Source organism: Streptomyces sp. NPDC043685 (genome assembly GCF_056436585.1).
Genome location: NZ_JBWKCH010000009.1, coordinates 54,980 through 107,987 on the forward strand (window position 1 = coordinate 54,980; position 53,008 = coordinate 107,987).

Genomic DNA, 53,008 nt, shown 5'->3' on the forward strand with positions numbered 1-53,008 from the left:
TCCACGGTCGGCGACCGGGAGGTGCTCGACCTGGCGGCGGCGGTGGCCTGGGCGCGGAGCCAGGGGCACACGCGCGTGGTGACGGTGGGCTTCTCCATGGGCGGCTCGGTGGTGCTCCGGCACGCGGCGCTGCATCCGGGGCGGACGGACGCGGTGGTGTCGGTCAGCTCGCCGGCCCGCTGGTACTACCGGGGCACCGCGCCCATGCGGCGGCTGCACTGGCTGGTGACCCGGCCCGAGGGGCGGATCGTGGGCCGCTACGGCTTCCGCACCCGCATCCACCACCGCGACTGGAACCCGGTGCCCCTCTCACCGGTGGAGGCGGTGCCGAGGATCGCCCCGACCCCGCTGCTGATCGTGCACGGCGACGCCGACGGCTACTTTCCGGTCGACCATCCGCGGATGCTGGCCGCGGCCGCCGGTGACCAGGGCGAACTGTGGCTGGAGCCGGGCATGGGGCACGCCGAGCACGCGGCGGGCGACGAACTCCTGGCCCGGATCGGGGAGTGGGGCGTCGGCCGGGCGGGCTAGCCTGACGGGGTTCACCGTCGGAATTCATTGAGGAAGCAGATGCCAAAGGTCACGGTGCGCTACTGGGCCGCCGCGAAGGCCGCGGCCGGGGTGGCCGAGGAGCCCTACGAGGCGGCCACGCTCGCCGAGGCGCTCGACGGGGTGCGCGAGCGCCACCCCGGGGAGCTCGAGCGCGTCCTGCGCCGGTGCTCGTTCCTGGTGGACGGTGACCCGGTGGGCACCCGTGGACATGAGACGGTACGGCTGGCCGACGGCGGCACGGTCGAGGTGCTCCCGCCGTTCGCAGGAGGATGACGATGACCGACCAGCCGAACCAGCCCCACCAGCCGTACGACGGCTACGACCCCTACGGGCAGCAGCCGCAGGCGTGGCCCGGGCAGGGCCACCAGGGGTACGAGGACCCGCACGCCGCGCAGCAGTACACGCAGCAGTGGCAGGGACAGACCTGGGAGACGCAGAACCACCAGGCGGTGTCCGCGCATGCGCCGGATCCGGAGACGGCGATTCTCACGCCACAGTCGCCCCGGCCGCCGCAGTCGCCGCAGACTCCCCTGACGCCGCAGGCGTCCGGGGCGCCGGCCGGAGCCGACGCCTCCGCCACCGGCTACGGTCCCGCCACCGTCGGCGGGAACGCGCGCGTCACCGACGCGCAGCGGGCCCGCGCCGAGGGGCGCTCCCCGATCATCGAGCCCGGGGCGCAGCCTGCCGCGCTGACGGCGTTGCTCGGGCTGCTGCTGGCCGGTGCGGCGGCCGTCGGGACGTACGCGCTGCTCGTGCCGCTGGTGATCCTCCAGGCCGTCACCGCCGCGGGCTGGTTCCGGCTGAACGGGATGTGGCCGGCCCGGCAGGGCATCGCGCTGGGCTTCGCGGGCGCGCTGGCCGCGGACGCGGCGCTGCTGGTCTCGGGCCGCTCCCCGTCGGCGATCCTCGGCACGATCGGGGTGTGGGTGCTGCTCGCGCTGGTCCTCCAGCTGCGCTCGCACGCCGACCCGGACGAGCGGATGTACGGCCTGATGGCGACGGTCGCGGCCTCGGCGCTGGCGATCGTGGCCGGCGGCTACCTCGCGGCCGACGCGGACGCGGTGACGGTGGGCGCGGTGGCCGTGGCGGTGGCCGTCCTGGCCCGCGCGCTGCCGCTGCCGACCCCGGCGTCGGTGGTGGTGTCCCTGCTCGCGGCTGCGGGTGCGGGCATCGCGATGGGCGCGGTCACGGGCCTCGGCACCCCGGGCGCCTTCCTCGGCGCGGGGGCCGCCGTCTGCGCCCTGATCGGCCACCGGGTCGCGAGCTACGACTACCCGTCCCGCTTCGTCCACTTCACCGCGGGCGTGGCCCTGCCACTGGCCGCGGCGGCGCCCGCGGTGTACGTCCTGGGCAGGGCGCTGGCGTAGCTCCCTCTGTGGCAGGACGCCGGGCGCCCGTCCTGTCACAGATGATCAACAATCCTCCGGTTCCTCTTCCCCGCGGGGTTACCCTCACGCAAGGGACGGCCACCCGGTCGTCGGGCACCGCCGTCTAACCGACTGGGTGGGGGAAACACCGCAATGCGCGCACTGCGAATACTGCTGATCTTCGTCGTGATCCTGGGCGGGCTCTTCGTGATCGCCGACCGCGTCGCGGTCGGCTTCGCCGAGGACGAGGCCGCCGACCGGCTGAGGACGACGGAGAACCTGTCGGCCACCCCCGACGTGTCGATCAAGGGCTTCCCGTTCCTCACCCAGGTAGTCGGCGGTTCCCTGGACGACGTCGAGGTCGGCATCAAGGATTACGAGGCCGCCGCGGGCGACGGCGAGCAGAAGATCCGCATCGACGACCTCCAGGCCGACATGAAGGGCGTGGAGTTCTCCGGCGACTACAGCTCCGCCACCGCCTCCAGCGCCACCGGCACCGCGACCATCGCCTACGACGAGCTGCTGAAGACGGCCAAGTCCGAGCCCACCCAGGTCGCCCCGGGCGTCACCGCCAAGGTCGTCGGCCTCTCCGACGGCGGCAACGGCAAGATCAAGGTCACCGTCGAGGCCACGGTCCTCGGCACCAAGCTGCCGGAGCCGGTCTCCGTGCTCAGCTCGGTGAAGGTCGTGGACGGCACGGTCCGGGTGCACGCCGACGGCCTTCCCGAGTTCGGCGGCGTCGACATCGCCGAGAACAAGGTCCGGGCGATCACCGACTTCCAGCAGAAGATCGACGGCCTGCCCGGCGGCATCGAGCTGGACACGGTCCAGGCCGCCCCGGACGGTGTCGAGATCACGGTGAAGGGTTCCGACGTCCGGCTGGCCGGGTAGGCAGGGGCACGGCGGACCCGGCCCGCTCTGTCCGGTGGGCGAGACGGCGATGTCCGCAGCGTAGATGTGACGGGGGATGCGGGCGGCCGGAGACCGTGCGGCGACCGGCCCGGCAGGCTCTCTATCCCATATGGCGGATTGCCGTGTCTCAGCATGCGACACACCGGTGACACGCCCGCCCGACCGTCCCTACGATCGACGCTATGAAGCGACAGGCGGACCTCACGAAGCGGCGGGCAGTAGACCTGTGCCGCGTCGCCGCCATGCTCTGTCGCACCTTCTGAGCGATCGCGTCGGCAGTCGCGCCGGCGCGCGCATCCCCGCAGCCCTGCATCCAGGGCACCCGTGCGCCGCCCTGCCTCAAGGGTGCGCCCTGCAGACCTCGCACGCCCCGCCGTAACTGCCCCGGAGGAGAAGAAGCATGAGCCGCAACGACGTCCTGGTCGACGCCGACTGGCTCCAGGAGCACCTGGACGACCCGACCATCGCGATCGTCGAGGTGGACGAGGACACGTCCGCCTACGAGAAGAACCACATCCGCAACGCCATCCGGATCGACTGGACGCAGGATCTCCAGGACCCGGTCCGCCGTGACTTCGTCGACCAGGAGGGCTTCGAGAAGCTCCTGTCGGAGAAGGGCATCGGCAACGACCACACCGTGGTCCTCTACGGCGGCAACAACAACTGGTTCGCCTCCTACGCCTACTGGTACTTCAAGCTCTACGGCCACGACAGCGTCAAGCTCCTCGACGGCGGCCGCAAGAAGTGGGAGCTCGACGCCCGCGAGCTGGTCCCCGGCGACGAGGTGCCCGAGCGTCCGAAGACGGACTACAAGGCCAAGGCCCAGGACACCTCCATCCGCGCCTTCCGCGACGACGTCGTGGCCGCGATCGGCTCGCAGAACCTCGTCGACGTGCGCTCGCCCGACGAGTTCTCCGGCAAGCTCCTCGCCCCGGCCCACCTGCCGCAGGAGCAGTCGCAGCGCCCGGGCCACGTGCCCAGCGCCCGCAACATCCCGTGGTCCAAGAACGCCAACGACGACGGCACCTTCAAGTCGGACGAGGAGCTCAAGGAGCTCTACGCCGCGGAGAGCGTCGACCTGGCCAAGGACACCATCGCCTACTGCCGCATCGGTGAGCGCTCCGCGCTGACCTGGTTCGTGCTGCACGAGCTCCTCGGCGTGGAGAACGTCAAGAACTACGACGGCTCCTGGACCGAGTACGGCTCCCTCGTGGGCGTGCCGATCGAGCTCGGCGCCAACAAGTAAGCAACCCGACCGACCTTTCCAGACTTCAGGAGTACGACATGTGCGGTGCGAAGGCCGGCGGCCCCGACGCCTCGACGATCAAGCCCGGTGAGACCACCATCCAGGGTCAGGTGACCAAGGACGGCGAGCCCGTGGTCGGCTACGTCCGTCTGCTGGACTCGACCGGCGAGTTCACGGCCGAGGTGCCGACCTCGGCGACCGGACAGTTCCGCTTCTACGCGGCCGAGGGCACCTGGACCGTCCGCGCCCTCGTGCCCGGCGCCACCGCCGACCGCACGGTCGTGGCCCAGCAGGGCGGCCTGGCGGAGGTCGCGATCGCCGTCTGACGGCGATCGGTCCCGGAAGGGCCGCACCCCTCGGGTTGGACGCCTGGGGTGCGGCCCTTCGGCCTGCCCGGACCTACGCTGGAGGTATGTACGCACGGCGGCGTCACACGTACTTCGCGATGATGGGCCTCTGCATCGGCCTCTTCGTGCTGGCCTGGGGTGTCGTGCGCCTGTGGTCCGTCCCGGTCGCCGTCGGGATGTGCGTCGTCGCCATGGTCATCCCGCCCGTGGCGGCCATGGTGGCGAACCGGCGCGGACCGGACGACCGGTGGTGGGACGACCCCTCCGGGGACCCGCAGTCCGACGAGTGGTGGGACGAGCTGGACGGCAAGAAGCGCCCCCGGTGACGGCGTCCGCCCGCCCGCCGTCGGGTATCCGGGTCCCATGCGACTGACAGCGGCGACCCTGGACGCACCGCACGCGCGGGACCTGGCGGACTTCTACCTGCGGCTGCTGCCCGGCTGGCAGGTCCGGCCGGGCGGCCCCGACTGGGTGCACATCCGGCCCCCGGACGGCGGCACGGGGCTGTCCTTCCAGACCGAGCCCGCGTATGTGCCGCCCCTGTGGCCGGCCACTGCGGAGCGGCAGCAGATGATGATGCACCTCGACATCGAGGTCGACGACCTGGAGCGGGAGACCGCGCGGGCCGTCGCCGTCGGGGCCCGGCTCGCCGGATTCCAGCCGCAGGACGACGTGCGGGTGCTGCTGGACCCCGCCGGGCATCCGTTCTGCCTGTACACGGACGCTCAGTAGACGAGCGCCTGCGTCCCGTCCGCCATGGCCTCCTGGACGAAGACCTGCGCGCCCGCGATGCGGACCCCCTCGATGACGTCCTGCTCGGTGATCTCGCGGCGGGCCGCGCACTGCGTGCACAGGGTCACGCGGCCGGCCGTCAGCAGGGAGTCCAGCAGGTCGGGCAGGGGAGCCGCGTGCGGCAGCTCGAACTCGGCGGCGCGGCCCGGCAGGGCGAACCAGGCGGACTCGCCGGTCAGCCACAGGGAGACGTCGACACCGCTGGCCACGGCCACCGCCGCCACCGTGAACGCCTGGGAGCACCGCTCGGGGGCGTCCGCCCCGGCCGTCACCTTGATCACCAGCTTCTTCGCCATAGCCGGAATCGTAGTGCCGAAGGGGCCCGCGTAAGCTGGTCCCGGCCCTGTGCAACCGTTCGCACCCCGCTCAAGGAGCACCCCGTGGAGATCTTCTTCGAAATCCTGTTGGTCCTGGTCGCCCTCGGCGTCCTCGCCTTCGCCGGACTGACCGTGAAGAAGCTGTACCAGGGCCAGCGCTGACCCCCCTCTAGGAAGTTCTGATGATCGAGATCCCGTCCGACCTCCACAAGGACCTCGTGCCGCTCGCCTTCCTGCTCGGCAACTGGGCGGGCGCCGGAGTGCACGACTTCCCCGGCTCCGAGAAGTGCAACTTCGGGCAGGAGGTCGCCTTCACCCACGACGGCCGGGACTTCCTGGAGTACCGGTCCCACACGTGGGTCCTGGACAACGACGGCAACAAGGTCCGCCCGCTGGAGTCCGAGCACGGCTTCTGGCGGATCGACGCCGCCCGCAAGGTCGAGGTGACGATGACCCGCGACGACGGCGTCATCGAGATCTGGTACGGCGAGCTGGCGGACAAGAAGCCGCAGATCGACCTCGTGACGGACGCGGTGGCCCGCACCGCCGCCTCCCAGCCCTACACCGGCGGCAAGCGCCTGTACGGCTACGTCAAGAGCGACCTGATGTGGGTCGGTGAGAAGCAGACCCCCGAGGTCGAGCTGCGCCCCTACATGTCGGCCCACCTCAAGAAGGTCGTCACCCCGGAGGAGGTCGAGCGCTGGGCCAAGGCCCTGCCCGACGACATGCCGGACGACGGCATCGCTTTCTTCAAGTAGTCCTAGACTCTGGGGTGTGGTGAGCACCGACTGGAAGAGCGATCTGCGGCAGCGCGGCTACCGGCTGACCCCGCAGCGGCAACTCGTGCTCGAAGCCGTGGACACCCTGGAGCACGCGACCCCCGACGACATCCTCGTGGAAGTGAGGAAGACGGCGTCGGGGGTCAACATTTCCACGGTGTACCGGACGCTGGAGCTGCTGGAGGAGCTCGGCCTGGTCAGTCACGCGCATCTGGGGCACGGCGCGCCGACGTACCACCTCGCCGACCGCCACCACCACATCCACCTGGTCTGCCGCGACTGCCAGAACGTGATCGAGGCGGACGTCTCGGTGGCCGCCGAGTTCACCGCCAAGCTGCGCGAGACGTTCGGCTTCGACACCGACATGAAGCACTTCGCGATCTTCGGCCGGTGCGAGGACTGCACGCTCAAGGCTTCAACTACCGAGTCGTAGGCTTACGGACATGAAGAGCCCTCTGCTGACCCTGCCCGGTGCCGTCCCCGCCGAGGGCGTGGACGAAGGTGTCGCCGCCCACTACGGCGATCTGTTCCGTGAGCAGCGTGCCCTCGCCGACGGCACCGGATTCGTGGACCTCTCGCACCGCGGGATCGTCACCGTCACCGGCGAGGACCGGCTCGCCTGGCTGCACCTGCTGCTCACCCAGCACGTCAGCGAGCTCCCGCCGGGCCGGGCCACCGAGGCACTGATCCTTTCCGCGAACGGGCACATCGAGCACGCCCTGTACCTCGTCGACGACGGTGCCACGGTCTGGGCCCACGTCGAGCCGGGCACCGAGGAGGCGCTGATCGCCTACCTGGAGTCGATGAAGTTCTTCTACCGGGTCGAGGTCGCCGACCGCACCGCCGACTTCGCGCTCGTCCACCTCCCGGCCGGCTCGATCGCCGAGGTCCCCGAGGGCGTCGCCGTCCGGGAGACCTCGTACGGCCGGGACCTGTTCCTGTCGCGCGCCGACCTGGAGTCCTACGCGGCGCAGGCCGGGCCGCCCGTCGGGATCCTCGCCCACGAGGCACTGCGGGTGGAGCAGCACCGGCCCCGGCTCGGCTTCGAGACCGACCACCGCACCATCCCGCACGAGCTGGGCTGGATCGGCTCGGCCGTGCACCTGCAGAAGGGCTGCTACCGGGGCCAGGAGACGGTCGCCCGGGTGCAGAACCTGGGCAAGCCGCCGCGCCGGCTGGTCTTCCTGCACCTCGACGGCAGCGAGGTCCATCTGCCCGCGGCCGGGACGGAACTGCGGCTCGCCGAGGACGGCCCCGACGGCCGCAAGGTCGGCTTCGTCACGACGTCCGCCCGCCACCACGAACTCGGTCCGATCGCCCTCGCCCTGGTGAAGCGGAACGTGGCGGTGGACGCCCCGTTGATGGCCGGGGACACCGCGGCGGCCCAGGAAGTCGTCGTCGAGCCCTGACGCTTGTAGACCTTTCGGGTCAGATGTCGATCTGCACGGTGAACGGGCCGTCGTTCGTGAGCGATACCCTCATCGCCGCTCCGAAGCGGCCCGTGGCCACCGTCGCGCCCAGGGACCGCAGCTGGGCGACGACCTCGTCGACGAGGGGCTCGGCCACATCGCCGGGGGCGGCGGCGTTCCAGGTGGGGCGGCGGCCCTTGCGGGCGTCGCCGTAGAGGGTGAACTGGCTGATCACCAGGAGCGGGGCGTCGATGTCGCTGCAGGACTTCTCCCCGTGCAGCATGCGGATCGACCAGAGCTTGCGGGCCAGCTGGGCCGCCTTCTCCTTGGTGTCCTCGTGGGTGACGCCGACGAGGACGCACAGCCCCTCGCCCTCGATCGCGCCCACCGTCTCGCCGTCCACGACGACGCTCGCGCCGTCCACCCTCTGCACCACTGCTCGCATGTGTCCATCATGCCGGGAGGTGACGTCAGGGCCGCGCGTGGTGGGCGCATGGCCCGAAAGGGTGGTTTGCATCGGATGCCAACGGCCCCTGCTGGACCGTATTTTGCTGCTTAACCGCCCATCTGGGGTCTATCGGGACCACTCGTTCCCATAGGGACCACTCGGGGTGGCACGATGCATGCACACACCGGTCGAGGGGACGGTTGAGGCACATGAGCACATCAAGCACCGGACAGCAGCAGGCGGCTTTCCGGTCGACGTACACGGGGATCGGCGCGCCGGAATACCACCGGCCGCCCACGCAGCGCACCGACAGCCCGCGGCTGCCCTCGGACAGCCCCGAGGACCGGCTGTCCGCGCTGAGCCTGCCCGAACTGCGCACGCTGCGCCGCGAGACCCAGCGCGACGAGGCCGACCTCAGCTATCTGCGGCGGCTGCTCCAGGGGCGGATCGACATCCTGCGCGCCGAGGTGGCCCGGCGTGCCCCGGCGGGCGCCGCCTGTGCCACGGCACCCGAGGAGACGTCGGTGGTGGAGCGGCTGGCGGACATCCTGCGGGACGCCCCGGCCCGGCACCGCTCCTCGGCCCGGCACCTGACCCTGGGCACGCCGAAGGGCGAGGAGTTCCGGCGGCTGGCCGCGGAGATGCTCGCCGAGGTCGAGCTGTCCGACCTGGACGCGCGCACCGACCTGGAGCTGAACACCGCGATGGGCCGGCTCGAGCGCTACGAACAGCAGGTCTCCCGGCGCCGCCGGCGGCTCCAGCGCACGGCCGACGAGTGCGGCGCGGAGATCGCGCGCCGCTACCGCGAGGGGGAGGCGCAGGTCGAGGACCTGCTGGTGTGAACCGCCCCGGGGGGAAGGGGGGAAGGGGGAAGGGCCGGCGGCGGGATATTCGGGCGACACCGACCGGCCCCGCGCCTAGCGTGCCGTCATGACCCTCGTGTCCCGCGCCGACGACATCGACGTACGCCCGATAGCCGAGGCCGAGTTCGCCGACTGGCTGCGCGCCGTGAACACCGGCTTCCTGCGGGCGGCCCCGCTCACCGAGGAGGAGGTCGAGGGGCGGCGCGAGCGGTTCGTCCCGGGCCGCTACCTCGGGGCCTTCGACGGCGGCCGGTGCGTGGCGACCTTCCGCTCCTTCGACCAGCGGCTCACGGTCGTCGGCGGGGCCGGCGTCCCGGCCGACGCCGTCTCGGGCGTCACCGTCACCGCCACGCACCGCCGCCGCGGGCTGCTCAGCCGGATGATGGCGCGGGACCTGGCGGCCGCGAAGGACCGCGGGGATGTCGTCGCCACGCTGATCGCCGCCGAGTACCCGATCTACGGCCGGTTCGGCTTCGGGCCGGCGACCTGGATGGCGGAGTGGACGATCGACGTGCCGCGCGCCGGTCTCGACGCCCGCCGGCCGGGCCCGGCGGACGGCGGGCGGATCGACCTGGTCGACGCCGAGGACGTCCGCAAGCTCGGCCCCGAACTGCACGAGCGGCTGCGCCGCGGCCAGCCCGGCGCCGTCACCCGCGACCCCATGTGGTGGCAGCTGAACACCGGCGCCCTGCGGTGGGACACGACATGGAAGGAGCCCTTCTTCGCCGTGTACCGCTCGGCGTCCGGCGAGGTCGAGGGCATGGCGGCGTACGAGGTGGAGGACACCTGGGGGGACGGCAAGCAGCCGCTGAACACGGCCACCGTCAAGTGGCTGCTCGGCGTCACGCCGGCCGCCGACCGCGCCCTGTGGCAGTACCTCTGCTCCATCGACTGGGTCGTGAAGGTGAAGAGCGGCTGGCGGGCGCCGGACGACCTGCTCCCGCACCACCTGCCCGATCCGCGGGCGGCCGGGATCACCACGCTGGCGGACTGGCTGTGGGTGCGGATCCTGGACGTCGAACGGGCGCTGGAGGCCCGGACCTACGACGGCCACGGATCGCTGGTGCTGGAGATCGCCGGGGTGGACGCGCTGACCGGCGGGCGCTACCGCCTGGAGGCCTCGCCCGAGGGGGCGTCCTGTGCGCCGACCACCGAGAGCGCGGACCTCGCACTCGGGCCGGGCGAGCTGGCCGCGCTGTGGCTCGGGGACGAGTCGGCGGTGCGGCTGGCGGCGCTGGGGCGGGTGCGCGAAGAACGAGCGGGCGCCGCCCGGAAGGCCGACGCCCTGCTGCGTACGTCCAGGCGGCCGTGGTGCCCGGACATGTTCTGAGCCGCTCCCTTCTGCCGGCGTGCTGGGACCCGCATCCGTAGCGAGCTGTTCAGTTGTGATGGTGCGGCGGTGCCGACGGGCGGGACTCCCGGCTCCCCTCCGGAAGGGAGTCCCCTGGCGGGTGGCCAACCCCCTGAAGGTGTGACCATGTTCCCGAAGTTGGTGACCAACTTCACTGTCTTTATCTCCGTCCTGAACCGGCTCATAACCACCTTTCCCTGAACTGCCGCAAGATGGCGGGAAGTTGTAGTGTTCAGCTGTGGACCCGGAACACGACTCCGCCACTGGGCGGAAGAGGTCGCAACGGCCACAGAGGACACATCACGAGGTGGCCGACGAGCTGCGCGCCCGGATCAGGTCAGGGGTGTTGCGGCCGGGTGCGCGCATGCCCACCCAGGCCCAGCTGGCCCACGAGTTCGGCGTCGAGCGCGGTGCCGTGCGGCAGGCGCTGCGCATCCTTCAGTCCGAGCGGCTGCTCACCAATGTGTCCAAGGGCAGCCCGGCGACCGTCGCCGCCGACCCCGTCGGCGCGCTGACCGGCCCGCAAGCCCCGCCGCTGCCCACGACGGTGGCGCTGGCGCCCCGGATCGCGACGGCGTTCGCGGCGGAGCACGTGGAGATCGACGCCGTGTGCCTGACGTCCATCTCCCTCACCCTGGCCATCGGCGAGCCGCTGCGGCAGATCCACGCCGGACGGCTGAAACCGGCCAAGGTCGACGTCCGGGTGCTGCTGCCGAGGCGGGACATCGACCTCGCCTTCCCGGTGCCGGTCGAGGGGCGCGGCGACGACTCGGTGCACGAGCGGTGGCTGGCGATGCGCAACGCCCAGGGGCAGGTCCTGGAGCACAACCTGCTGGCCCTGCGCGCCACGCACGGCATCGACGTCCGTGTCACGTTCCGCGCGCTGCCCTTCACCCCGCCGGTGAAGCTGTACCTGCTCAACGGCACGGAGGCGCTGTTCGCGTACTACACGCTGACGCGCCGGGAGGCCGAGATCGATCACGAGCGGCGGGCGATGTACGACGCCCAGGGCACCCGGTCCATGCTGTTCGCCTTCCGGCAGGGCGCCGGGCTGCGGGACACCACGTTCGTGGAGCAGTCGCACCTGTGGTTCAACGCGTTGTGGGAGACGATCAGTTCGGAGCTGGTGCTCACGGGCTGACGTCTCCCACGGGTGGTACCGGGGTGGTGTGGTGACTCAACGGGCGGGCCCCGTCATCAGCAGCGCGAGCACGACCGCTCCGGCGGAGCTGACGGCCGGGCTCTTGGCCTTGACGCCCACGGTGAGAAGGATCAGGCCCACGAGGCCGGCCGGACCGTACTTCCACTGGACGAGCTGTTCGAAGGCGACGACGAAGGCGGCGGAGAGGAGAGCGAGGGCGGGCATCGGGGTTCCCCCTTCGGAAGTCCGGAAGCAAAACTTCCGCCAACTCCGAGAAGTTGGCAACCAACTCTGATTAAGTTGTCCCCACTTGGTCCCTAGTTATAAACAACTTTCAAGCAACTCCCGCCAGATGGATCAAAGTTGTAGCGTTTGGTCGTGGCCCAGAAGAGCGTGGCGGAGAACGTGGCAGTGAACGGCAGCAAGAGGTCCTCACCCCAGGAGATCGCCGGCAATCTGCGGGAACGCATCCGTTCCGGCGAGCTCCGGCCGGGAGACCGCCTGCCCACGCAGGCCGAACTCGCCGAGGAGTTCGGCGTGGAGCGCGGCGCCGTCCGGCAGGCCCTGCGCATCCTCCAGGAGGACGGCCTCCTCGCCGACGTCAGCAAGGGCAGTCCGCCCCGCGTCGCCGTGCCGGCCCCCGTCCGCGGCGAGCCCCAGCCGACCATGGTGGGCCTGGCCCCGCGTCTGGCGGAGGCGTTCTCGGCGCCGCATGTCCGCGTCGACGTGGTCTGCCACACCGCGGAGACGCTGATGGTCGCCCTCGGCGAGCCGCTGCGCCTGATCCACGAGGGCCGCATCCGCCCCGAGTCGATCGACGTCCGCATCCTGGTCCCCTCCCGGGACATCGAACTGGCCTTCCCCGTCCCGGTGGAGGCCCACGGGAAGGACAACCCCGTCCACACCCGCTGGCTCGCCATGCGCAACGCCCAGGGCCAGGTGCTCCAGCACAATCTGCGGGCGCTGCGCTCGACCCACGGCATCGACGTGCGCGTCACGTTCCGCGCGCTGCCCTTCACCCCGCCGGTGAAGCTCTACCTCCTCAACGAGCAGGAGGCCCTGATCGGCTACTACATGCTGACCAGGCGCGAGGAGGAGTGGGGCAGCCAGACCCTCGACATGTTCGACGTCCTCGGCTCCCAGTCCCTCCTCTTCGCCTTCGCCGGAGGAGCGGGCCGCCGGGACGGGGCGTTCGTGGAGGAATCCCAGAAGTGGTTCAACGCCCTCTGGGAAACCATCACGACGGACCTGACACTCTCCTAGTGACTTCTGATGCGGCGCAGACTGGTGCGGTGACCACCGAGAGCGAGAACGATCCGTACGGACTCCGCGATCTGACCGGACGCGCGCGCGTCGTGCTCTGGGACTTCGACGGGCCCATCTGCCGTCTGTTCGCCGGGCACTCGGCGGAGCAGGTGGCGAGCGACCTGGTCTCCTGGCTCGAGAGCCGGGGCCTGCACGGCCTGCTGACCGACACCGAGCGGGAGTCCGTGGACCCGCACCGGGTGCTGCGCGCCGTGGACCGACGGCACCCCGGCAGCGATCTCGTCGCCGAGCTGGAGGAGCGCCTGACCCAGGAGGAACTGCGGGCGGCGGCCTCGGCGATGCCGACGGCGTACGCGGATCCGCTGATACGCACCTGGACCGCGCTGGGTTCCCGGCTGGCCATCACCACCAACAACTCGCCCCGGGTGGTGCGCACCTACCTCGCCGGCCGCGGCCTCGTCGGCTGCTTCGCCCCCCACATCTACGGCCGGACGCGGGAACTGCGCCGGCTGAAGCCGGATCCGCACTGTCTGAACCAGGCGCTGGACGCGATGGGGGCGGCGCCGGGCGATGCTCTGATGATCGGCGACACGCCCTCCGACCGGGAGGCGGCCGGACGGGCCGGGGTGCCCTTCCTCGGCTACGCGCGCAACGGTCGGAAGGCCAAGCTTCTGAGGGTGGCCGGGGCCGATGTGGTCCTGGACTCCCTGGAACCACTGCTGCGGCTGCTGCGCGCGTAGGTGGCGAGAGGGCGCCGGAGAGGCGGGAGGGAGCCCAGGGGCGCCGGGTGTAGCATTCCCGCACCGTCCACCGATCGAGTCACTCGCCCGTCCTCGTTCGGATGTGAGAAGGCCGACCGGCCGCCGTCGAACACGTTCGCGCAACCTCACGCGGATGAGTGGCAGACCCCCCGTATCGGCTCACTCCGCCATGCGCGGCCCCGGCCGCGAACCTACGGTGTGCCTTACCGTCCCCCCTTCTCGTACTTCCGGAGCGGCCCGTGGGCGCACCCCCTCTTCCCGGACCTCTTCCCGGGGGACGCGCCTCGCACGACGCCACCTGCCGGGCCTTCGTGAAACAGGCGGCCGAGCTGGGGCAGGAGACCGGCGGCCACCACCACCGGAACTACGTCCTGCCGCTCACGGAGGGCATGGCCCGCCTGCTCGGGAGCCAAGCGGGGACGCCGGTGATCGTCCGGATCCGGCGTCCGGACGCGCCGCCCCTCGCCATCCGGACCTGGCAGAACGAGGCGGACATCCTCGAGGCCGTGCGCGGTGTGCTGCCGCACACCCCGGAGTGCATGGTCGAGCAGGACGGGTTCGCCATCCACAGCTTCGTGGCAGGCGCACCGCTCTCCGGCGTCTGCGGCGACGGAAAACCCGTCGACACCCTGCTCGTCGAGGCCCTGGCGGGGGTGCTCGCCCGGACGGCCCATGTCCGGCGCGGGGCACTGCCCGCCCTGCCTTCCGTCTGGCCCCGCAACCACATGGACAGTCAGGGCTTTCTGCGGACGCTGGCGCACCTGGCCGACCGGCAGCTCAGACGGCCCGACCAGGCGTCCTTCGGCGGGCTGTTCGCGGCGCTCGGCATCCCGGAGGACGCGCTCACCGAGCTGGCCGGGCGGGTTCCGGCCATGGCCCGACGGCCGTACAGCCTGCTCCACACCGACCTGCGCCGCGACAACGTGATCGTGCCGTACGCGGGAGACCCGCCCCTGGTCTGTGTCGGCTGGGAGCTGGCCAGTTACGGCGACCCGTTGCACGACCTGGCCACGCACCTGGTCCGTATGCGGTACCCGGCGGACCAGTGGGCCCAGGTGGTCGACGCGTGGGCCCGGGCCATGCAGGAGGCCCGTCCGGCCGCCGTCAACGGCCTGGCCGGGGACCTGCGGCACTACCTGGCCTTCGAGCGGGCCCGGTCGGTGTTCCCCGAGGTGCTGCGGGCCGCCCGCTCCCTGGAGGAATCGTTCACGCAGACGAGCCTCGCCGAGGCGACCGCGCGGGTGCGCCGGGCCCTGGAGGCGGCGACGGAACCGCTGCGCCTCACGCGGGTGCCGCGCGAGGGCGAGATCGAAAGGGCCCTGTTCCGGTGGCTGGTCTCGCGCGTGAACGGGGACGTCAGCGGCCGGGCCTGGATGGCGACGGCGTTCGAGTGGAGGCCCGACCGGCGTGTTCCGGAGCGCCCCGGCTTCCCGCCCCCCGCGGTGCGGGCGGCCCTGCTGGCGGAGGGGGCCGCTCCTGCGGGCAGGGTGTTCAAGGGGACCGCTCACCTGAACACGGTGGTGAGCGTGCCGGGCGTCGACACGCCCGTGGTCGTCCGGCGGAAGCTGCCCGACATGTGCCACCGGGAGCGTGGCTTCCTCAGCGAGCACGCCGTGCTCAGGGCGATCGAGGAGTCGTCCACCGAGGTGGCGGCGCCGAGGGTGCTCGCCCTGGGCGAGACGGTGCGGGGCGACACGGTCGCCTTCCACACCTACGTCGGGCCGCGGAACGTCGGCAGGCCCCCCGACCACCCCGTCCACGGCCTGCTGCCGCACGAGGCCGACAGCCTGGTGGACCAGCTCTGCGCGCTGACGCGCGTGCGGTACGAGCAGGTCGATCCGACGGCCGGCGAGGGCCGGTTCCACCACTGGCTGCGGGAGCAGCTCATCGCCCTGGTGCGGGACCTGCCCAAGGAGTCGCGGCGACTGGCCCGGCATCTCGGCCTGCCCGACGCCGACCGCCTGCGGCTCATCCTGGCCCGGCACGAGCTGAGCGAGCGCGAGCCGGCCCTGCTGCACGGGGACCTGAACCCCTGGAACCTCGTCCGCCGCGAGGACCACCTGGCGCTGACCATCATCGACTGGGAGATGGCCGTCGTCGGCGACCCCCTGTACGACCTCGTCCGGCACATGCACCTCACGCCGACCCGGCCGGAGATCAGGGACCGGATGTTCCGCCGCTGGGAGCGCCGGCTGCCGCCCGAGTACACCCACGACTGGCGCAAGGACTGGCAGGTGTACCGCTGGCTGGAGATCGTGCGCTCCGCCTACGTCGACCTGGACCGCATCGTGACCGGGGCGGGTCTGGACGCCCCGAACGTCCGCAGAGCGGTGGACTCCTACGCGGTGACCCTCGCCGCCGCCACCGCCTCCCTCGGCCTGCGCACCCGCTCCACGGCGAACCCGTCCCTCGGCCGCGCCTTCGCCTAGGAGGCTGTCCCGCAGCCGTCTCGCGGCACTGCGTAGGCTCCCGGGCATGAGCACCCCGGGCCTGCGCGAGCGCAAGAAGCGGCGGATGTACGAGACCGTGTCGGACATCGCCGTGCGGTTGTTCCTGGAGAAGGGGTTCGACGCGGTGTCGGTCGCCGAGGTGGCGGCGGCGGCCGAGATCTCCAAGCCGACGCTGTTCCGGTACTTCCCGGCCAAGGAGGATCTGGTCCTGTACCGGATCGCCGACCACGAGGGCGAGGCCGCCCGGGTGGTGGAGCAGGCACAGGAGCCGCCCGTGGAGGCGTTGCGGCGGCACTTCCTCCAGGGGCTGGAGCGGGGCGATCCCGTGACCGGGCTCAACGACCACCCCGACGTGCTCGCCTTCCACGCCCTGCTCTACGGCACGCCCTCCCTGGTCGCCCGGGCGTACACGCATCAGGAGCGGTCGCAGGCCGCGCTCGCCGAGGTGCTCGGGGGCGATCTGGACGCGCGGCTGGCGGCCGGGCAGATCATGGCCGTGCTGCGGGTGCTCGCGCTGGAGAACTGGCGGCGGATCGCGGCGGGGGAGCGAGTGGCGGACGTGCGGCCGGACGCGGTGGCGGCGGCGGAGCGGGCGTTCGGGTGGCTCGCGGCCGGGCTGCCTCCGCACCTTCGGAGTGGAACTCGGTAATTTATTTAACTCGGTCACGTTTTCGCGTACGCTCGGTGGAATGACCTCCACCGAGCCTGCCCTCCAGCACGTCCTCGACCGGGAACGCGCCCACCACGAACGCTGCCGGACCGCCCTCGCCGCGATGGTCGAGGGCGCCGGTGAACAGGTCGTCGTCGGGGAGGACGTCTCCGCGTCCGGCGCCGACGCCGAAGTCCTCGGATACCGGCTGCGCAGCCGGGCGAAGGCACTGCGCGAGCTGCCCGAGGGGCCGTTGTTCTTCGGGGCCCTCGTGGGCGGGGAGGCCGTCCGCGGTGGGGAGGGCCGGCTGCACATCGGGCGGCTGCGGATCTCCGAGCACCCGGCCGAACCACCCCTGGTGGTCGACTGGCGCGCCCCCGTCTCACGCGCCTTTTACCAGGCCTCGGCCCGGGACCCGCAGGGCGTGGCGGTGCGCAGGCGGTTCGGATGGGCGCCCGGCAGCCGGGGCGACTCCGCCGATCTCACCGGCCTGGAGGACGAGCACCTGGAGCAGGGGGAGACGCGGCAGAGCGCGATCGTCGCCCGGGAGATCGAACGGCCCCGGGTGGGGCCCATGCGGGACATCGCCGCGACGATCCAGCCCGAGCAGGACGACCTCGTCCGGGGGGATCTGACGCTGTCGGTGTGCGTGCAGGGCGCGCCGGGCACCGGCAAGACCGCCGTCGGGCTGCACCGGGCCGCCTACCTGCTGTACACGCACCCGCAGCGCATCCGGCGCGGCGGGCTGCTGATCCTCGGGCCCAACCGCACCTTCCTTTCGTACATCGCCGAGGTGCTGCCCGCCCTCGGTGAGACGGGGGTCCGGCAGTCGACCCTGGGAGAGGAGATCGCGCGCTGCCCGGTGCGGGGCGTCGACGACGAGCGGGCCGCCGTCGTGAAGCACGACGCCCGGATGGCCGAGGTGCTGCGGCGGGCGCTGTACGCACGGGTGCGGATCGAGGCGGACGGCGCGGAGCTCGCCCTGCCGGACGGGGCCTACCGGTGGCGGGTGCCGGCGCGGGAGCTCGCGCGGATCGTGGCCGAGGTGCGCGAGGAGGAACCGCCGTACGGGGTCGGGCGGGAGCGCGTACGGGCGCGGATCGTGCGGTGTCTGCGCGAGCAGGTGGAGCGGCGGGCGGGGCCGCCGCCGCACTCCTGGGTGCGGCGGGTCGAGCGGTCGCGGCCGGTGTCGGCGTACGTCGACGCGGTCTGGCCGCGGGTGCGGCCCGAGGAGGTCGTGGCCGCGCTGCTGGGCGACGAGGAGGTGCTGGCGTCGGCCGCCGAGGGGCTGCTCGACGACGGCGAGCAGCGGGCGCTGCGATGGCAGCGGCCGCCCCGGTCGTGGAAGTCGGCGCGCTGGTCGGCCGCCGACCTGGTGCTGCTGGACGAGGTGGCCGGGCTGATCGGGCATCCGGAGGGGTACGGGCATGTCGTCGTCGACGAGGCGCAGGACCTGTCCCCGATGGAGTGCCGGGCCATCGCCCGCCGGGCCCGCTTCGGTTCGCTGACGGTGCTCGGCGATCTGGCGCAGGGGACGACGCCCTGGGCGGCCCGGTCCTGGCACACCGTCCTGACGCACCTGGGGAAACCGGACGCGGCCGTGGTCGCCCTGACCACCGGGTTCCGGGTGCCGAAGGCGGTCGTGGGATTGGCCAACCGGCTGCTGGAGCGGCTGGACGTGGACGTGCCGCCGGCCCGTTCGCTGCGCGGGGACGGGGAGTTGCGCATGCGGGAGACGACGGTGGACGGCGTGCCCGGGGCGGTGGTGGCCGCCGTACGGGACGCGCTGGGGCGGGAGGGGTCGGTCGGGATCGTCGCGGCGGACGCGGATGTCCCGCGGCTGCGGGCGGCGCTGGAGGCGGCCGGCATCCAGGCGGCGGGCCCGGACGAACCGGGGGCGCGCATCTGCCTGGTGCCGGCGAGCGTGGTCAAGGGCCTGGAGTACGACCATGTCGTGGCCGTCGAACCGGCGGCGATCGCCGAGGCGGAGGAACGGGGACTGCACCGGCTGTACGTGGTGCTGACACGGGCGGTGTCACGGCTGGAGGTGGTGCACGGAAGGCAAGTGCCCTTCTAGGGCGGGGGGTTAGGTTCATGCCATGACCGAAGCAGACGCGTTCACCGACATCCCCACGACCACGCTGGCCGATCTGCTGGGCCGCGGCCGGGTGATGGACATCGGCATCCGGCCGCTGTGGGGCCCGGTGCCCCGGGTGGCCGGACCGGCCTTCACCGTACGGTGCCCTCCCGGCGACAACCTCATGCTGCACGCCGCGATCCACCGGGCCGGGCCCGGCTCGGTCGTCGTCGTGGAGTCGGGCGACCTGGACTACGCCCTGGCCGGGGGCAACGTCTGCGCCGTCGCCCGACGCCGGGGCATCGCCGCCTTCGTCGCCGACGGGCTGATCCGCGACCTGGCCGAGGTGCGCGACCTGCGCTTCCCGGTGTTCGCCCGCGGTGTCGTCCCCATCCCCGGGAGCAAGTCGGCCGCCCTGCCGCTGAACGAGCCGGTGCGCTGCGGCGGGGTCACGGTCGACGCGGGCGACACGGTCGTCGCCGACGAGGAGGGCGTCGTGGTGGTGCCCGCCGCCCGGCGCGAGGAGGTGCTGGACGCGGCCCGGACGAAGCTGGCGAAGGAGGCCGCGCAGACCCTGGACGCGTGGGAGGCGGACCACCGGGCGCGGATCGACCGGATCCTCGCGGAGCAGAATTTCCAGGGCTGACCGGTGCCCGGCCGGCCGGGCGCTCCGGCGCGGCGGGGCAGCGCTCAGCGCTCCGCCGAGAAGGGCCCTCCCCCGGTGAACGCCAGCTCGTGGAAGCGGGCGCCGATGTGCCGGTGGGTCGCCGCGTCCGGGTGGACGTGGTCGGGCAGGGGGAGGGCGGCGGCGTCGGCGGCGCCGTAGAGGTCGAGGCCGTCGAGGTAGTGCAGGTTCGGGTCGTCGGCGGCGCGCCGGCGGACGATGCGGGACAGTTCGTCGCGGATCACGGTGAGAGTGAGCGCGCCGGTGGGCGTCTGTGCCGGATCGCCCATGGCTTCGAACAGGAGGCGGCCCTCGGCGAGTTCCCGGGCATCGGGGGCGGTGGGGCCGGGCGTGTCCTCGTGGATGGCGCAGTGCAGGGGGGAGACCACCAGCAGCGGGGTGTCGGGGTGCCCCTCGCGGATCGTGTCGAGGAAGCCGTGCACGGCGGGACCGAAGGCCCGCAGCCGCATCGCGTCCCGGTTGACGAGGTTGATGCCCACCTTGACACTGATCAGATCGGCCGGGGTGTCCCGCATGGCGCGCGCGGTGAACGGGTCGAGCATCGCGCTGCCGCCCAGGCCGAGGTTGATCAGTTCCACCCCGCCGCGCAACGCGGCGATCGAGGGCCAGACGGCCGTCGGGCTCGCCCCGTCGGAGCCGTGGCTGATCGAACTGCCGTGGTGCAGCCACACCCGGCGGCCCCGGTCCGGCAGGGGCGTGACGGGGGCGTCCGTCCGCAGGGCGACCAGTTCGGTGCTCTCGTTGTGCGGCAGCCAGATCTCGACGTCCTTGTCGCCCCGGGGCAGGCCCTCGAAGCGGACGGTGCCGGCCGGGCCGGGCGCGAACTCGCTCTCCCAGGTGGTCAGGTCGACGGTGAGGACGTTGCCGCCGGTGGCGGAGGCCTGCCCGGCCGGACGGCCGTCGACGAGCAGGTCGTACAGACCGTCCGGGCGCGGCGGGAAGCCGGTGTACTCGCGTTTGGTGCGCAGCGTGTCCAGTTCGACGGCGGTCGCGGCGGTACGGAAGGCCAGGCGTACGCCGGAGGGCTGGGCCTCGGCCATCGCCAGCTGCGGGTCGGTGTTCTGCGCGCGGGCCCGGGCCGGGAGCCGGTGCGGGAGCAGGCCGTGCTCGGTGCGCTCCACGTCGAGGGCGCCGCGCAGCAGGTCCGCCGTGAGGGGCGTGGTGATCCAGTCGTGCTCGGTGTGCATGGGTGTCAGCCTCGGGGATCGGTCGGGGCCGCGGGCCGGTTCCGCAGCAGCGTGTCGAGGGCGTCGAGGATCCGGGCCCAGGAGTCTCGGTGTCCGGGGTTCCGCCGCTGAAACCGCCGACGGGCCGTGCGAGCCGGATGCCCGGCCGTCTGGGAGGGGGCTGTGCGGGCCGGATGCCCGGCTGTCCGGGAGGGGGCTGTGCGGGCCGGATGCTCAGCCGTCCCGGAGGGTGCCGTGCGGGCTGGATGCCCGGCCGTCCCGGAGGGGTGCCGTGCAGGTCGGATGCTCAGCCGTCCCTGAGAGGCCGTCGGGCCGAGGTGCGCAGTCTTCTGCCCCGGCGGGTGAGCCCCCAGGGCTTCAGGACGGAGATCACCGTCATGAAGACGTAGGCCGACAGCGACACGACCGGCCCGAACAGCACGTCACCCGCGTCGGGCAGCGGCCCGCCCGCGGAGACGGCCGTGACCGCGGTGTTCACCCCGGGACGCAGCGCGAACACCGTGGCGGTGGTCGTGGCGAGGGTCAGCCAGAACTTCGTGTACACCCACCGGTGGCGGGCCAGGCCCCACACCGTGCCCAGCGACAGCGCCAGGCCGCTGAGGAGCGTGAGGAACGCGAGGGGGAGCAGGAGCCAGTCGGCGAAGAGCTTCATGGCGCGTACGGAGGACTCCACGGTCGCGGGGGATCCGGTGGTGGCCGCCGTGCTCCCGAGCGCGAACAGCCCGAGGGTCAGCCCGAGCCAGCCGGCGGAGGCGACGACGTGCACGACGAGAACGGCCCGGCGGGCCGGGCGGCCGAGCCTCGGCGGCGGGCCCGGGCTCGAAGCGGCTTTCGGTTTCTGTTGCGTGGTCACGCGACCACCGTGCCGGGCCGGGGCGGTGGGGTCGTCGCACGGCGGGAGTAAGCCGGTGTACCGGCTTCGGAGTACGGGCCGTGTGTCACCGCGGTGCCCTACGGTGCCGGGATGACCGAACCTTCCCACCTCACCGCGATCCGCAGGTCCTACGACACCGTCGCCGTCGACTACACCCGGCGCGTCAAGGAACCGGCCGCTCTGGACCCGGTGTCGCGCGCGATGCTGTCCGCGTTCGCCGAGCTGGTCCGGCCCCCGCACCCCGGGCCGGTCGCCGACCTGGGCTGCGGCCCCGGCAAGGTGACGGCCCACCTGGCCGCCCTGGGGGTACCGGTGTTCGGCGTGGACGTGTCGCCGAAGATGATCGAACTGGCCCGGGCGGCGTACCCGGAACTGAGCTTCACCGTCGGCTCGATGACCGCCCTGGGCCTGGCCGACGGCGCACTCGGCGGCATCCTCGCCCACTACTCCACCCACCACACCCCGCCGCGGTGGCTGCCGACCGTCTTCTCCGAGTTCCACCGCACGCTCGCGCCCGGCGGCCGGCTGCTGCTGGCCGGCCACGTCGGCGACGGCGAGCACCTCCGCCCCACCCGTGCCTACGGCGACCATCCGGTGTCCTACGAGTCCTACCTCCTGCCGCCCGACCGCATCGCCGAACTGCTCGGCCAGGCCGGGCTGGTGGTCACCACCCGGCTGGTGCAGGAGCCGGAGGGCACCTCGAAGAGGCGGACCGGCATGTTCCTGGCCCACCGGCCGGAATGACACCGACGCGAGCGCACCGGCCGCCCGGTCGTGGAGCAGCCCTAGCCTGAACTCCTCCTCGGACACGCCCTCCACACCATGCGCCCGGCGCACCGAACTTCGGACGAGGCGGAAGCCGGGTTGCTGGAGTTGGGTGCCGGGAAGCCGGAAGGGCAGCCGGACGAGGCGAAGTGGCGTGTGCTCACGGATCCGGCCGGGCACCCGTTCCGCATCGTGAGGGGACGCGCGGTGCAGGGGTGAGGTGTCCGGTCTCGCTCAATCCGAGGTCATCCGCGTAGGGGCAGCGGCGATAAGCAGCGCGGCGAACGCGATGGGGGCGGCTGTCTGGTAGCCCATCCAGACTTCGCCACCGGCGCTGCTGCCCTGCCACGCCATCAGGAGGCCAGCCAGGGCCGCCAACACCCAGCCGCTGTCGTAGGCAATCATGAGCCGCGTGTAGGTGCGCATCGACCGGCTGCGCGTGTATCTGATCTCGATGCCACCGCCGATGAGCAGGGCCACCCCTGCGACGACCATCAGCCAGGCCGACGTGCCGAGTAACCGGCCGAGCGGAGCAGCGCCGGCGATGTAGACAGCGGCGAGCAACAACTTGAAGGCACCATCCGCGATGGCACCCACCATCTGGCGGGTCACCTGCGATGCCACGCCCTGGGCCATGAGCGTCCTCCTCGAAGCTCGCCCCGACTGGTTCCGTAACGAGATTACGGCAATAATCAAACTATGAGAATGACGAGAGCGGAGGCCAAGGAACACAACCGCCGCGCCTTGCTGGACGCCGCGTTCCAGGTCGTTTCCCGGGACGGATACCGGGCCAAGCTTGATGAGATCGCCGAGCGCGCCAACCTGACCACCGGCGCCATCTACTCACTGTTCGGGAGCAAGAACGGCCTGGTGGTCGCCTTGGTCGCCGACTATCTGCGGCCGTACTACGAGGAGATCGAGCAGGCGGTTCCCGCTGGACTTGACCTGCTGGAAGCGGTCGACGCCTTCGCCCGGTACTACCGGCGCAGTTGTGACGTCCCCGACGCGTTGTCTGGTCTGTCGCTCCAGATCACCTTGCTGGACATGGCCCTGCACGACCCAGAGCTGGGGTCCCAGCTCGCCACGTCCATCCGGGCGCAGGAGAACCATCTGATCGCGCTGTTCACCGGAAGATCGCACAACGGAAGCGTCGTGACGTCGCAACAGGCGCAACGCCTGACCACCGCGCTCAGGGCGCTCTTCGTCGGTCTCAGTCAGGGTGTCACTCTCGGTCTTGCCCCTGGTGCCGACGAGCAGTACTTCGCCGACGTCGCCCGCTCCTTGGCATCCGGCATGTCCCTCATCGATCACGATGCGGGTGGTTCGTGACGGTCACTGCAGAAGAGCCGCGCCACGGGTGGGCAGCCGCTGCAGGGTGCTCAAAGACCTGCCCGCCTCCTTCACGACCGCAGGCACCAGCCGCACCAGCGACCTGGCGGACAAGCGCTCCGTCCGCAGTTCCGTCGTCAGCCCGTGGTGCCGGAGCAGGTGGTAGAGCACCGGCCGCACCCCGAGAGGATCACCGACCGCCCGAGCCCCCGCCAGCAACCCCAGCGGCTCGCTGAACCGCCGGCAGGGCGTCAGCCAACCCGGGCGCAGGCATGGCCCGGGATTGAGCGAGACGTGCGAGTCGATGCCTCATGAAGACCGCTGCCCCGACTTCGCAGGGACGGGACATGAGGCGACTGCCTCGTTCGCCTCGCGGGTGGCGTGGCGCACTTTTGCAAGCGGGTGCTTGCAATAGTTAGCGCCGTGTTGCAGGGTGGAGCCATGGCATCGCTCAACGTCGGCAACCTCGGTGACTATCTGCGCGAGCAGCGGCGCACCGCGCAGCTGTCGCTCCGGCAGCTCGCCGACGCCGCCGGGGTGTCGAACCCGTACCTCAGCCAGATCGAGCGCGGGCTGCGCAAGCCGAGCGCGGAGGTGCTCCAGCAGGTCGCCAAGGCCCTGCGGATCTCCGCCGAGACGCTGTACGTGCGGGCCGGGATCCTCGACGCCGAGCGGGGCCGGGACGAAGTGGAGACGCGGGCCGTCATCCTCGCCGACCCGACGCTGCACGAGCGGCAGAAGCAGGTGCTGTTGCAGATCTACGAGTCCTTCCGCAAGGAGAACGGATTCGGGACCGGTGAGGGCACCGGCGACTCGGACGGCCAGGGCGTCGCGGGTGTCGTCGGCCTGATCGCCGGGGACGGCGCGGCGGGCGTCGACGGGGACGCTTCCCACGCCGACGCCGGCACCGGGATACCGCGGACCGGCCCGGCCGACGGCACTCCGCCCGCCCGGCGCCGCGGCAGCAGGAAGACCGTCAAGAGCGCCGGCCATGGCACCGGCAAGAACGACGGCGGTACGACCGCCGGCCGTCGGACCCGCGAGGGCGCCGACGGCAGTGACACCGATCCGCAGCAGACGGCCGGCTGAGCCGGACCAGGGCACCGGCCGTACCGCCGCGGATCACCGAACCCTCAGCCGAACCCTCAAGCGAGACTGAATCCGGGAGGACCTCCACCATGGCCATCACCGACGACCTGCGCAAGACCCTCAGCAACCCGACCCCGCTCTACTTCGCCGCAGGCACCGCCGACCTCGCCCTTCAGCAGGCCAAGAAGGTGCCGGCGCTGGTGGAGCAGCTGCGCTCCGAGGCCCCCGCGCGGATCGACGCCGTACGCAACACCGACACCAAGGCCGTCCAGGAGAAGGCCTCCGCCCGGGCCAAGGAGGCCTCGGCCCGCGTCAAGGAGACGCAGGAGACCCTGCAGACCAAGGTCACGCAGTTCATCGGCTCCATCGACGTCGACATCAAGAAGCTCGGCAGCACGATCGACGCGGACCTGAAGAAGATCGGCGAGAGCGCCCAGGACTTCGCGCTGCGCGGCGTCGGCGTGGCCGCCGAGTACGCCGTCAAGGCCCGTGAGACCTACGAGAAGGTCGCCGAGCACGGCGAGCAGGCCGTGCGGACCTGGCGCGGCGAGGCCGCCGAAGGCATCGAGGGCGTCGCCGAGGGCGTCGAGGAGCTGGCCGTGGCCGTCGAGCCGAAGCGCCAGCCGGTCGAGGTCAAGGAGGAGCCGGCGAAGCCCGCCGCCGCTGCCGCCCCCGCCGCCAAGAAGACCCCCGCCGCCAAGAAGGCCCCGGTGCGCAAGCCCACCACCGCCAAGAAGACCACTCCGCCGGCCAAGTAGGACCGCGGGGCGATCATCCGCGACGGGCCGGGCACCCTGGGGGTGTCCGGCCCGTTGGTACGGGTACGGTGACCGCGTAGGGACGAGCCGAGTCAGGTGGTGGGCGTTGTGCTGATGCAGGGCTTCGCGGGGTTCATGTGGCTTCTGAGCATGGCCCTGATCGTGTTCAGCGGTTTCGCGTTGTTCGACGCCGCCCTACGCCGGGAGGACGCCTACCGCGCGGCCGACAAGAAGACCAAGCCCTTCTGGCTGATCATCCTGGCGATCGCCTTCGTGGTGAACCTGCTGTTCCCGATCCTGTCGTTCCTGCCGATCATCGGCCTCATCGCGACGATCGTGTACATGGTCGACGTACGCCCGGCGATCCGCGCGCTCCCGGGCGGCGGCCGCGCCGGGCGCGGCTCCAGCAGCGACGGCCCCTACGGCCCGTACAACGGCGGCCGGTAACCGGCCCGAGCGGCCGGGCGCCCGAGGCTAGGGCACCCGGTCCAGCAGCAGGACGGCCACGTCGTCCGTCAGCTCGCCGCCGTTGAGGTCGCGTACCTCGTTCACCGCCGCCCGCAGCAGCTGCTCGCCCCGCAGGCCCTCGGCGAACTGGCGGCGGACCATTTCGGTCATGCCCTCCTGGCCGAGCCGCTCCCTGCCCTGGCCGATGTGGCCCTCGATCAAGCCGTCGGTGTAGAGCATCAGGCTCCACTCGGCTCCCAGCTCCACCTGCGTCCGCGGCCAGCGGGCGCCGGGCAGCAGCCCGAGAGCCGGTCCGTTGTTGTCGTACGGCAGCAGGCGGGCCGGCTTGCCCGGCCGGGCCAGCAGCGGGGAGGGGTGGCCCGCGAGGCACAGGGCGGCGCGGCGGCCGTCCGGCGCGATGTCCACCATGCACAGCGTCGCGAAGATCTCGTCGTCGGACCGCTCGTGCTCCAGCACCTGCTGAAGGGTGCCCAGCAGCTGGTCGCCGCACAGTCCCGCCAGCGTCAGCGCCCGCCACGCGATCCGCAGCTCCACCCCGAGGGCGGCCTCGTCCGGGCCGTGCCCGCAGACATCGCCGATCATGGCGTGCACGGTGCCGTCGGGCGTCCGCACGACGTCGTAGAAGTCACCGCCGAGCAGCGCGCGCGAGCGGCCCGGGCGGTACCGGGCGGCGAACCGCAGCGAAGAGCCCTCCAGCAGCGGCGTCGGCAGCAGGCCGCGCTCCAGGCGGCGGTTCTCCTGCGCCCGCAGCCGGCCCTCGGCGAGCCGGCGCTCGGCCGACTCGGAGCGCTTGCGCTCCACCGCGTAGCGGATCGCGCGGCTCAGCAGCCTGCCGTCCAGCTCGTCGCGGAAGAGGTAGTCCTGGGCGCCGACCCGCACCGCCTCGGCGCCGCGCTCGGCGTCGCCCGACGCGGTCAGCGCCAGCACGGCGTGCCGGGGCGCGAGCTCCAGCACGTGCCTGAGCACGGCGAGCTCGTCCTCGGAGTCGCCGTGGCCCGGCGCGGGCAGCGCCAGGTCCAGCAGGATGCAGTGGACGTCGTCGGTCAGCAGCCGTCCGGCCTCGGTGAGGTTGCGGGCCGTGCGGACGCGGATCGGCTTGCCTGCCTGGTCGAGCATGTCCGGCACGATCGGCGAACCGGCCGGGTCGTCCTCGATCAGCAGCAGCGTCAGGTTCGTGTGGGCGGTGTGGTTCTCCACCTTGTCCGTGGTGTTCCCGGCGGTGTCCGGCGTGCGGCCCGCGGGCGAGGTGTCCTGCGCGGACGCCTGTGCGGATCCGCCGCGCGGGGACGCGGCCTGCTGCGCCTGACCACTTTCCGCGGCCGGGATCGCTCTCTGCCGCGGTATGGGTACGGGCATCGTCTTGGGTTCCTTCCCTCCCCCCGAGGGCATGGCGGGGGCGAGGGACCTCGACCCACCGACGGGGACCATAGCGGGTGTCGGCGCCGCATAGGAATGGTGTGAGCCACGCCGCTGCGCCACCGGCCAGTGTCATATGCCGCCATTTGCCCCGCAGTTGGACAGCTCGAAGATGCTGCGGGGATGACGAACGTCACGTCGGCGTGCGGTGGGTGCGCCGCGGGGCGTGCGCTGGGTCACGTGGGCCGGGTCACGCGTGTCCGCTATCCGGTGGCTCCCGTCCGGCCGCGCGACGCGATCCAGGGTCCGCCCCGCGACGCCGGCATGATCCGAACGGCAGGCCCTAGTTGGGGCCGGCGTCGGCGTCCGGCCGTACCACCCCGAGGATGGGCATCGTCCCGGCCCCCGCGATCGTCACGGTCCGCCCGGGCCGGGGCGCGTGCACGATCGCCCCGTCGCCGATGTACATCGCGACATGGCTGGCGTCGTCGAAGTAGATGACGAGGTCGCCGGGCCGCATGTCCTGGACGTCGATGTGCCGCAGCTGTTTCCACTGTTCCTGCGAGGTGCGCGGGATGCCGCGGCCGGCCGAGATCCAGGCCTGTGACGTCAGCCCCGAGCAGTCGTACGTCTCCGGGCCCTCGGCGCCCCACTGGTACGGCTTGCCGATCTGGGCCGTGGCGTACTGCACGGCCTTCTTGCCCTGCGCGGAGGCCTTTCCGTCGATCTCGTCGAGGATGCCGGAGCCGAGCCAGGCGGTCTGCGCCTTGTTCGCGGCCTCCTTCTCCAGCTCGGCGAGGCGCTCCTGCTCCTCCTTCTGGAGGGCGGACTCGAGCTTCTCCGCCTGCGCGATCTGCTTCTCGATCTTCTTCTGCGCGGCGGCCTTGGCCTTGCGGCCCGCCTCCAGCTTCTTCCACTGCGCGGAGGCGTCCTTGGCGTACTGCTCCAAGTCCTCCTGCGTGCGGGTCAGTTCGCCGAGCAGGCCCTTGGTCGCGTGGTGGCCCTCGCGGACCCGGCCCGCGCCGTCGAGGAAGTCCTGCGGATCGTCGCTCAGCATCAGATGGGCCTCGGGCGGCAGCCCGCCGCCGCGGTACTGGGCGGCGGCCGCGGCGCCCGCGCGGGCCTTCAGCTTCCGCAGCTTCTCCTGGCCTTTGACGATCTTCTCGGCCAGTTCGACGACCTCGGCGGACTGCTTGTCCGCCTTCTCCTCGGCGGCGTTGTACTCCTCCGTGGCGCGGCCCGCGGCGCGGTAGAGCCTGTCGAGCTTCTTGCGTACGGCTTCGAGGTCCTTGGCGGGTGCGAGCGCCGCTCCCGCGCTCGGGGTGGGGGAGGGGGTGGGACTCGCGAACGCCGTGCCCGGTGCCGCCAGCACCGTGACCGCGCAGACCACGGCCACCGCCGTCGCGATCAGGCCACGCTTGCCCGTTCCCATACTCCGGCCCCCAACTGATTAACCGTCAGTAACATGCGGTTCGCCTGGGGATGCTGCCATGCCGGCCCGGAAAGCGACAGGGGTAGTACTTCCCACCGCTCCCTCGCCGGTATGCCCCGGCATGAAGATCTCCCCGCCTGTGTGACGAAGGACTCAAAGAGATCGTTCCAGACGGGCCCGTCCGGACCGCGGAACCGGGCGCCGGGTTGCGCGAGAAAGACCGGATCGAAGGAGTCGGACGCCGGATCGAGGAGTCAGGCGCGCGGGGCCAACGCCTCCCACCGGAGGGTCACTTCCCCCTGCCGCCATCGCGCAGGGCCGTCCGTCACCGGCCAGTCGGCCGAAAGGTCGCGCACCGCCCGGATCCAGCGCTGCCGGGCGCCGTAGGAGGCGTAGGGCGTGGCGGCCGCCCAGGCGCGGTCGAAGTCGCGCAGGAAGGCGTGCACCGGCTCGCCCGGGACATTGCGGTGGATGAGCGCCTTCGGCAGGCGTTCGGCCAGGTCGGAGGGGCGTTCCAGGGAGCCCAGCCGGGTCGCGAAGGTGACCGTGCGCGGTCCTTCCGGGCCGAGCGCGACCCATACGTGCCGGCGCCCGATCTCGTCGCAGGTCCCCTCGACCAGCAGCCCGCCGCGCGACCCGGTCGCCGGGTCGGCCGGGGCCAGCCGCCCGCACAGCCGCTCCCACACGGCCGCCACCTCGCCCTCCTCGTACTGCCGCAGCACGTTCGCCGCTCGGACGAGCAGGGGCCGCTGCGGGATCGGGATCTCGAAGCCGCCGTGCCGGAAGACCAGCCCCGCCCGTGCGTAGGGCAGCGCCGCGGCGACCCGGGCCGGTTCGATCTCGACGCCCACCACGCGGGTGCGGGGTGCGGCCGTGCGCAGGCGTTGCAGCAGCTCGACGGCTGTCCAGGGGGCGGCGCCGTACCCGAGGTCCACCGCCACCGGATCCTCGGCGCGGCGCAGCTCGGCGCCGTGCGTGGCCGCGATCCAGCGGTCCATGCGGCGCAGCCGATTGGGGTTGGTCGTCCCGCGCGTCACCGTGCCCAGGGGTCGGGTCGCCGCGCGGGATGTCATGCCTACGAGGTTAAGCGGCTTCCGGGGCCGGTCAGGGCCGGAGGTGCCGCCGCCAGTACGTGGGGCGCCAGTAGTACAGGGTGGTGAGGTCGTCGGGCATGGGGTCGTGGGCCGGTCCCTGCTCGAACGGGTCCCGGTCCGGGTCGGCGGTCCGAAACCCCGGGTCCAGCGGCTCGTCGTCCCGCGGTGGCCGCACACGGCGCCGCATCTCCTCGGTCACGGCGCCGAACCGCCGGTAGTTCGTCTGCGCCTCGATCAGACTCAGCCCGTGGTTGGGGCCGAACCCGGCCGTGGGGTGGCGGAGCTGGAAGGGGTCTTCCTCCCAGTAGCAGACCGGGCAGATCTCGTAGGCCCACAGCTCGCCGAGGGTCCGGTGGCCGCAGCACGGGCAGGGCAGGAGTTCCTCGGGCGGAGGAGGCGGTGCGGGGTCATGCCGTGTGCCTGTCATGCCCATGAGCTTAGAGAATCCCGCGAACCCGGCGGCTCGCCCGCCCGTGCTCGTCCGCCCGTGCTCGCCCGCCCGTGCACGCCCGCTCGGGCCGGGGCGCTTTCGTTCTCGAACGGTTGAGCGACAAGCGGTAATGATTCGGTAAAACTGGCGAATCAGGAAATGGAGCCCATCCCTCCGGTGTTGGACCTCGTCGGAGGCCTTCGTGCGCCCTGCGAAAGGCATGCCCCGAGCGAGGAGGAACGCCACGTGAGCCAGTACATCGGCAGGCTCGGTCGGCGCTCCGCGTCGTCCTCCGCGCGTCTGCGGCTGCACCGCAGGCCACGCCGCGTCGCCATGCTCTCCGTGCACACCTCCCCGCTCCACCAGCCGGGCACCGGCGACGCCGGCGGCATGAACGTCTACATCGTGGAGCTCGCGCAGCGCCTCGCCGCGCACGGCGTCGAGGTCGAGATCTTCACGCGCGCGACCGCGGCCGCCCTCCCGCCGACCGTCGAACTGGCCCCCGGCGTCCTCGTCCGGCATGTCGACGCCGGTCCCTACGAGGGCCTCAACAAGGAGGACCTGCCCGCCCAGCTGTGCGCCTTCACCCACGGCGTGATGCAGGCCTGGGCCCATCACCGCCCCGGCCACTACGACCTGGTGCACTCCCACTACTGGCTCTCCGGCCATGTCGGCTGGCTCGCCGCCCAGCGCTGGGGCGTCCCCCTGGTGCACGCCATGCACACCATGGCCAAGGTCAAGAACGCCAACCTGGCCGACGGCGACACCCCCGAACCGGCCGCCCGCGTCATCGGCGAGACCCAGATCGTCTCCGCCGCCGACCGTCTCATCGCCAACACCACCGAAGAGGCCGACGAACTGGTCCGCCACTACGCGGCCGAGACCGGCAAGGTCGCCGTCGTCCACCCCGGGGTGAACCTCGGCCGCTTCTCGCCCGCCGACGGCCGCGCCGCCGCCCGGGCCCGCCTCGGCCTGCCGAGGGACGCGCTGATCCCGCTCTTCGCCGGCCGCATACAGCCCCTGAAGGCCCCGGACGTGCTGCTGCGCGCCGTCGCCGTCCTCCTCGACGAGCGCCCCGAACTGCGTTCGCGCATCCTCGTGCCCGTCGTCGGGGGCCCCTCCGGCAGCGGCCTGGCCAAGCCCGAGGGCCTGCAGAAGCTGGCCGCGCGCCTGGGCATCGCGGACGTCGTACGGTTCCGCCCTCCGGTCGGCCAGGAGCAGCTCGCGGACTGGTTCCGCGCCGCCTCCGTGCTGGTCATGCCCTCCTACAGCGAGTCCTTCGGCCTGGTCGCCATAGAGGCGCAGGCGGCGGGCACCCCGGTGCTCGCGGCGTCGGTCGGCGGCCTCCCGGTCGCCGTGCGCGACGGGCACACCGGCTTCCTGGTGAGCGGGCACGACCCGGCCGACTACGCGCGCGTGCTGGGCCGTTTCGCCGACGACCCGCGGCTGGCCGACGAACTGGGCGGCCAGGCCGCCCGGCACGCCCAGTCCTTCGGCTGGGACACGGCGGCCGCGGCCACGGTGGACGTCTACACGGCCGCGATGCAGGCCCATCGCCGTCGCGTACGCTCGCCGCATGGGTGAAACCGATCAGGAACAGCGCGCGGTCCAGGTCGTCGAGGCGGTGCTGAAGGACGCCGAGCTGGAGTGGGAGAGCCCCCGGCCGGGCACCTACGTCGCCCAGCTCCCCGGCACCCGCAAGCTCAAGACCACGGTCTCCCTGATCGTCGGCCGCCACTCGCTGTCGCTGAACGCCTTCGTCATCCGCCACCCCGACGAGAACGAGCAGGGCTTCCAGCGCTGGCTCCTGGAACGCAACCTGAAGCTCTACGGCGTCAGTTACGCCGTCGACCAGCACGGCGACGTGTACCTCACCGGCCGTCTCTCCCTGTCCGCCGTCACCGCCGACGAGCTCGACCGCCTGCTCGGCCAGGTCCTGGAGGCGTCCGACGGCGCCTTCAACACGCTGCTGGAGCTGGGCTTCGCGTCGGCCATCCGCAAGGAGTACGAGTGGCGGGTGACGCGGGGGGAGTCCACGCGCAACCTGGACGCGTTCGCCCACCTCACCCAGCGCCCCGAGCGTCAGGACCTGCCCGGCGCCGGGGCCTGACCCGCCCGGTAACGCCCCGGCGGCACCCCCACCAGCCTGCGGAAGTGCCGCGTCAGGTGCGACTGGTCGTAGAACCCGGCCGCCACCGCCACCTCGCCCGGTGAACGTCCCTCCAGAAGCAGCCGCCGGGCGCGCCCCACCCGCAGGGACGTCAGGTACTGGTGCGGCGCGATGCCGTACGCGGTGCTGAACGCCCTTACGAGATGGGCCGGATGGGCGCCGAGCAGCCCGGCGGCCTCCCGCAGGACGACACCCTCGACGACCCGCTCGTCCAGCAACTCCCGCAGCCGCCGCGCGAGAACGGGATCGGCCGGCCGAGGGGACACCGGGTCGCCCCGCAGATGCCCGCGCAACCGCTCCCCGACGAGCATCAGCCTGCTCTCGGCCTCCAGTTCCTCCCCTTGCCGCTCCAGCGCGCCGTGCAACTGCCCCACGCGCCGCCGCAGCAGCGGATCGCGCAGATCGGGCCGGTCGACGGCGGCTCCGATGAGCTCGTCCCCGAGGTGCGTCGTGTCCAGGTACAGCACCCGCTTGCGAAAGCCGTCCGGGGTGGCGGGGGAGCCGTTGTGCGGCACGTGCGGCGGCAGCAGCGACACCGTGTCGTGCGGGGTGCCGTGCTCGTGCCGGTCGAGGTCGTACCGCACGGCGCCGGTGTCGACGATCAGCAGCGTCCAGGCGTCGTGGACGTGCATCGGATAGGCGTACTCGGTGAACCGGGCGTGGAAGACCTCGACGACACCCCGGACGGCGGGACGCCAGGCGGAGACGATCCGGGAGGACTCGCAGACCATGCAAAGAACGTACAAGACCCCGGCGGGGGCCGCCGGGCACGCTCGGGGCATGGACACCGAACCGATCCGCTTCGACACGAAGATCGCCGTGCTGCTGCGCGCGGACCTTGAGCCCTGGCAGCGCCTCAACGTCACATCGTTCCTGGTCAGCGGCCTGGGAACACAGCTTCCCGAGGTGATCGGCGAACCGTACGAGGACGCGGACGGCGTGCCCTACCTCCCCATGTTGCGCCAGCCGGTCATGGTCTTCGAGGCCACGAAGGAGACCCTGACCGCCGCCCACGCCCGTGCCCTCTCCCGCGCCCTGCCCCGCGCGGTCTTCACCTCCGACCTCTTCGCCACGGGCAACGACCGCGACAACCGCGCCGCCGTACGGGCCGTGCCGACCGCGGACCTGGACCTCGTGGGTCTCGCGGTGTACGGCCCGAAGAACGCGGTGGACAAGGTGGTGAAGGGGGCGCGGATGCACCCGTGAGAGCCGGGGGTGGCGGCCGGGGGCGACAGAAGTCGCGGGCGTGCCCGGTGCCCGGGAGGGCGACCAAAGTCGCGGGCGCGTAGACCAACGGCTGACGACAGGGCGGACGGCTCCTCACGAGACTGGCCCCATGGAGGAAGTCAGAAACGTTCCCTTGCGCAAGAGCCCCCGGCCACAGGCGGCCGGGGTGACGGAACTCGCCGAATCGGCCTGGGCCCTCGTGCTCTTCTGCGTCGTCTGCGGTGCGGTGGCCGGCGCGCTGCTCCCGCTCCTCGCCCGCCTGCTGCTCGCCCTGCCGTGGGCCCCGCTCGAAGGCCCGGCCGAACTGCTGACCTCGGTTCCGGAACCCGCCCTCACCCTCGGCACGACCGGGCTGGGCGCCCTCGGCGGACTGCTGCTCGGCTTCATGGCGGTGCACGAGTCGCTGTCCGTCCGCGTCCACGACGCCCAGGTGACGCTGACCGTCAGGGACACCGCGCAGGAGTTCACCCGCGAGGAGATAGCAGCGTGCTTCCGGGACGGCAGGCAACTCGTTCTGCTCGCCCCCGGCGGCCTGGAACTCGCGCGGGAGCGCTGCGGCCTGAACTGGCGGCGCCTCGCGGACGCCCTCACCGCACACGGGTACCCGTGGGAGGAACAGGACCCGTACCGCGCCGAGTTCCGCCGCTGGGTGCCGGGCACCCCGGGACTGCCCGAGGGCGCGGACGCCCTGCTGCGGGCCCGCGCCCAGACCCGTGAGGACCAGCACGGCGCCGACGCCCGGGAGCTGCGCGGGGAACTGCTGCGGCTGGGCGTGGTCGTGCGGGACGAGGACAAGCGACAGTACGTCCGGGTCGTGACGGGCGACGCCGACGGGCGCCCGGGGACGCCCGCGCCCCGCTGACTCACGCGGTCGGCGTCAGGGCGTACAGGCCGCGGCGATCGACACGCTGTTCTCGTACAGGTGGTGCCGGGTGATCCGCCCGTCCTCGACCGTGAGCCGCAGCGCGAAGGGGCCCGAGAAGGGCTTGCCGGTCGCCCGCACGGTTCCGGAGAGATGCCCCATGAGCACCGCGTCCGTCCCGTCCACCAGGAACGTGTCGACGGACGCGCGGGCGTCCTCGGGGACGGTGTGGCGGGCCAGCTCGTCGGCCTGCGCCGCGCATTCGGCGGCGGTGGAGCGGGGGCGGATCCAGGGGACGACGGGGTTCTCGGCGAGCATCCAGTCCACCGTGTCGGCGAAGAGCGCGGTGAGTCCCTCGGTGTCACCGGCGAGGCGGAGTTCGAGGAACTTCCGGACGGTGGAACGGGTGGCTTCTGCGGTCTCGGCAGGTGTCATGGGGTTCAGGCTGCCGGGAGGCCGGGGGAACGTCGATTACCCCGGAGGTAACCGTGCCGCCCGGTGCTGGTGGCCCGGATGGCTCGGGGTGGCTTCGATGTGGCTTCGGGGTGGCTTCGAGGTGGGGTAGCTCGGGCGGCCCGGGGTGGGCCGGGAGGCGAGGCCACTTCTAGAATCGAACGCATGAACGATCCAGAGTCGCGGCTCGCGCTGCTCCGTTTCCTGGAGCGGGTGCAGGAGCGCGATCTGGCACGCACCCGGCGGTGGATCGCGGACGAGGAACGCCGGCAGGCCGAACACCGCCGCGGCCTCCTGGCCCGGCCGCCCGCCCCCGACTGGCTGATCGAACGCGGCCTGTCCGGCCAGGAATCGGTGTACGTCCACGTCGGCGGCTGCTGGAACGCGGGCCGGCGCAGCAAGGGCGTCGACCGCGACCGCGCCCGACGCGCCCTCGCCGAGGGCGTACAGGCCTGCCCCCAGTGCCGCCCGGACACGGAGCTCGGCTTCGTGGACGGGTAGGAGGGCGCCTCCGAGGCGGGCGGTGATCGCTTCCCGGCGGCGGTGTCCGGGGCGGGTGGCGTTCGCACTCGGCGCCCGGAGCCCTGTTGTCAGTGCCCGTGTCAGTGCCCGTGTCAGTGGCGGGGGCTAGGGTCTGGGTGCGCGGCCGGCTTCCGGGGGTTCCAGCTCCGCAGACATGGTTGCATCCCCGTCCTGTCCGGGGGCGGCCCGGAGAAGTCGTCCGGGACCCAACCGACGGTCGGGCTTCGTCGATCGCCACGAGGTGACCTGCCAGCGCCGGCCGCGCATCCCCGGACCATCATGGCCGCCATGTCTGCGAACCAGCCCGCCCCGGTCCCGTCCGTCACACGGCTCTCCCGCTACACGAGGACCGACCAGGACGAGATCCTCGGCACCGGCGACGACCCCTTCGGCGTGGCCGAGGCCGGCCTGACCTGGCTTCCCAAGGAGGAACACTTCGGCGTCCGGCTCGACGGCCGCCTGGTGGCACACGCCGGTCTGCTGCGACTGCCCGTCGCGATCGGGGACGTCGAGACCGAGGTGATGGGCGTGGGAGGAGTGGCCGTGGCACCCGACGTACGGGGCCGGGGCCTGGCCCGGCTCGTGCTGTCGGCGGCCCTCGACCACGCTCGGGCGCGAGGCCCTCGGCACGCGCTCCTGTTCTGCCGGCCTCCCCTCGTGCCCCTGTACCAGCGCCTGGGATGGCACCCGCTCGACACGGAGGTACTCGTCGAACAACCAGGCTCCAGGGTGGTCACCATGCCGCTGCGCACGATGGTGACGCCCTTGCGCGACCAGGCGCGCTGGCCGTCGGGCCGAGTGCGGCTGCACTCCCTGCCGATGTGACCGATTGACCTATGGCCGATGTGACCCCGACGGCCAATGTGACCGATGTGGCGAGCCGGGGCCACCGTCGCGTCGGGGCGAGGGGCGTCACCGCAGTGGGTGACTCCCGCTCCTCCCCGTCACCCGGCCCCGACCTCCGGCTGCGGCCGCACCCCCACCGGGGGCTCGATCACCGTGTCCTCCTTGCCCTCCCCGGGAAGCTGCCGCATCAGCACGGCGTACCCCGCACCGGCCACCGTCCCGACCACGGCGCACAGCCCCCACAGCCACTCCGCCCCGAATCGGTCGATGACGACCCCGGACAGCAGCGGAGCGACGAGCGCGGCCACCGACCAGGACATCGTGTACATGCCCTGGTAGCGCCCGCGTCCCTGCACGGGCGACAGCCGTACGACGAGACCCGTCTGTGTCGGCGCGTTGACGATCTCCGCGAGCGTCCACACGCACACCGTGAGCGCGATGACCCCCACCGACCCCGCGAAGGCGGTGAGCGCGAAGCCGTACCCCGCGAGGACGGACGAGACGACCAGCAGCCGACGCGGATCCCGGTGTTCGATGAAGCGGGTGACCGGGATCTGGAGGACGACGATCAGCACGCCGTTCACGGCGATCGCCATGCCGTACTCGGCCGGGGCGAAACCGGCCTCGCCCATCGCCACCGGCAGCCCCACCGACCCCTGCTGGAAGATCAGCGCGACGAGGAAGGACAGCCCGACGACGCTCATGAACCGTCCGTCGCGCAGGACGGTCCGCAAACTCACGGAGTCGTCCCGGGCGCCCGTGCCCGGCGTCGGCGCGGAGGGCTTGGACTCCGGCAGCCGCAGGAAGACGAGGATCGCGCAGACCATCGTCATCCCCGACTCGATCAGGAACCCGGCGCGGTAGCTGACCTCGGCGATGAACCCGGCGGCCATGGAGGAGACGGCGAACCCGAGGTTGATGGCCCAGTAGTTGAGGGAGAAGGCCCTGATCCGGTCCTCGGGCCGGACGATGTCGGCCATCATCGCCTGCACGGCGGGCCGCGAGGCGTTGCTCGCCATGCCCACGAGGAAGGCGACCCCGGCGATCGCGACCGGGTCGCGCACGAAACCCAGCAGCGCGACGGACACGGCGGTCGAGGCCTGCGCGATCAGCAGGGTCGGCCGCCGGCCCAGCCGGTCGGTCATCACGCCGCCGCCCAGCGAGGAGATCACCCCGCCGAGCCCGTGCAAGGAGGCGACGAGGCCGGCGTAGGTGGCGGAGTAGCCGCGGTCGACCGTCAGGTACAGCGCCATGAAGGTGGCGACGAAGGCGCCGAGCCGGTTGACCAGCGTGCTGGTCCACAACCACCAGAACTCCCGGGGGAGACCGGAGACCGTCTCCCGGACGGCACGTCGGGCACGCAGGGCGTACGGCATGGATCCCCCCGGAGGTGACAAGTGTCGGCACTGCTTGAAGCCGGCGCGGGTAAGCAGCGCAGGCTGCTAGCGCAAATTACAAGTCGCCGGTCGCCGGAGGCCACTCGATTAACAGATCCCGTCAAACGTCCGCCAGCCGGGCAGCCACGCGAACGGGCGAAAGCGTGGATTACGCTCTGAGGCATGGCCGACGCACCGTACAAGCTGATCCTCCTCCGCCACGGCGAGAGCGAGTGGAACGCGAAGAACCTGTTCACCGGCTGGGTGGACGTGAACCTCAACGAGAAGGGCGAGAAGGAGGCAGTCCGCGGTGGCGAGCTCCTGAAGGACGCCGATCTCCTGCCCGACGTGGTCCACACCTCCCTCCAGAAGCGGGCGATCCGCACGGCCCAGCTGGCCCTGGAGGCCGCGGACCGCCACTGGATCCCGGTCCACCGTTCATGGCGCCTGAACGAGCGCCACTACGGCGCCCTGCAGGGCAAGGACAAGGCGCAGACCCTCGCCGAGTTCGGCGAGGAGCAGTTCATGCTGTGGCGCCGCTCGTACGACACCCCGCCGCCGCCGCTGGACATCGACGCCGAGTACTCCCAGTTCGCCGACCCGCGCTACGCGACCCTCCCGCCGGAGCTGCGCCCCCGTACGGAGTGCCTGAAGGACGTCGTCGTCCGCATGCTCCCGTACTGGTTCGACGCGATCGTCCCCGACCTGCTGACCGGCCGCACGGTCCTGGTCGCGGCCCACGGCAACTCGCTCCGCGCCCTGGTCAAGCACCTGGACGGCATCTCCGACGCGGACATCGCGGGCCTCAACATCCCGACGGGCATCCCGCTCTCCTACGAACTGGACGCCGACTTCAAGCCCCTGAACCCGGGCGGCACGTACCTGGACCCGGAGGCGGCAGCAGCGGCCATCGAGGCGGTCAAGAACCAGGGCAAGAAGAAGTAAGCCGACGCCAGTAAGCCCCCGACCTGCTGTTTCCTGGCAGGCGGGGGCTTTTTGGCGGGGCTGGGTCGTCCCTGGGTCGTGACGGTCTCGGCGCCGACCCACATGGCAAGGGGCGCGCCGCCGAAGCAGACGTCATCGGTCACCCACCTGCGACAGGCGCGGCAGGGTTATGCATCCTGGGCGCCATGACGAACCCCGAAGGCCCGTACGTGAAGGTGCACTTTCGGCTGGAGATCGAAGACGACTGGCCCCCGGCATCGGTGGAGAGCCTGTGGGCCGTCGACCAGGGCGACGGCACAGCGCGGCTCGACAACATCCCGTGGTTCGTTCGAGGCATCGCGTGCGGGGACATCGTGGCCACCGAGCCCGACGAGGAGGGCGTGCGATGGGCCGGCGAGGTGGTACGGCGTTCCGAGAGCTGCACCATCCGCCTCATCGTGTTCCGTGACGGTGGCTCCGAAGCTGCACGGCAGAGCGTCATCAACGCCTTTCACGAACTCGGCGTCTGCGGCGAGGGCATAGAACGGTTCTGCATGGTCGCCCTGGACGTCCCACCCACCGCCGATCTCGCCAGGGTGCAGCGACTCCTCAAGCACGGGGTGGCCAAGGAGTGGTGGGACATGGAAGAGGGCTGCGTCACCGCCGAATGGCGTGCCGCATCCGCCGGCTGACGACGTTCATGAGCCCCCACGGCTGGGCCGTCCCCGGCCCGTCAGGAGCGACGGCGCGAGCGATGGACTCGAACGTCGGCCGGAGCAGCGGGGAGTGGGGGCCATCCGGGGGAAATGCGCGTGGCCCCGGGGGCCTGTCTCACCTTGCGGGGGCATCCCTTGCTGGACGAAAGGGAGACATCGTGCCGCTCTATCTGTCGAGGTTCAGCTATACGCCGGAGACGTGGGCGAGACTCATCGACCACCCCGAGGACCGTGCGAAGGCCGCTCAGTCGTACATCGAGTCCGTCGGCGGCAAGCTGCACGGCTTCTGGTACGCCTTCGGCACCCGCGACGGCTACAACTTGTGGGAGGCCCCCGACAACGTCTCCATGGCCGCGGTCGCCCTGGCGATCAGCGGAGGCGGCGCACTCAGCTCGTTCGAGACGACCGTTCTCCTGAGCATCGACGAAACCATGGAGGCCCTGCGCAAAGCCGGGCAAGTCCGGTACCGGGCCCCCGGCGCGTAGCGGTTCAGGTGAGTTTGCGGGCCCTCCTGCGCCGTCCGAGGCCGCTCCCGACCCTGAACAGGCAAAGGTCAGGGCGAAGGGACCGTGCGCTCACCGGGCTCCGGCTCCTGTCTCCACTCCGCTCTGGCTCCGGCGCTTTGGAGCACAGCGACAGCGGACTGAGCCTCGCCCGGAGACAGACCCCCAAGGAGGGTGACGGGCGCTTGGCGCGCCAGGTCCCGGCTGCGCCACAAGCTCTGCCCGGTCACCTTGCGCACCGCCAGGATCACATCCTTCTCGCGGGGCCCGCAGTCGACGAGCATCACCTCGTGGGACGGGTCGTCGCAGAGCAGCGTGCAGTAGTCGGTGGACTCTTCGTCGGACATCTCGCCCTCCTGCCTCGGCGAACGGCAGCGTAGGTGCCCACGGACGAGGCAGCCACGGCTTTTACGGTGCGGTCGGGGCTCCTCGGCAGGAGGTTGGCGTACACCCGCCGAGCCAGCCAGGGACGGTGTCGCCGACCCGGCGGTCGTCGACGCCGCGTGGCGGCAGTGGCGTACCGAGGTCGAGCGCACCGACCGCTACCTGGCCGGCGTCACCGACCTCACCACCGGCAACGCCGGTCACTCGGACTTCGGCCCCGAACCCGGCGGCCGGCTCCGGCTCCGCGAGATCCTGGTCGCGCTGATCACCGAGTACGCCCGGCACTGCGGCCATGCCGACCTCCTGCGCGAACGGATCGACGGCCGCGTCGGGCAGTGAGACGCACGCACCGCCGAGCCGGACGGCGGGTCGGAAAAAAACCCGAAAAAAACTTCGGCGGCGATGTCGAGAACCCGCGTCCGGCTCCGTCCCCGGGGTGAAGGCGGCCAAGATGGGTCGCAAAGCACCGAGGAGACGACGATGGCCAAGTACCTGCTGCTGAAGCACTACCGCGGCGCCCCGGCACCGGTGAACAACGTGCCCATGGACCAGTGGGCGCCCGAGGAGATCTCGGCGCACATGCAGTACATGAACGACTTCGCGGCCCGGCTCGAGAAGACCGGCGAGTTCGTCGACGGCCAGGCGCTCGCCCCCGAGGGAGCGTGGGTCCGCTACGACGGTGAGGGGCGCCCGCCGGTCACCGACGGCCCGTTCGCGGAGACCAAGGACCTCATCGCCGGCTGGATGATCATCGACGTCGACAGCTACGACCGGGCCGTCGAACTGGCCGGGGAGCTGTCGGCGGCCCCCGGGGCGGGCGGGAGGCCGATCCACGAGTGGCTCGAGGTGCGTCCCTTCCTGACCGCGCCCCCCACCATCACGGAGTGAACCCACTCATGGACGAGGCACTGCTCCGCCGCCTCACCCCGAGCGTGCTCACGATCCTCGTCCGCCGCGGAGCCGACTTCGCGGCGGCCGAGGACGCCGTGCAGGAGGCGCTGATCGAGGCGCTGCGCGTGTGGCCGGCCGACTCTTCCCCGGGCTCTCGGCCCGACTCCGGCAAGGGAGACCCCGTTCGGGATCCGAAGGGCTGGCTGGTCACCGTCGCCTGGCGCAAGTTCCTCGACCACACGCGGGCGGACAGCGCCCGCCGCCGGCGTGAGGACCTGGTCGTCGAGGAGCCGGCGCCCGGGCCGGCGCCCGATGTGGACGACACACTCCAGCTCTACTTCCTGTGCGCCCACCCCTCGCTCACACCGTCGTCGGCGGTCGCGCTCACCCTGCGCGCCGTCGGCGGTCTCACCACCCGGCAGATCGCCCGGGCGTACCTCGTCCCCGAGGCGACCATGGCGCAGCGCATCAGCCGGGCCAAGCGCACCGTCTCCGGTGTGCGGTTCGACCAGCCCGGCGATGTCGCCACCGTGCTGCGCGTGCTCTACCTGGTCTTCAACGAGGGCTACTCCGGCGACGTCGACCTCGCCGCCGAGGCCATCCGGCTGACCCGGCAGCTCGCGGCCCGCATCGACCATCCCGAGGTGGCCGGGCTGCTCGCCCTCATGCTGCTCCACCACGCCCGACGCGCCGCCCGTACCGCGCCCGACGGCAGCCTGGTCCCGCTCGCCGAGCAGGACCGCGGCCGGTGGGACACGCGTCTGATCGCCGAGGGCGTCGCGATCCTCCAGGCGGCCCTCGCCCGTGACCGGCTGGGCGAGTTCCAGGCGCAGGCCGCCATCGCGGCCCTGCACGCCGACGCGCCGACCGCCGAGGAGACCGACTGGGTGCAGATCGTCGAGTGGTACGACGAGCTGCTGCGCCTGACGGACAGCCCGGTCGTGCGGCTCAACCGCGCGGTGGCCGTCGGCGAGGCAGACGGGCCGCGCGCGGGCCTCGCCGCGCTCGCGGCCCTGGACGACTCGCTGCCCCGCCACACCGCGGTGGCGGCCTACCTCCACGAGCGTGACGGCGACCTGGACACGGCGGCCCGCCTGTACAGCGAGGCGGCCCGGAAGGCTCCCCACCTCGCCGAACGCGACCACCTGACCCGTCAGGCGGCCCGCCTCAACGCCGCCCTGCGCCGCTGACGGGCTGCCCCGTGCCGCGCATCGACCTCACCGCCCATCAGCGCACCACGATCACCGCACCGCACGTCACCGCACGATCAACGGCACGGGGTGCACCTCGTCCGCCTTGTGCCCGGCGCGCTCGTGGATGCGCTGGACCGCTTCGGCCGAGGGGGCCTCGGAGAGGCAGTAGACATGGCCGGACTCCGGGTCCGCCCAGGCCATCTCGAAGTGGACCTGCTCGTCCTTCTCTATCGCGAGGTCCGCGTTGTGGGCTTCACGCAGCTGTTCCTCCGTGATGCCTTCCATGCCGCGATGGACATCCATGAACTTGGGCATGCCTCGCCTCTCCTTCCCGGCACGGCGCTCGCCCGCGCCGCCTTGCCTCCCTCTCATGCTCCGCCCGTACGGCCACCCGGGCGACCCCAGATCCCGGGGCCGCACGCCGAGGGGCCCCGGCGACACGGCCGGGGCCCCACAGGTCGTACGGACGGCGAAGCGTCGGCGTCAGCCGCACTGGCAGGGGCTGCCCGACTGGCAGCCGCAGCCGCAGCCCGAGCCGCAGCCGCACGCGGCGATCAGCGGCAGGCTCCTGATCTCGGCGGGCTGCTCGGTCTCACGCTGCCGGGCGGGGTCGGGCGTGGTGCTGGGGGATTCGGCCATGGGTCCCTCCTCGAGGCTGGTGCCTGTGCCCATTGGATGCCCTGGCCGCTGGGCGCATCAACGGCGCACTGGGGCGCCCGCGCGCCCAGACCGTCCCCGGGCCCCGCCCCCGACCGGTGCCGCCAGGCGCTACCGACCCCCGGTACCGACCCGCCCCGTCAGGCGCTCTCGGCCCCCGGCACCGCCTGGATCTCCGGCTGCGCGTCCGTCTGGAGCTCGTCCGCGTGCTCGCCCGTCACCAGGTACACCACGCGCTTGGCGACCGACACGGCGTGGTCGGCGAACCGCTCGTAGTAGCGGCCGAGCAGCGTGACGTCCACGGCCGTCTCGATGCCGTGCTTCCAGCGGTCGTCCATCAGGTGCTGGAAGAGCGTGCGGTGCAGCAGGTCCATCTCGTCGTCGTCCTGCTCCAGCTGGAGCGCCAGGTCGACGTCCTTGGTGATGATCACCTCGGCGGCCTTCGCCATCAGGCGCTGCGCGAGCTGGCCCATCTCCAGGATGGTGGCGTGCAGGTCGCTCGGGACGGCGCGGTTCGGGTAGCGCAGGCGCGCGAGCTTCGCGACGTGCTGGGCGAGGTCGCCCGAGCGCTCCAGGTCGGCCGACATGCGCAGCGACGTGACGACGATGCGCAGGTCCGTCGCCACCGGCTGCTGCCGCGCCAGCAGGGCTATGGCCCGGGCCTCCAGGTCGTGCTGGAGCTCGTCGACCCTCTGGTCGGCCTCGATGACGTTCTCGGCCAGCTTCAGGTCGGAGTCGAGCATGGCGGTCGTGGCGCGCCCGATCGCCGACCCGACCAGCCGGGCCATCTCCACCAGACCGTCGCCGATCGAGTCCAGTTCCTCGTGGTACGCGTCCCGCATCAGGCTTCCCTCTCGTACGTCTTCACTCGGGGGTCCAAGGGCCGGGGTCCACCGGACAACCGGCGGTACGACCGTCGTACTGCCAACGGTCCGAACCCCACGCTCCCACGTTCCGGCCTGTACGCGTCCGTTTCCGGCATCCCAAATGAACCAATACTGGCTCCAAGGTGAACTCTGGGCGACGAGTGTTCGAGCTCGCACCCCGACGGCTGTGGAGGGTGCCCGAGCCATGCCTAACCTGGGTGCATGGACGTGAACGCGGCGGTCGCCGCAGCGGCAGCGATCGCCGGGGTGCTCACCGGCGTCATCGCCATGCTCGCGTTCCGCTGGAGTGAGCGCGAGCAGAAGCGCCCCACCCGCAGCTCCCTGCACACCGACGCGGTCCTTCCGCCCGGCGTGGACACGGTCCTGTCGGTCCTGCGATCGTCCGCCGTCGTCCTCGACGAGGCGGACGCCGTGGTCAAGGCCAGCTCGGCGGCGTACGCCCTCGGCCTGGTGCGCGGCGGCAAGCTCGCCGTCGAGCCGATGCTGCAGATGGCCCGGGACACCAGGCGGGACGGCGAGATACGCCAGGTCGAGCTGGATCTGCCACGGCGCGGCACCGGACGCGGAGAGGCCCTGGCCGTCTCCGCGCGGGTCGCGCCGCTCGGCTCCCGGCTGGTGCTGCTGCTCGTGGAGGACCTGACCGAGGCCCGGCGCATCGAGGCGGTCCGGCGCGACTTCGTCGCCAACGTGAGCCATGAGCTGAAGACGCCGGTCGGTGCCCTCTCGCTGCTCTCCGAGGCCGTCATGGACGCCTCCGAGGATCCCGAGGCGGTCGAGCGGTTCGCCGGGCGCATGCAGATCGAGGCCACCCGGCTCACCAGCCTGGTGCAGGAGCTCATCGACCTCTCCCGGGTGCAGAACGACGACCCGCTGGAGGACGCCGAGCCGGTCCGGGTCGACGAGCTCGTCGCCGAGGCCGTCGACCGCTGCCGGCACCAGGCCGGTGCCAAACAGATCACCATGGCCGCCGGAGGCGCCGCCGACCTGCACGTCTGGGGAAACCGCGGCCAGCTCGCCGCCGCCCTGGGCAACCTCGTCGAGAACGCCGTCAACTACTCGCCCGCCCGCACCCGCGTCGGCATAGCGGCCCGCAGGGTGAACGCGCCCGGCGGGGAACACATCGAGATCGCCGTCACCGACCAGGGCATCGGCATCTCCGACAAGGACAAGGAGCGCATCTTCGAGCGCTTCTACCGCGTCGACCCGGCCCGCTCCCGTGCCACCGGCGGCACGGGGCTGGGACTGGCGATCGTGAAGCACGTGGCCGCCTCGCACGGCGGGGAGGTCACGGTGTGGAGCGCCGAAGGCCAGGGCTCCACCTTCACCCTGCGGCTGCCGGAGGCCGGTGCGCCCCGCGATCGCGCCCATCAGCAGCCCGCCCGAGAGACACGCGCAGGAGGCGCGGGCCTCGACGTGGAGGCCGGGCGGTCCACCCCTGAATCCCCCGAATCGAACGCGTACGAAACGCTTCCCGCCCCGGAGGTCCTTCCGTGACCCGTGTGCTCGTCGTCGAGGACGAGGAGTCCTTCTCCGACGCCCTGTCGTACATGCTCCGCAAAGAGGGCTTCGAGGTCGCCGTCGCGACCACCGGGCCCGACGGACTCGACGAGTTCGAGCGCAACGGCGCCGACCTCGTCCTCCTCGACCTGATGCTGCCCGGCCTGCCGGGCACGGAGGTCTGCCGTCAGCTGCGCGGCCGCTCCAACGTCCCCGTCATCATGGTGACCGCCAAGGACAGCGAGATCGACAAGGTCGTCGGGCTGGAGATAGGAGCCGACGACTACGTCACCAAGCCGTTCTCCTCGCGCGAGCTGGTCGCGCGCATCCGGGCCGTGCTGCGCCGCCGCGGCGAGCCGGAGGAGGTCACCCCGGCCGCCCTGGAGGCGGGCCCGGTCCGCATGGACGTGGACCGGCACGTGGTCACGGTCGGCGGCACCAAGATCGACCTGCCGCTGAAGGAGTTCGACCTGCTGGAGATGCTGCTGCGCAACGCCGGCCGCGTCCTGACCCGCATGCAGCTCATCGACCGCGTCTGGGGTGCCGACTACGTCGGTGACACCAAGACCCTCGACGTCCACGTCAAGCGTCTGCGCGCCAAGATCGAGCCGGACCCGGGCGCTCCGCGCTACCTGGTGACGGTCCGCGGCCTGGGCTACAAGTTCGAGCCGTAGACCGGCCACGCACGACGGCGAAACGAAGGGCGGGACCTCTCCTCGGAGAGGTCCCGCCCTTCGTTCTGCGACTTTCAGGGCCCGCGTACTGCGCAGGCAGGGCCTGCGTGCTGATCAGCGCGCGCTACGGCTCAGCGCCCGCGTGCGGCTCAGCGCCCGCGCACGGCTCAGTGGCCGGCGCTCGCGCTCGCCGAGGCCGCGTCGGTCGGCGTGCCGGACGCCTCGTGACCGCCCGGCTTCGCACCGGCGGCGGGGCTCTCCGACTCGCCCTCGGCCGGCGAACCGGAGGCGGAGGCGGACGCGGACGCGGAGGCGGACGGAGCGGCCGGGACCTCGGTGGGGCCCCACTCCTTGAAGTAGTGCTCGGCGGGCACGACGAACGCGCTCAGGCTCACGGCGCCGGTCTTGCTGAAGGTGAAGGTGACCTTCTGGGCGTTGCCGTCCTGCACGGCCTCACGGCTGCTCGGCAGCATCGCCGTGGCGTTGTCCTTGCCGCCGACGACCAGCGAGCCGCCGGGCGGGATGCTGAGGCTGCCGCCCTTGGCCGGCTTGAGCTCGGCGGTCTTGCCGGTGCCGGGCAGGGTGATGGACTCCAGCGTCTCGGCGCTGGAGCCGGAGTTGAAGAAGGTCGCGGAGATCGCGGCCGGGCCGGTCGATTCGAGGTCGGGCTGCGTGATCACGATCGCGTTCTGGACCTTGATGTCGCCGACGCTCGTCGCCGCGTTGTCCGGCTTGATCTCCAGGGTCTGGGCGTTGTTGCCGGCGCCGCACGCGGCGAGCGAGGCGATCGAGAACGCGGTGACGGCGGCGGCGAGGGCACCGCGTCGAAGGCTGCTGCTCACGGCGGAGGCAACTCCTTGACTCGAGCGGAGCGGCCGATAAAGCCGCCCTAAGTGTCTGTCAGCGGCCCTTAGGTTACCGAGCCGCCCTGGTCCGGCCGCACCCGACCCCCCGTCACCGGTGATCCCGGCTGAGTCACACATGACTCCTGCGTCACATTGGCGCGGTGCTCGTCCGGCATTCACATAAGAGTCGAGGCCGGTCCCGCAAATCTTCCGTGAAGGAAAGTGCGACCACCTCGGAATTGATCACGCACGGCTCCTCCGGGTGGCCGGTGATCAATTCCGGATTCGACCGGAACCCGGCTCGGGCATCCGAACGGAGTAGCGGAAGTCGAGCACACGGAACCGGACATATCGGGATGTTCGGCCATCTGGAGGGTGCTCCGGATGCGTGTAACGTACGCGTTTCCCTCACCCCGGACAGCCGCTCCCACCTGCGAATACCTTCTTCCACTCCCTGTCCGAAGCACGTTCCTGTCGGAGTTGTCAAGCCCCGAGATACGCCCTGACCTGCGAAAACGCCATTCAGAACCCGCGATTTCCGTGTTACCCTGGATAGCCACGGAAGGGGTACCTGTCACATGACGTTCAAGGTTGGCGACACCGTGGTCTATCCCCATCACGGGGCCGCGCTGATCGAGGCTATCGAAACTCGCCAGATCAAAGGCGTGGACAAGACCTACTTGGTGCTGAAGGTCGCCCAGGGTGACCTGACGGTACGTGTGCCAGCGGACAATGCGGAGTTCGTCGGCGTGCGGGATGTGGTCGGTCAGGACGGGCTGGACCGGGTCTTCGAGGTGCTGCGCGCACCGTACGCCGAGGAGCCCACGAACTGGTCCCGTCGTTACAAGGCAAACCTGGAGAAGCTCGCTTCGGGCGATGTCATCAAGGTCGCGGAAGTCGTGCGTGACCTGTGGCGTCGTGAGCGCGAGCGCGGACTCTCCGCCGGTGAGAAGCGCATGCTCGCCAAGGCCCGCCAGATTCTGGTGAGCGAGCTGGCCCTCGCGGAGAACACCAACGAGGACAAGGCCGAGGCTCTGCTCGACGAGGTTCTCGCCTCCTGAGGCGAAGCCGGTCGCTCAGCGCTCGGCAGATCAGGCGCGCGCCTGACCATCGAAATGCCGCGGTGCCCGATGACGAATTCCTGTCGCCGGGCGCTGCGGCATGTTCGTACTCCGGCGCCGATGCGCCGCCACCCCGGGATGTGTTATCACTCACGCCCCGGTGCTTGCTGTGCCGGGCCCGGGCACCGGCTCGACCAGCGTCACGGAAGGGTCCGGTCGAGCGCGTCGCGCCCGGCACTCCTCCAGGCCATACCCACGCCAGGCCAGCACACAAACCTGACAGGAACCGATGTCTGACGATTCGCGTCCCTCGCCGTCCGCCGCCCCCTCCGCGGCCCGTACGGCGGCCGTGATCCCGGCCGCCGGACGGGGGGTACGGCTCGGTCCGGGTGCCCCCAAGGCGCTCCGCGCGCTGAGCGGCACCCCCATGCTGATCCACGCGGTCCGCGCGATGGCCGCCTCCCGCGCCGTCTCCCTGGTCGTCGTCGTGGCCCCGCCCGAGGGCGCGGCGGAGGTCAAGTCGCTGCTCGACGCGCACGCCCTGCCCGAGCGGACGGACTTCCTGGTCGTGCCCGGCGGGCAGACCCGCCAGGAGTCCGTGAAGCTCGGCCTCGACGCGCTGCCGCCCGGCCACGACATCGTGCTGGTCCACGACGCGGCCCGGCCGCTGGTCCCGGTGGACACCGTCGACGCCGTGATCGAGGCCGTGCGCGACGGCGCCCCGGCCGTGGTCCCGGCGCTGCCGCTCGCCGACACCGTCAAGCAGGTCGAGCCCGCCGCCGTGCCCGGCGAGCCGGAGCCGGTCGTCGCCACGCCGGAGCGCGCACTGCTGCGGGCGGTGCAGACCCCGCAGGGCTTCGACCGGGACACCCTGGTCCGGGCGCACGAGACGGTGACCGGCGAGGTCACCGACGACGCGGGGATGGTCGAGCAGCTCGGCCTCACGGTCGTGGCCGTCCCCGGTCACGAGGAGGCCTTCAAGGTCACCCGCCCCCTCGACCTGGTCCTCGCCGAGGCGGTCCTGGCCCGCAGGAGGCTCAACGATGGCTTCTGACCTGCCCGTTCTGCCGCAGGTCGGCATCGGCACCGACATCCACGCCTTCGAGGAGGGCCGCGAGCTGTGGTGCGCCGGCCTGAAGTGGGAGGGTGAGGGCCCTGGCCTGGCCGGCCACTCCGACGCGGACGTCGTCGCCCACGCCGCCTGCAACGCCCTCTTCTCCGCCGCCGGCCTCGGCGACCTCGGACAGCACTTCGGCACCGGCCGCCCCGAGTGGTCGGGCGCCTCCGGGGTCACGCTCCTGACGGAGGCCGCCCGCATCGTGCGCGAGGCCGGCTTCCGGATCGGCAACATCGCCGTCCAGGTGGTGGGCCCCCGCCCGAAGATCGGCAAGCGCCGGGACGAGGCCCAGAAGCTCCTGTCGGAGGCGGCCGGGGCCCCCGTGTCGGTCTCGGGCGCGACGACGGACGGGCTCGGCTTCCCCGGCCGCGAGGAAGGGCTGATGGCGGTGGCCACCGCGCTGGTCGTGCGCGTCGGGTGAGGGCGAGGGCCCGGGCCGCGCCGACGGCCGATGTCACGAATCCGTGCGCCCCGCGGGGAAGGTCCTGAGGCACACCCGCGGGCCCACTACCCTGGAGTGGTGACTATTCGCCTGTACGACACCAGCGCCCGGCAGATCCGTGACTTCTCCCCGCTCCAGCCGGGTTGTGTCTCGATCTACCTGTGCGGTGCCACCGTGCAGGCCGCGCCGCACATCGGGCACATCCGCTCCGGGCTGAACTTCGACATCATGCGCCGCTGGTTCGAGTACCGCGGCTACGAGGTCACGTTCGTGCGGAACGTGACCGACATCGACGACAAGATCATCGCCAAGTCGGCCGACCTGAACCGCCCCTGGTGGGCCATCGGCTACGAGAACGAGCGCGCGTTCAACGACGGTTACGCCGTACTCGGTTGCCTGCCGCCCACCTACGAGCCGCGGGCCACCGGCCACATCACCGAGATGATCGAGATGATGCGCGGCCTCATCGAGCGCGGGCACGCCTACGAGGCCGACGGCAGCGTCTACTTCGACGTCCGCTCCTGGCCCTCCTACCTGGAGCTGTCCCGGCAGGACCTCGACGAGATGCGCCAGCCCGCCGAGGAGGGCATCACCGGCAAGCGCGACCCGCGCGACTTCGCCATGTGGAAGGCCACCAAGCCCGGCGAGCCCGACTGGGAGACGCCGTGGGGACGCGGCCGGCCCGGCTGGCACCTGGAGTGCTCGGCCATGGCGCACAAGTACCTCGGGTCCGCCTTCGACATCCACGGCGGCGGCCTGGACCTGGTCTTCCCGCACCACGAGAACGAGATCGCCCAGGCCAAGGCCTACGGCGACGCCTTCGCCCGGTACTGGGTGCACAACGCCTGGGTCACCATGAGCGGCGAGAAGATGTCCAAGTCGCTCGGCAACTCGGTCCTGGTCAGCGAGATGGTCAAGCGCTGGCGCCCCATCGTGCTGCGCTACTACCTCGGCACCCCGCACTACCGGTCGATGATCGAGTACAGCGAGGAGGCACTGCGCGAGGCCGAGTCGGCGTTCGCGCGGATCGAGGGCTTCGTGCAGCGCGTGGTGGAGAAGGCCGGCCCGGTCGAGCCCGCCGCCGAGGTGCCGCTCGCCTTCGCCGAGGCCATGGACGACGACCTGGGCGTGCCGCAGGCGCTCGCCGTGGTGCACACCACCGTCCGGCAGGGCAACAGCGCGCTCGCCGCCGACGACAAGGAAGCGGCCGTGGCCCGGCTCGCCGAGGTCCGCGCGATGCTCGGCGTGCTCGGCCTCGACCCGCTGGACCCCCAGTGGGCCGGGGAGGGCGACCGTGGCGAGGACCTGCACGGCGTGGTCGACACGCTCGTGCGCATGGTCCTCGACCAGCGCGAGGCCGCCCGGGCCCGCAAGGACTGGCCCACCGCGGACGCCATCCGCGACCAGCTGAGCCAGTCCGGCCTGGTCATCGAGGACGGCCCGCAGGGCCCGCGCTGGAGCCTCGGCCCGCGCTGAGACCAGCGCCACGGCTGATCGACTGTGCCGCCCGGGCCTCCGGGCGGCACACTGCAGACGTAAGAGCCGTGCACAGACGTACGGACGAATCACTTCACGGAGACGAGTAGCTCAATGGCCGCGAACAACCGCCGCATGTCCGGCAAGAAGGGCGCGCAGGTCGGCAGTGGCGGCCAGCGGCGCCGGGGCCTGGAAGGCAAGGGCCCGACCCCGCCCGCCGAGATGCGCAAGGGGCACAAGAAGAACCGCGTCGCCAGCGCCAAGGCGAAGCAGGCCGTACGCCGGCCCACCGTGCGCGGCCGTGGCGGCAAGGGCACGTCCGAGCTGGTCGTCGGACGCAACCCGGTCCTGGAGGCGCTGCGCGGGGGCGTCCCGGCGTCCACCCTGTACGTCCAGCAGTTCATCGACAACGACGAGCGGGTGCGCGAGGCCCTCCAGGTCGCGGCCGAGCGCGGCGGCATCAACCTCATGGAGGCGCCGCGCCCGGAGCTGGACCGGATGACCAACGGCCTCAACCACCAGGGCCTGGTCCTCCAGGTCCCGCCGTACGAGTACGCGCACCCCGAGGACCTGGCGTCCGCCGCCTACGACGAGGGTGTGGACCCGCTGATCGTCGCCCTCGACGGGGTCACCGACCCGCGCAACCTGGGCGCGGTCGTCCGCTCCGTCTCCGCCTTCGGCGGGCACGGCGTCGTCGTCCCCGAGCGGCGTGCGGCCGGTATGTCGGCCGGTGCCTGGAAGACGTCCGCCGGTACGGCGGCCCGCACCCCGGTCGCCCGCGCCACCAACCTCACCCGGGCCCTGGAGGCGTACAAGAAGGCCGGCATCACGATCGTCGGCCTGGCCGCCGACGGCGAGTCGGAAGTCGGTGAGCTGGCGGCGCTCGACGGCCCCGTCGTCATCGTCGTCGGCAGCGAGGGCAAGGGGCTGTCCCGGCTGGTCGGGGAGACCTGTGACCACCGGGTGCGGATCCCGATGCCGGGCGGCGCCGAGTCTCTCAACGCCGGTGTGGCGGCCGGGATCGTGCTGTACGAGGCGGCCCGCCGCCGTCGCTGAACAGGCGTCCGGAACTTCACCCGTACGGGGTAATTTCGGTGTCAGTGGTGCGACGAGGACAAGCTTGACGGGGTCCGGACAGATCCGGCGGGTCAAAGCAGTGTCCTAACGCGACGTCACTCGGTTAGATGAGTGTGGACACCAGAACACCCCGCACACCCACGGGGGACCGCTCGTCGGGACTCGACGACGCTCCCGCGCTGAGCATGGTGAAGGTGCCGAGCGACCCGGCGCAGGTCATCGTCAATCACGCGAGTTTCCGCGTGCAGTTGGGCGTCTCGACGCGTCGCGTCCAGTCCCCCCGGGTCGCACGGCATCTGACCGCCACCGAGGACACCGCCCGCGTCCCCCTCGTCGGGGGCGAGGCGGGCGGGGCCACCGCCCGTCGCCGGCCCGTCGTCTGGAGCGGCAGATCGGCGCCGGACGACACCGGTGCGCACCGCCTCCTCCAGGCCGTGCGGCACGAGAGCGTCCGCCACGCCGAGGAGTCCGTCTCCGACACCGGAGCCACCCAGGTCATCTCCCGCGTGGGACCGGGCTACGACACCCCCGGATACCAGGGCGCGGGCTACGGCGCCGGCTACGGGGGCGACGGCTACGAGGACAGCCTCGCCCAGACCGTCGAGACCCCGGTCGTCGGCCCCCAGCGCACGCATGAGCCCGCCGACGGCACCCGGCTGCTGCCGCCCATGCGCACCGTCGGCAGCGCCTACGACGAACAGGGCGACGAGGACGCCGAGTTCGGGGACTCCGACCTCGACGAGGGCGACACCGGGCGCCGGGCGAAGCGGCACAGCGACGACCCCGCACGGCACGCCTACTACCCGGGCCGCCGGATGAACCTCGGTGTCGTCCTGCTCCCGCTGCGCGTCTTCCTCGGCTTCATCTCCATCTACGCCGGCATGGGCAAGCTGTGCGACCCCGTCTACTTCGAAGGCGGCAAGCGCGGCTCCATGGTCAAGTGGCTCAACACCCTGCATCCGTGGGAAGTCGCCGAACCACTGCGCCAGTTCGCCCTGGAGCACCCGGTCGGTG

The 53,008-nt window shown here is 71.9% G+C and carries 64 protein-coding genes and 1 pseudogene (2 of these 65 cut by a window edge); 47 read left to right on the forward strand and 18 right to left on the reverse strand.

The window, feature by feature from the left end; translation table 11 throughout:
• The 9 genes from AC0665_RS27810 to AC0665_RS27850 all read left to right on the forward strand — a co-directional run.
• Window positions 1-531, forward strand: partial view of an alpha/beta hydrolase gene (locus AC0665_RS27810; RefSeq protein ID WP_468636032.1) — the 3' portion only. Its footprint begins 321 nt before the window's first position; 531 of the gene's 852 nt are visible here — the last part of the coding sequence; the start codon falls outside the window, past its left edge; the stop codon is at window positions 529-531.
• A 39-nt stretch (window positions 532-570) separates the two neighbouring features.
• On the forward strand, window positions 571-825 hold the full coding sequence (locus AC0665_RS27815) for a MoaD/ThiS family protein (RefSeq protein WP_010036212.1): 255 nt from the start codon (window positions 571-573) through the stop codon (window positions 823-825).
• A 2-nt stretch (window positions 826-827) separates the two neighbouring features.
• Window positions 828-1,919 (forward strand): hypothetical protein, encoded by a 1,092-nt coding sequence (locus AC0665_RS27820; RefSeq protein ID WP_478705996.1) that lies wholly within the window; start codon window positions 828-830, stop codon window positions 1,917-1,919.
• A 153-nt stretch (window positions 1,920-2,072) separates the two neighbouring features.
• Entirely contained in the window at window positions 2,073-2,810 is a 738-nt protein-coding gene (locus tag AC0665_RS27825) for an LmeA family phospholipid-binding protein (protein WP_478705997.1), read from the forward strand.
• Between the two features lie 203 nt (window positions 2,811-3,013).
• A complete protein-coding gene (locus tag AC0665_RS27830; RefSeq protein WP_350310325.1) occupies window positions 3,014-3,094 on the forward strand; it encodes a putative leader peptide in 81 nt (26 codons plus the stop codon).
• A 137-nt stretch (window positions 3,095-3,231) separates the two neighbouring features.
• On the forward strand, window positions 3,232-4,077 hold the full coding sequence (locus AC0665_RS27835) for a sulfurtransferase (protein ID WP_478705998.1): 846 nt from the start codon (window positions 3,232-3,234) through the stop codon (window positions 4,075-4,077).
• A gap of 38 nt (window positions 4,078-4,115) precedes the next feature.
• Window positions 4,116-4,403, forward strand: a complete 288-nt coding sequence (locus tag AC0665_RS27840; protein WP_003991226.1) for a DUF1416 domain-containing protein — start codon at window positions 4,116-4,118, stop codon at window positions 4,401-4,403.
• Between the two features lie 86 nt (window positions 4,404-4,489).
• Window positions 4,490-4,750, forward strand: coding sequence for a DUF3099 domain-containing protein (locus AC0665_RS27845; protein WP_468636038.1), 261 nt, complete (start codon window positions 4,490-4,492; stop codon window positions 4,748-4,750).
• Between the two features lie 37 nt (window positions 4,751-4,787).
• The gene (locus AC0665_RS27850; RefSeq protein WP_478705999.1) at window positions 4,788-5,156 is read left to right on the forward strand and encodes a VOC family protein; all 369 of its coding nucleotides are present in this window, start codon (window positions 4,788-4,790) and stop codon (window positions 5,154-5,156) included.
• Here the strand turns inward: AC0665_RS27850 and AC0665_RS27855 are convergent.
• Complete coding sequence (locus tag AC0665_RS27855) at window positions 5,150-5,512, reverse strand: DsrE family protein (protein WP_298561988.1); 363 nt, start codon at window positions 5,510-5,512, stop codon at window positions 5,150-5,152. The two genes, AC0665_RS27850 and AC0665_RS27855, sit on opposite strands and share 7 nt — an antisense overlap.
• Before the next feature lie 203 nt (window positions 5,513-5,715).
• Here AC0665_RS27855 and AC0665_RS27860 point away from each other — a divergent pair, with 203 nt between their 5' ends.
• Genes AC0665_RS27860 through ygfZ form a run of 3 tightly spaced genes read left to right on the forward strand, consistent with a single transcriptional unit; the run spans window position 5,716 to window position 7,721 of the window.
• A complete protein-coding gene (locus AC0665_RS27860; protein ID WP_468412024.1) occupies window positions 5,716-6,291 on the forward strand; it encodes a heme-binding beta-barrel domain-containing protein in 576 nt (191 codons plus the stop codon).
• 16 nt (window positions 6,292-6,307) lie between these two features.
• Complete coding sequence (locus AC0665_RS27865; RefSeq protein WP_468412022.1) at window positions 6,308-6,745, forward strand: Fur family transcriptional regulator; 438 nt, start codon at window positions 6,308-6,310, stop codon at window positions 6,743-6,745.
• A 10-nt stretch (window positions 6,746-6,755) separates the two neighbouring features.
• Window positions 6,756-7,721 carry a CAF17-like 4Fe-4S cluster assembly/insertion protein YgfZ gene (gene ygfZ, locus AC0665_RS27870; protein ID WP_478706000.1) on the forward strand — a complete coding sequence of 322 codons (966 nt, stop codon included), beginning with the start codon at window positions 6,756-6,758 and terminating at the stop codon, window positions 7,719-7,721.
• 19 nt (window positions 7,722-7,740) lie between these two features.
• On the opposite strand, the gene dtd is transcribed toward ygfZ, so the two are convergent.
• Window positions 7,741-8,166, reverse strand: a complete 426-nt coding sequence (gene dtd / locus AC0665_RS27875) for a D-aminoacyl-tRNA deacylase (RefSeq protein WP_363119939.1) — start codon at window positions 8,164-8,166, stop codon at window positions 7,741-7,743.
• Between the two features lie 212 nt (window positions 8,167-8,378).
• Between dtd and AC0665_RS27880 the strand changes: the two genes are divergently transcribed.
• The 3 genes from AC0665_RS27880 (at window position 8,379) to AC0665_RS27890 (ending at window position 11,524) form a co-directional block, all read left to right on the forward strand.
• Window positions 8,379-9,011, forward strand: coding sequence for an RsiG family protein (locus AC0665_RS27880; protein ID WP_468412018.1), 633 nt, complete (start codon window positions 8,379-8,381; stop codon window positions 9,009-9,011).
• An 88-nt stretch (window positions 9,012-9,099) separates the two neighbouring features.
• Complete coding sequence (locus AC0665_RS27885; RefSeq protein ID WP_478706001.1) at window positions 9,100-10,362, forward strand: GNAT family N-acetyltransferase; 1,263 nt, start codon at window positions 9,100-9,102, stop codon at window positions 10,360-10,362.
• A gap of 259 nt (window positions 10,363-10,621) precedes the next feature.
• The gene (locus tag AC0665_RS27890) at window positions 10,622-11,524 is read left to right on the forward strand and encodes a winged helix-turn-helix domain-containing protein (protein WP_478706002.1); all 903 of its coding nucleotides are present in this window, start codon (window positions 10,622-10,624) and stop codon (window positions 11,522-11,524) included.
• A 36-nt stretch (window positions 11,525-11,560) separates the two neighbouring features.
• Here the strand turns inward: AC0665_RS27890 and AC0665_RS27895 are convergent, their stop codons facing one another.
• Window positions 11,561-11,749, reverse strand: coding sequence for a hypothetical protein (locus AC0665_RS27895; RefSeq protein ID WP_030849031.1), 189 nt, complete (start codon window positions 11,747-11,749; stop codon window positions 11,561-11,563).
• Window positions 11,750-11,896: 147 nt separating this feature from the next.
• On the opposite strand from AC0665_RS27895, the gene AC0665_RS27900 reads away from it, so the two are divergent.
• From AC0665_RS27900 to AC0665_RS27925, 6 genes are all read left to right on the forward strand, one after another.
• Window positions 11,897-12,787 carry a winged helix-turn-helix domain-containing protein gene (locus AC0665_RS27900; RefSeq protein WP_478706003.1) on the forward strand — a complete coding sequence of 297 codons (891 nt, stop codon included), beginning with the start codon at window positions 11,897-11,899 and terminating at the stop codon, window positions 12,785-12,787.
• 29 nt (window positions 12,788-12,816) lie between these two features.
• The gene (locus tag AC0665_RS27905) at window positions 12,817-13,530 is read left to right on the forward strand and encodes an HAD family hydrolase (protein ID WP_468412010.1); all 714 of its coding nucleotides are present in this window, start codon (window positions 12,817-12,819) and stop codon (window positions 13,528-13,530) included.
• Window positions 13,531-13,790: 260 nt separating this feature from the next.
• The gene (locus tag AC0665_RS27910; protein WP_478706004.1) at window positions 13,791-15,980 is read left to right on the forward strand and encodes a phosphotransferase family protein; all 2,190 of its coding nucleotides are present in this window, start codon (window positions 13,791-13,793) and stop codon (window positions 15,978-15,980) included.
• Between the two features lie 46 nt (window positions 15,981-16,026).
• Complete coding sequence (locus tag AC0665_RS27915; protein WP_468412006.1) at window positions 16,027-16,650, forward strand: TetR family transcriptional regulator; 624 nt, start codon at window positions 16,027-16,029, stop codon at window positions 16,648-16,650.
• A gap of 40 nt (window positions 16,651-16,690) precedes the next feature.
• Complete coding sequence (locus AC0665_RS27920) at window positions 16,691-18,727, forward strand: HelD family protein (RefSeq protein ID WP_478607531.1); 2,037 nt, start codon at window positions 16,691-16,693, stop codon at window positions 18,725-18,727.
• Between the two features lie 22 nt (window positions 18,728-18,749).
• A complete protein-coding gene (locus AC0665_RS27925; protein ID WP_478706005.1) occupies window positions 18,750-19,373 on the forward strand; it encodes an RraA family protein in 624 nt (207 codons plus the stop codon).
• A gap of 44 nt (window positions 19,374-19,417) precedes the next feature.
• On the opposite strand, the gene AC0665_RS27930 is transcribed toward AC0665_RS27925, so the two are convergent.
• Together AC0665_RS27930 and AC0665_RS27935 are read right to left on the reverse strand one after the other, a co-directional pair.
• A complete protein-coding gene (locus tag AC0665_RS27930; protein WP_478706006.1) occupies window positions 19,418-20,599 on the reverse strand; it encodes a GDSL-type esterase/lipase family protein in 1,182 nt (393 codons plus the stop codon).
• A gap of 286 nt (window positions 20,600-20,885) precedes the next feature.
• Window positions 20,886-21,452 (reverse strand): DUF2269 domain-containing protein, encoded by a 567-nt coding sequence (locus AC0665_RS27935; protein WP_478706007.1) that lies wholly within the window; start codon window positions 21,450-21,452, stop codon window positions 20,886-20,888.
• Between the two features lie 111 nt (window positions 21,453-21,563).
• On the opposite strand from AC0665_RS27935, the gene AC0665_RS27940 reads away from it, so the two are divergent.
• Window positions 21,564-22,217 (forward strand): class I SAM-dependent methyltransferase, encoded by a 654-nt coding sequence (locus tag AC0665_RS27940; protein WP_478706008.1) that lies wholly within the window; start codon window positions 21,564-21,566, stop codon window positions 22,215-22,217.
• A gap of 102 nt (window positions 22,218-22,319) precedes the next feature.
• Window positions 22,320-22,457, forward strand: a pseudogene (locus AC0665_RS27945) (VOC family protein); the annotation flags it as partial.
• A gap of 15 nt (window positions 22,458-22,472) precedes the next feature.
• Here AC0665_RS27945 and AC0665_RS27950 read toward each other — a convergent pair.
• Window positions 22,473-22,874: a hypothetical protein gene (locus AC0665_RS27950; RefSeq protein WP_478706009.1), complete on the reverse strand. Its 402-nt coding sequence runs from the start codon at window positions 22,872-22,874 to the stop codon at window positions 22,473-22,475.
• 69 nt (window positions 22,875-22,943) lie between these two features.
• On the opposite strand from AC0665_RS27950, the gene AC0665_RS27955 reads away from it, so the two are divergent.
• From AC0665_RS27955 to AC0665_RS27970, 4 genes are all read left to right on the forward strand, one after another.
• The gene (locus AC0665_RS27955; protein WP_478706010.1) at window positions 22,944-23,567 is read left to right on the forward strand and encodes a TetR/AcrR family transcriptional regulator; all 624 of its coding nucleotides are present in this window, start codon (window positions 22,944-22,946) and stop codon (window positions 23,565-23,567) included.
• A 441-nt stretch (window positions 23,568-24,008) separates the two neighbouring features.
• The gene (locus AC0665_RS27960; protein ID WP_478706011.1) at window positions 24,009-24,656 is read left to right on the forward strand and encodes a helix-turn-helix domain-containing protein; all 648 of its coding nucleotides are present in this window, start codon (window positions 24,009-24,011) and stop codon (window positions 24,654-24,656) included.
• An 89-nt stretch (window positions 24,657-24,745) separates the two neighbouring features.
• Window positions 24,746-25,414 carry a hypothetical protein gene (locus AC0665_RS27965; RefSeq protein ID WP_468636066.1) on the forward strand — a complete coding sequence of 223 codons (669 nt, stop codon included), beginning with the start codon at window positions 24,746-24,748 and terminating at the stop codon, window positions 25,412-25,414.
• Between the two features lie 114 nt (window positions 25,415-25,528).
• Window positions 25,529-25,861, forward strand: a complete 333-nt coding sequence (locus AC0665_RS27970) for a DUF2516 family protein (protein WP_363120005.1) — start codon at window positions 25,529-25,531, stop codon at window positions 25,859-25,861.
• A 27-nt stretch (window positions 25,862-25,888) separates the two neighbouring features.
• Here the strand turns inward: AC0665_RS27970 and AC0665_RS27975 are convergent, their stop codons facing one another.
• The 4 genes from AC0665_RS27975 to AC0665_RS27990 all read right to left on the reverse strand — a co-directional run bounded on the left by AC0665_RS27975 (window position 25,889) and on the right by AC0665_RS27990 (window position 30,191).
• Entirely contained in the window at window positions 25,889-27,238 is a 1,350-nt protein-coding gene (locus tag AC0665_RS27975; RefSeq protein ID WP_468411984.1) for a PP2C family protein-serine/threonine phosphatase, read from the reverse strand.
• A 343-nt stretch (window positions 27,239-27,581) separates the two neighbouring features.
• A complete protein-coding gene (locus AC0665_RS27980) occupies window positions 27,582-28,670 on the reverse strand; it encodes a C40 family peptidase (protein WP_468411982.1) in 1,089 nt (362 codons plus the stop codon).
• Window positions 28,671-28,924: 254 nt separating this feature from the next.
• Window positions 28,925-29,743: a class I SAM-dependent methyltransferase gene (locus AC0665_RS27985; protein WP_478706012.1), complete on the reverse strand. Its 819-nt coding sequence runs from the start codon at window positions 29,741-29,743 to the stop codon at window positions 28,925-28,927.
• Window positions 29,744-29,774: 31 nt separating this feature from the next.
• Complete coding sequence (locus AC0665_RS27990) at window positions 29,775-30,191, reverse strand: CPCC family cysteine-rich protein (protein ID WP_468636072.1); 417 nt, start codon at window positions 30,189-30,191, stop codon at window positions 29,775-29,777.
• A gap of 249 nt (window positions 30,192-30,440) precedes the next feature.
• On the opposite strand from AC0665_RS27990, the gene mshA reads away from it, so the two are divergent.
• Window positions 30,441-31,778 (forward strand): D-inositol-3-phosphate glycosyltransferase, encoded by a 1,338-nt coding sequence (gene mshA / locus AC0665_RS27995; RefSeq protein ID WP_468411976.1) that lies wholly within the window; start codon window positions 30,441-30,443, stop codon window positions 31,776-31,778.
• Window positions 31,771-32,304, forward strand: coding sequence for a type III secretion system chaperone family protein (locus AC0665_RS28000; protein ID WP_478607549.1), 534 nt, complete (start codon window positions 31,771-31,773; stop codon window positions 32,302-32,304). The genes mshA and AC0665_RS28000 overlap by 8 nt, the downstream gene beginning before the upstream one ends.
• Here AC0665_RS28000 and AC0665_RS28005 read toward each other — a convergent pair.
• Window positions 32,277-33,095 carry a helix-turn-helix transcriptional regulator gene (locus AC0665_RS28005; RefSeq protein ID WP_478607551.1) on the reverse strand — a complete coding sequence of 273 codons (819 nt, stop codon included), beginning with the start codon at window positions 33,093-33,095 and terminating at the stop codon, window positions 32,277-32,279. The genes AC0665_RS28000 and AC0665_RS28005 overlap by 28 nt on opposite strands.
• A gap of 49 nt (window positions 33,096-33,144) precedes the next feature.
• Between AC0665_RS28005 and AC0665_RS28010 the strand changes: the two genes are divergently transcribed.
• Window positions 33,145-33,570, forward strand: a complete 426-nt coding sequence (locus AC0665_RS28010; protein ID WP_478706013.1) for a DUF2000 family protein — start codon at window positions 33,145-33,147, stop codon at window positions 33,568-33,570.
• Between the two features lie 130 nt (window positions 33,571-33,700).
• On the forward strand, window positions 33,701-34,453 hold the full coding sequence (locus tag AC0665_RS28015) for a YqeB family protein (RefSeq protein WP_478607557.1): 753 nt from the start codon (window positions 33,701-33,703) through the stop codon (window positions 34,451-34,453).
• Between the two features lie 15 nt (window positions 34,454-34,468).
• Here AC0665_RS28015 and AC0665_RS28020 read toward each other — a convergent pair whose 3' ends face one another.
• Window positions 34,469-34,888 (reverse strand): nuclear transport factor 2 family protein, encoded by a 420-nt coding sequence (locus AC0665_RS28020; protein WP_468411966.1) that lies wholly within the window; start codon window positions 34,886-34,888, stop codon window positions 34,469-34,471.
• Between the two features lie 183 nt (window positions 34,889-35,071).
• On the opposite strand from AC0665_RS28020, the gene AC0665_RS28025 reads away from it, so the two are divergent.
• Together AC0665_RS28025 and AC0665_RS28030 are read left to right on the forward strand one after the other, a co-directional pair.
• Window positions 35,072-35,407, forward strand: coding sequence for a DUF6233 domain-containing protein (locus AC0665_RS28025; RefSeq protein ID WP_366049951.1), 336 nt, complete (start codon window positions 35,072-35,074; stop codon window positions 35,405-35,407).
• 309 nt (window positions 35,408-35,716) lie between these two features.
• A complete protein-coding gene (locus AC0665_RS28030; RefSeq protein WP_478706014.1) occupies window positions 35,717-36,253 on the forward strand; it encodes a GNAT family N-acetyltransferase in 537 nt (178 codons plus the stop codon).
• Between the two features lie 119 nt (window positions 36,254-36,372).
• On the opposite strand, the gene AC0665_RS28035 is transcribed toward AC0665_RS28030, so the two are convergent.
• Complete coding sequence (locus AC0665_RS28035; protein WP_478706015.1) at window positions 36,373-37,650, reverse strand: MDR family MFS transporter; 1,278 nt, start codon at window positions 37,648-37,650, stop codon at window positions 36,373-36,375.
• Window positions 37,651-37,833: 183 nt separating this feature from the next.
• On the opposite strand from AC0665_RS28035, the gene AC0665_RS28040 reads away from it, so the two are divergent.
• The 3 genes from AC0665_RS28040 to AC0665_RS28050 all read left to right on the forward strand — a co-directional run bounded on the left by AC0665_RS28040 (window position 37,834) and on the right by AC0665_RS28050 (window position 39,775).
• Entirely contained in the window at window positions 37,834-38,595 is a 762-nt protein-coding gene (locus tag AC0665_RS28040; RefSeq protein WP_478706016.1) for a phosphoglyceromutase, read from the forward strand.
• A gap of 185 nt (window positions 38,596-38,780) precedes the next feature.
• Complete coding sequence (locus AC0665_RS28045) at window positions 38,781-39,266, forward strand: DUF4265 domain-containing protein (RefSeq protein ID WP_478706017.1); 486 nt, start codon at window positions 38,781-38,783, stop codon at window positions 39,264-39,266.
• Window positions 39,267-39,448: 182 nt separating this feature from the next.
• Complete coding sequence (locus AC0665_RS28050; RefSeq protein ID WP_366049953.1) at window positions 39,449-39,775, forward strand: GYD domain-containing protein; 327 nt, start codon at window positions 39,449-39,451, stop codon at window positions 39,773-39,775.
• Between the two features lie 68 nt (window positions 39,776-39,843).
• On the opposite strand, the gene AC0665_RS28055 is transcribed toward AC0665_RS28050, so the two are convergent.
• Window positions 39,844-40,140 (reverse strand): ribosomal protein L7/L12, encoded by a 297-nt coding sequence (locus AC0665_RS28055; protein ID WP_478706018.1) that lies wholly within the window; start codon window positions 40,138-40,140, stop codon window positions 39,844-39,846.
• Between AC0665_RS28055 and AC0665_RS28060 the strand changes: the two genes are divergently transcribed.
• From AC0665_RS28060 to AC0665_RS28070, 3 genes are all read left to right on the forward strand, one after another.
• Complete coding sequence (locus AC0665_RS28060) at window positions 40,121-40,516, forward strand: mycothiol transferase (protein WP_478706019.1); 396 nt, start codon at window positions 40,121-40,123, stop codon at window positions 40,514-40,516. The genes AC0665_RS28055 and AC0665_RS28060 overlap by 20 nt on opposite strands.
• Before the next feature lie 141 nt (window positions 40,517-40,657).
• Window positions 40,658-41,065, forward strand: coding sequence for a YciI family protein (locus AC0665_RS28065; protein WP_468411952.1), 408 nt, complete (start codon window positions 40,658-40,660; stop codon window positions 41,063-41,065).
• Between the two features lie 8 nt (window positions 41,066-41,073).
• A complete protein-coding gene (locus AC0665_RS28070; RefSeq protein ID WP_478607911.1) occupies window positions 41,074-42,258 on the forward strand; it encodes an RNA polymerase sigma factor in 1,185 nt (394 codons plus the stop codon).
• A gap of 66 nt (window positions 42,259-42,324) precedes the next feature.
• On the opposite strand, the gene AC0665_RS28075 is transcribed toward AC0665_RS28070, so the two are convergent.
• The 3 genes from AC0665_RS28075 to phoU form a co-directional block, all read right to left on the reverse strand.
• Window positions 42,325-42,576: an SCO4226 family nickel-binding protein gene (locus AC0665_RS28075; protein WP_363119896.1), complete on the reverse strand. Its 252-nt coding sequence runs from the start codon at window positions 42,574-42,576 to the stop codon at window positions 42,325-42,327.
• Between the two features lie 168 nt (window positions 42,577-42,744).
• A complete protein-coding gene (locus tag AC0665_RS28080) occupies window positions 42,745-42,900 on the reverse strand; it encodes a hypothetical protein (protein ID WP_167345925.1) in 156 nt (51 codons plus the stop codon).
• 158 nt (window positions 42,901-43,058) lie between these two features.
• Window positions 43,059-43,760, reverse strand: a complete 702-nt coding sequence (gene phoU, locus AC0665_RS28085; RefSeq protein ID WP_468411947.1) for a phosphate signaling complex protein PhoU — start codon at window positions 43,758-43,760, stop codon at window positions 43,059-43,061.
• 246 nt (window positions 43,761-44,006) lie between these two features.
• Between phoU and phoR the strand changes: the two genes are divergently transcribed.
• Together phoR and phoP are read left to right on the forward strand one after the other, a co-directional pair.
• Window positions 44,007-45,299 carry a two-component system sensor histidine kinase PhoR gene (phoR, locus tag AC0665_RS28090; RefSeq protein WP_366049956.1) on the forward strand — a complete coding sequence of 431 codons (1,293 nt, stop codon included), beginning with the start codon at window positions 44,007-44,009 and terminating at the stop codon, window positions 45,297-45,299.
• Between the two features lie 5 nt (window positions 45,300-45,304).
• A complete protein-coding gene (phoP, locus tag AC0665_RS28095; RefSeq protein ID WP_020271862.1) occupies window positions 45,305-45,976 on the forward strand; it encodes a two-component system response regulator PhoP in 672 nt (223 codons plus the stop codon).
• A gap of 167 nt (window positions 45,977-46,143) precedes the next feature.
• Here the strand turns inward: phoP and AC0665_RS28100 are convergent, their stop codons facing one another.
• Window positions 46,144-46,818 carry a copper chaperone PCu(A)C domain-containing protein gene (locus AC0665_RS28100; RefSeq protein ID WP_468411945.1) on the reverse strand — a complete coding sequence of 225 codons (675 nt, stop codon included), beginning with the start codon at window positions 46,816-46,818 and terminating at the stop codon, window positions 46,144-46,146.
• A gap of 581 nt (window positions 46,819-47,399) precedes the next feature.
• Here AC0665_RS28100 and AC0665_RS28105 point away from each other — a divergent pair.
• The 6 genes from AC0665_RS28105 to AC0665_RS28130 all read left to right on the forward strand — a co-directional run.
• Window positions 47,400-47,882 carry a CarD family transcriptional regulator gene (locus AC0665_RS28105; protein ID WP_003953493.1) on the forward strand — a complete coding sequence of 161 codons (483 nt, stop codon included), beginning with the start codon at window positions 47,400-47,402 and terminating at the stop codon, window positions 47,880-47,882.
• 289 nt (window positions 47,883-48,171) lie between these two features.
• The gene (gene ispD / locus AC0665_RS28110; protein ID WP_478509610.1) at window positions 48,172-48,936 is read left to right on the forward strand and encodes a 2-C-methyl-D-erythritol 4-phosphate cytidylyltransferase; all 765 of its coding nucleotides are present in this window, start codon (window positions 48,172-48,174) and stop codon (window positions 48,934-48,936) included.
• Window positions 48,926-49,420: a 2-C-methyl-D-erythritol 2,4-cyclodiphosphate synthase gene (ispF, locus tag AC0665_RS28115; protein WP_468411943.1), complete on the forward strand. Its 495-nt coding sequence runs from the start codon at window positions 48,926-48,928 to the stop codon at window positions 49,418-49,420. Before ispD ends, ispF begins: the two co-directional genes overlap by 11 nt.
• A 99-nt stretch (window positions 49,421-49,519) precedes the next feature.
• The gene (cysS, locus tag AC0665_RS28120) at window positions 49,520-50,917 is read left to right on the forward strand and encodes a cysteine--tRNA ligase (RefSeq protein ID WP_478607567.1); all 1,398 of its coding nucleotides are present in this window, start codon (window positions 49,520-49,522) and stop codon (window positions 50,915-50,917) included.
• Between the two features lie 114 nt (window positions 50,918-51,031).
• Window positions 51,032-51,973, forward strand: a complete 942-nt coding sequence (rlmB, locus tag AC0665_RS28125; protein ID WP_468411940.1) for a 23S rRNA (guanosine(2251)-2'-O)-methyltransferase RlmB — start codon at window positions 51,032-51,034, stop codon at window positions 51,971-51,973.
• A 128-nt stretch (window positions 51,974-52,101) separates the two neighbouring features.
• Window positions 52,102-53,008, forward strand: partial view of a DoxX family protein gene (locus tag AC0665_RS28130; RefSeq protein ID WP_478607571.1) — the 5' portion only. The gene runs 794 nt beyond the window's last position; the window shows 907 of its 1,701 coding nt (coding positions 1-907); the start codon lies at window positions 52,102-52,104; its stop codon lies off the right edge, out of view.

Excerpts from the sequence above, each read along its gene's own strand:
- AC0665_RS27815 (WP_010036212.1), top strand. The coding sequence starts at position 571 with ATGCCAAAGGTCACGGTGCGCTACTGGGCCGCCGCGAAGGCCGCGGCC.
- AC0665_RS27820 (WP_478705996.1), top strand. The coding sequence starts at position 828 with ATGACCGACCAGCCGAACCAGCCCCACCAGCCGTACGACGGCTACGAC.
- AC0665_RS27825 (WP_478705997.1), top strand. The coding sequence starts at position 2,073 with ATGCGCGCACTGCGAATACTGCTGATCTTCGTCGTGATCCTGGGCGGG.
- AC0665_RS27830 (WP_350310325.1), top strand. The coding sequence starts at position 3,014 with ATGAAGCGACAGGCGGACCTCACGAAGCGGCGGGCAGTAGACCTGTGC.
- AC0665_RS27835 (WP_478705998.1), top strand. The coding sequence starts at position 3,232 with ATGAGCCGCAACGACGTCCTGGTCGACGCCGACTGGCTCCAGGAGCAC.
- AC0665_RS27840 (WP_003991226.1), top strand. The coding sequence starts at position 4,116 with ATGTGCGGTGCGAAGGCCGGCGGCCCCGACGCCTCGACGATCAAGCCC.
- AC0665_RS27845 (WP_468636038.1), top strand. The coding sequence starts at position 4,490 with ATGTACGCACGGCGGCGTCACACGTACTTCGCGATGATGGGCCTCTGC.
- AC0665_RS27850 (WP_478705999.1), top strand. The coding sequence starts at position 4,788 with ATGCGACTGACAGCGGCGACCCTGGACGCACCGCACGCGCGGGACCTG.
- AC0665_RS27855 (WP_298561988.1), bottom strand. The coding sequence starts at position 5,512 with ATGGCGAAGAAGCTGGTGATCAAGGTGACGGCCGGGGCGGACGCCCCC.
- AC0665_RS27860 (WP_468412024.1), top strand. The coding sequence starts at position 5,716 with ATGATCGAGATCCCGTCCGACCTCCACAAGGACCTCGTGCCGCTCGCC.
- ygfZ (WP_478706000.1), top strand. The coding sequence starts at position 6,756 with ATGAAGAGCCCTCTGCTGACCCTGCCCGGTGCCGTCCCCGCCGAGGGC.
- dtd (WP_363119939.1), bottom strand. The coding sequence starts at position 8,166 with ATGCGAGCAGTGGTGCAGAGGGTGGACGGCGCGAGCGTCGTCGTGGAC.
- AC0665_RS27880 (WP_468412018.1), top strand. The coding sequence starts at position 8,379 with ATGAGCACATCAAGCACCGGACAGCAGCAGGCGGCTTTCCGGTCGACG.
- AC0665_RS27885 (WP_478706001.1), top strand. The coding sequence starts at position 9,100 with ATGACCCTCGTGTCCCGCGCCGACGACATCGACGTACGCCCGATAGCC.
- AC0665_RS27895 (WP_030849031.1), bottom strand. The coding sequence starts at position 11,749 with ATGCCCGCCCTCGCTCTCCTCTCCGCCGCCTTCGTCGTCGCCTTCGAA.
- AC0665_RS27915 (WP_468412006.1), top strand. The coding sequence starts at position 16,027 with ATGAGCACCCCGGGCCTGCGCGAGCGCAAGAAGCGGCGGATGTACGAG.
- AC0665_RS27920 (WP_478607531.1), top strand. The coding sequence starts at position 16,691 with ATGACCTCCACCGAGCCTGCCCTCCAGCACGTCCTCGACCGGGAACGC.
- AC0665_RS27925 (WP_478706005.1), top strand. The coding sequence starts at position 18,750 with ATGACCGAAGCAGACGCGTTCACCGACATCCCCACGACCACGCTGGCC.
- AC0665_RS27930 (WP_478706006.1), bottom strand. The coding sequence starts at position 20,599 with ATGCACACCGAGCACGACTGGATCACCACGCCCCTCACGGCGGACCTG.
- AC0665_RS27940 (WP_478706008.1), top strand. The coding sequence starts at position 21,564 with ATGACCGAACCTTCCCACCTCACCGCGATCCGCAGGTCCTACGACACC.
- AC0665_RS27950 (WP_478706009.1), bottom strand. The coding sequence starts at position 22,874 with ATGGCCCAGGGCGTGGCATCGCAGGTGACCCGCCAGATGGTGGGTGCC.
- AC0665_RS27955 (WP_478706010.1), top strand. The coding sequence starts at position 22,944 with ATGACGAGAGCGGAGGCCAAGGAACACAACCGCCGCGCCTTGCTGGAC.
- AC0665_RS27960 (WP_478706011.1), top strand. The coding sequence starts at position 24,009 with ATGGCATCGCTCAACGTCGGCAACCTCGGTGACTATCTGCGCGAGCAG.
- AC0665_RS27965 (WP_468636066.1), top strand. The coding sequence starts at position 24,746 with ATGGCCATCACCGACGACCTGCGCAAGACCCTCAGCAACCCGACCCCG.
- AC0665_RS27970 (WP_363120005.1), top strand. The coding sequence starts at position 25,529 with ATGCAGGGCTTCGCGGGGTTCATGTGGCTTCTGAGCATGGCCCTGATC.
- AC0665_RS27975 (WP_468411984.1), bottom strand. The coding sequence starts at position 27,238 with ATGCCCGTACCCATACCGCGGCAGAGAGCGATCCCGGCCGCGGAAAGT.
- AC0665_RS27980 (WP_468411982.1), bottom strand. The coding sequence starts at position 28,670 with ATGGGAACGGGCAAGCGTGGCCTGATCGCGACGGCGGTGGCCGTGGTC.
- AC0665_RS27985 (WP_478706012.1), bottom strand. The coding sequence starts at position 29,743 with ATGACATCCCGCGCGGCGACCCGACCCCTGGGCACGGTGACGCGCGGG.
- AC0665_RS27990 (WP_468636072.1), bottom strand. The coding sequence starts at position 30,191 with ATGACAGGCACACGGCATGACCCCGCACCGCCTCCTCCGCCCGAGGAA.
- AC0665_RS28000 (WP_478607549.1), top strand. The coding sequence starts at position 31,771 with ATGGGTGAAACCGATCAGGAACAGCGCGCGGTCCAGGTCGTCGAGGCG.
- AC0665_RS28005 (WP_478607551.1), bottom strand. The coding sequence starts at position 33,095 with ATGGTCTGCGAGTCCTCCCGGATCGTCTCCGCCTGGCGTCCCGCCGTC.
- AC0665_RS28010 (WP_478706013.1), top strand. The coding sequence starts at position 33,145 with ATGGACACCGAACCGATCCGCTTCGACACGAAGATCGCCGTGCTGCTG.
- AC0665_RS28015 (WP_478607557.1), top strand. The coding sequence starts at position 33,701 with ATGGAGGAAGTCAGAAACGTTCCCTTGCGCAAGAGCCCCCGGCCACAG.
- AC0665_RS28020 (WP_468411966.1), bottom strand. The coding sequence starts at position 34,888 with ATGACACCTGCCGAGACCGCAGAAGCCACCCGTTCCACCGTCCGGAAG.
- AC0665_RS28025 (WP_366049951.1), top strand. The coding sequence starts at position 35,072 with ATGAACGATCCAGAGTCGCGGCTCGCGCTGCTCCGTTTCCTGGAGCGG.
- AC0665_RS28030 (WP_478706014.1), top strand. The coding sequence starts at position 35,717 with ATGTCTGCGAACCAGCCCGCCCCGGTCCCGTCCGTCACACGGCTCTCC.
- AC0665_RS28035 (WP_478706015.1), bottom strand. The coding sequence starts at position 37,650 with ATGCCGTACGCCCTGCGTGCCCGACGTGCCGTCCGGGAGACGGTCTCC.
- AC0665_RS28040 (WP_478706016.1), top strand. The coding sequence starts at position 37,834 with ATGGCCGACGCACCGTACAAGCTGATCCTCCTCCGCCACGGCGAGAGC.
- AC0665_RS28045 (WP_478706017.1), top strand. The coding sequence starts at position 38,781 with ATGACGAACCCCGAAGGCCCGTACGTGAAGGTGCACTTTCGGCTGGAG.
- AC0665_RS28055 (WP_478706018.1), bottom strand. The coding sequence starts at position 40,140 with ATGTCCGACGAAGAGTCCACCGACTACTGCACGCTGCTCTGCGACGAC.
- AC0665_RS28065 (WP_468411952.1), top strand. The coding sequence starts at position 40,658 with ATGGCCAAGTACCTGCTGCTGAAGCACTACCGCGGCGCCCCGGCACCG.
- AC0665_RS28070 (WP_478607911.1), top strand. The coding sequence starts at position 41,074 with ATGGACGAGGCACTGCTCCGCCGCCTCACCCCGAGCGTGCTCACGATC.
- AC0665_RS28075 (WP_363119896.1), bottom strand. The coding sequence starts at position 42,576 with ATGCCCAAGTTCATGGATGTCCATCGCGGCATGGAAGGCATCACGGAG.
- AC0665_RS28080 (WP_167345925.1), bottom strand. The coding sequence starts at position 42,900 with ATGGCCGAATCCCCCAGCACCACGCCCGACCCCGCCCGGCAGCGTGAG.
- phoU (WP_468411947.1), bottom strand. The coding sequence starts at position 43,760 with ATGCGGGACGCGTACCACGAGGAACTGGACTCGATCGGCGACGGTCTG.
- phoR (WP_366049956.1), top strand. The coding sequence starts at position 44,007 with ATGGACGTGAACGCGGCGGTCGCCGCAGCGGCAGCGATCGCCGGGGTG.
- AC0665_RS28105 (WP_003953493.1), top strand. The coding sequence starts at position 47,400 with ATGACGTTCAAGGTTGGCGACACCGTGGTCTATCCCCATCACGGGGCC.
- ispD (WP_478509610.1), top strand. The coding sequence starts at position 48,172 with ATGTCTGACGATTCGCGTCCCTCGCCGTCCGCCGCCCCCTCCGCGGCC.
- ispF (WP_468411943.1), top strand. The coding sequence starts at position 48,926 with ATGGCTTCTGACCTGCCCGTTCTGCCGCAGGTCGGCATCGGCACCGAC.
- rlmB (WP_468411940.1), top strand. The coding sequence starts at position 51,032 with ATGGCCGCGAACAACCGCCGCATGTCCGGCAAGAAGGGCGCGCAGGTC.